Origin of the sequence: Fructobacillus ficulneus, assembly GCF_001047075.2 — a bacterium.
GTDB lineage: Bacteria > Bacillota > Bacilli > Lactobacillales > Lactobacillaceae > Fructobacillus > Fructobacillus ficulneus.
Genome location: NZ_DF968005.1, coordinates 444,351 through 487,651, shown reverse-complemented (window position 1 = coordinate 487,651; position 43,301 = coordinate 444,351). Strand labels below are relative to the sequence as shown.

Annotated in this window: 44 protein-coding genes and 1 pseudogene; 39 read left to right on the top strand and 6 right to left on the bottom strand. The window is 44.1% G+C overall.

All coding sequences use genetic code 11. The features are described 5' to 3' along the window. Both AOQ29_RS08290 and AOQ29_RS06915 read left to right on the top strand, forming a co-directional pair. Positions 1 to 233 (top strand): annotated as a pseudogene (locus AOQ29_RS08290) (threonine synthase); the annotation flags it as partial. Positions 234 to 281: 48 nt separating this feature from the next. Next, the gene (locus AOQ29_RS06915) at positions 282 to 1,373 is read left to right on the top strand and encodes an aspartate-semialdehyde dehydrogenase (RefSeq protein ID WP_061993746.1); all 1,092 of its coding nucleotides are present in this window, start codon (positions 282 to 284) and stop codon (positions 1,371 to 1,373) included. 112 nt (positions 1,374 to 1,485) lie between these two features. Here AOQ29_RS06915 and lexA read toward each other — a convergent pair whose 3' ends face one another. Then, positions 1,486 to 2,121, bottom strand: a complete 636-nt coding sequence (gene lexA, locus AOQ29_RS06910; protein ID WP_061993745.1) for a transcriptional repressor LexA — start codon at positions 2,119 to 2,121, stop codon at positions 1,486 to 1,488. A 253-nt stretch (positions 2,122 to 2,374) separates the two neighbouring features. Between lexA and AOQ29_RS06905 the strand changes: the two genes are divergently transcribed. Next, a complete protein-coding gene (locus AOQ29_RS06905; protein WP_061993744.1) occupies positions 2,375 to 2,596 on the top strand; it encodes a YneF family protein in 222 nt (73 codons plus the stop codon). Between the two features lie 10 nt (positions 2,597 to 2,606). On the opposite strand, the gene AOQ29_RS06900 is transcribed toward AOQ29_RS06905, so the two are convergent. After that, positions 2,607 to 3,242 carry a lysophospholipid acyltransferase family protein gene (locus AOQ29_RS06900; protein WP_061993743.1) on the bottom strand — a complete coding sequence of 212 codons (636 nt, stop codon included), beginning with the start codon at positions 3,240 to 3,242 and terminating at the stop codon, positions 2,607 to 2,609. 71 nt (positions 3,243 to 3,313) lie between these two features. Here AOQ29_RS06900 and AOQ29_RS06895 point away from each other — a divergent pair, with 71 nt between their 5' ends. The 21 genes from AOQ29_RS06895 to AOQ29_RS06795 all read left to right on the top strand — a co-directional run bounded on the left by AOQ29_RS06895 (position 3,314) and on the right by AOQ29_RS06795 (position 24,419). Then, a complete protein-coding gene (locus tag AOQ29_RS06895) occupies positions 3,314 to 4,078 on the top strand; it encodes a tRNA1(Val) (adenine(37)-N6)-methyltransferase (RefSeq protein WP_061993742.1) in 765 nt (254 codons plus the stop codon). 12 nt (positions 4,079 to 4,090) lie between these two features. Further along, complete coding sequence (locus AOQ29_RS06890; protein ID WP_061993741.1) at positions 4,091 to 4,387, top strand: GIY-YIG nuclease family protein; 297 nt, start codon at positions 4,091 to 4,093, stop codon at positions 4,385 to 4,387. A gap of 69 nt (positions 4,388 to 4,456) precedes the next feature. Further along, the gene (locus tag AOQ29_RS06885; protein WP_061993740.1) at positions 4,457 to 4,651 is read left to right on the top strand and encodes a hypothetical protein; all 195 of its coding nucleotides are present in this window, start codon (positions 4,457 to 4,459) and stop codon (positions 4,649 to 4,651) included. A gap of 11 nt (positions 4,652 to 4,662) precedes the next feature. Then, entirely contained in the window at positions 4,663 to 5,514 is an 852-nt protein-coding gene (locus tag AOQ29_RS06880; RefSeq protein ID WP_061993739.1) for an SPFH domain-containing protein, read from the top strand. A gap of 226 nt (positions 5,515 to 5,740) precedes the next feature. After that, positions 5,741 to 6,514 (top strand): 30S ribosomal protein S2, encoded by a 774-nt coding sequence (gene rpsB, locus AOQ29_RS06875; RefSeq protein WP_061993738.1) that lies wholly within the window; start codon positions 5,741 to 5,743, stop codon positions 6,512 to 6,514. 118 nt (positions 6,515 to 6,632) lie between these two features. After that, the gene (gene tsf, locus AOQ29_RS06870) at positions 6,633 to 7,517 is read left to right on the top strand and encodes a translation elongation factor Ts (protein WP_061993737.1); all 885 of its coding nucleotides are present in this window, start codon (positions 6,633 to 6,635) and stop codon (positions 7,515 to 7,517) included. Positions 7,518 to 7,612: 95 nt separating this feature from the next. Beyond that, a complete protein-coding gene (pyrH, locus tag AOQ29_RS06865; RefSeq protein ID WP_061993736.1) occupies positions 7,613 to 8,338 on the top strand; it encodes a UMP kinase in 726 nt (241 codons plus the stop codon). After that, positions 8,338 to 8,883: a ribosome recycling factor gene (gene frr, locus AOQ29_RS06860; protein ID WP_061993735.1), complete on the top strand. Its 546-nt coding sequence runs from the start codon at positions 8,338 to 8,340 to the stop codon at positions 8,881 to 8,883. Before pyrH ends, frr begins: the two co-directional genes overlap by 1 nt. Positions 8,884 to 9,103: 220 nt before the next feature. After that, positions 9,104 to 10,564 (top strand): DUF2130 domain-containing protein, encoded by a 1,461-nt coding sequence (locus AOQ29_RS06855; protein ID WP_061993734.1) that lies wholly within the window; start codon positions 9,104 to 9,106, stop codon positions 10,562 to 10,564. Between the two features lie 54 nt (positions 10,565 to 10,618). After that, positions 10,619 to 11,566, top strand: a complete 948-nt coding sequence (gene glyQ, locus AOQ29_RS06850; protein WP_061993733.1) for a glycine--tRNA ligase subunit alpha — start codon at positions 10,619 to 10,621, stop codon at positions 11,564 to 11,566. After that, positions 11,566 to 13,623: a glycine--tRNA ligase subunit beta gene (gene glyS, locus AOQ29_RS06845; RefSeq protein ID WP_061993732.1), complete on the top strand. Its 2,058-nt coding sequence runs from the start codon at positions 11,566 to 11,568 to the stop codon at positions 13,621 to 13,623. The genes glyQ and glyS overlap by 1 nt, the downstream gene beginning before the upstream one ends. 235 nt (positions 13,624 to 13,858) lie before the next feature. Next, the gene (gene lepA, locus AOQ29_RS06840; RefSeq protein ID WP_061993731.1) at positions 13,859 to 15,712 is read left to right on the top strand and encodes a translation elongation factor 4; all 1,854 of its coding nucleotides are present in this window, start codon (positions 13,859 to 13,861) and stop codon (positions 15,710 to 15,712) included. A gap of 88 nt (positions 15,713 to 15,800) precedes the next feature. Next, entirely contained in the window at positions 15,801 to 16,928 is a 1,128-nt protein-coding gene (locus AOQ29_RS06835) for a zinc-binding alcohol dehydrogenase family protein (RefSeq protein WP_061993730.1), read from the top strand. An 88-nt stretch (positions 16,929 to 17,016) separates the two neighbouring features. Next, positions 17,017 to 17,919 (top strand): 50S ribosomal protein L11 methyltransferase, encoded by a 903-nt coding sequence (gene prmA, locus AOQ29_RS06830; RefSeq protein WP_061993729.1) that lies wholly within the window; start codon positions 17,017 to 17,019, stop codon positions 17,917 to 17,919. A gap of 22 nt (positions 17,920 to 17,941) precedes the next feature. Then, a complete protein-coding gene (locus AOQ29_RS06825) occupies positions 17,942 to 18,712 on the top strand; it encodes an RsmE family RNA methyltransferase (RefSeq protein WP_061993728.1) in 771 nt (256 codons plus the stop codon). A 65-nt stretch (positions 18,713 to 18,777) separates the two neighbouring features. Beyond that, complete coding sequence (locus tag AOQ29_RS06820; protein WP_061993727.1) at positions 18,778 to 19,173, top strand: hypothetical protein; 396 nt, start codon at positions 18,778 to 18,780, stop codon at positions 19,171 to 19,173. Between the two features lie 92 nt (positions 19,174 to 19,265). Continuing rightward, entirely contained in the window at positions 19,266 to 20,891 is a 1,626-nt protein-coding gene (locus AOQ29_RS06815; protein ID WP_061993750.1) for an ABC-F family ATP-binding cassette domain-containing protein, read from the top strand. 73 nt (positions 20,892 to 20,964) lie between these two features. Beyond that, entirely contained in the window at positions 20,965 to 22,128 is a 1,164-nt protein-coding gene (locus tag AOQ29_RS06810) for a hydroxymethylglutaryl-CoA synthase (RefSeq protein WP_061993726.1), read from the top strand. A gap of 137 nt (positions 22,129 to 22,265) precedes the next feature. Continuing rightward, on the top strand, positions 22,266 to 22,712 hold the full coding sequence (locus tag AOQ29_RS06805) for a nucleoside 2-deoxyribosyltransferase (protein WP_061993725.1): 447 nt from the start codon (positions 22,266 to 22,268) through the stop codon (positions 22,710 to 22,712). A gap of 47 nt (positions 22,713 to 22,759) precedes the next feature. Then, on the top strand, positions 22,760 to 23,029 hold the full coding sequence (locus AOQ29_RS06800; protein ID WP_061993724.1) for an ACT domain-containing protein: 270 nt from the start codon (positions 22,760 to 22,762) through the stop codon (positions 23,027 to 23,029). 46 nt (positions 23,030 to 23,075) lie between these two features. Continuing rightward, entirely contained in the window at positions 23,076 to 24,419 is a 1,344-nt protein-coding gene (locus AOQ29_RS06795) for a PFL family protein (RefSeq protein ID WP_061993723.1), read from the top strand. A 71-nt stretch (positions 24,420 to 24,490) separates the two neighbouring features. On the opposite strand, the gene AOQ29_RS06790 is transcribed toward AOQ29_RS06795, so the two are convergent. Beyond that, the gene (locus tag AOQ29_RS06790; protein WP_061993722.1) at positions 24,491 to 24,760 is read right to left on the bottom strand and encodes a hypothetical protein; all 270 of its coding nucleotides are present in this window, start codon (positions 24,758 to 24,760) and stop codon (positions 24,491 to 24,493) included. Between the two features lie 138 nt (positions 24,761 to 24,898). On the opposite strand from AOQ29_RS06790, the gene xerC reads away from it, so the two are divergent. The 3 genes from xerC to AOQ29_RS06775 all read left to right on the top strand — a co-directional run bounded on the left by xerC (position 24,899) and on the right by AOQ29_RS06775 (position 27,756). After that, positions 24,899 to 25,816 carry a tyrosine recombinase XerC gene (gene xerC, locus AOQ29_RS06785; protein ID WP_061993721.1) on the top strand — a complete coding sequence of 306 codons (918 nt, stop codon included), beginning with the start codon at positions 24,899 to 24,901 and terminating at the stop codon, positions 25,814 to 25,816. Between the two features lie 103 nt (positions 25,817 to 25,919). Then, positions 25,920 to 26,795, top strand: coding sequence for an aldose 1-epimerase family protein (locus tag AOQ29_RS06780; RefSeq protein WP_061993720.1), 876 nt, complete (start codon positions 25,920 to 25,922; stop codon positions 26,793 to 26,795). Between the two features lie 67 nt (positions 26,796 to 26,862). Further along, positions 26,863 to 27,756, top strand: a complete 894-nt coding sequence (locus tag AOQ29_RS06775) for a hypothetical protein (RefSeq protein ID WP_061993719.1) — start codon at positions 26,863 to 26,865, stop codon at positions 27,754 to 27,756. Positions 27,757 to 27,959: 203 nt separating this feature from the next. Here AOQ29_RS06775 and AOQ29_RS06770 read toward each other — a convergent pair whose 3' ends face one another. Beyond that, positions 27,960 to 28,829, bottom strand: coding sequence for an N-acetylmuramoyl-L-alanine amidase (locus tag AOQ29_RS06770; protein WP_061993718.1), 870 nt, complete (start codon positions 28,827 to 28,829; stop codon positions 27,960 to 27,962). Between the two features lie 86 nt (positions 28,830 to 28,915). Here AOQ29_RS06770 and AOQ29_RS06765 point away from each other — a divergent pair, with 86 nt between their 5' ends. The 5 genes from AOQ29_RS06765 to AOQ29_RS06745 all read left to right on the top strand — a co-directional run bounded on the left by AOQ29_RS06765 (position 28,916) and on the right by AOQ29_RS06745 (position 36,229). Next, a complete protein-coding gene (locus AOQ29_RS06765; RefSeq protein ID WP_061993717.1) occupies positions 28,916 to 30,823 on the top strand; it encodes an ABC-F family ATP-binding cassette domain-containing protein in 1,908 nt (635 codons plus the stop codon). Between the two features lie 154 nt (positions 30,824 to 30,977). Continuing rightward, positions 30,978 to 32,051: a hypothetical protein gene (locus tag AOQ29_RS06760; protein ID WP_061993716.1), complete on the top strand. Its 1,074-nt coding sequence runs from the start codon at positions 30,978 to 30,980 to the stop codon at positions 32,049 to 32,051. A gap of 146 nt (positions 32,052 to 32,197) precedes the next feature. Then, entirely contained in the window at positions 32,198 to 33,073 is an 876-nt protein-coding gene (gene dprA, locus AOQ29_RS06755; RefSeq protein ID WP_061993715.1) for a DNA-processing protein DprA, read from the top strand. Between the two features lie 187 nt (positions 33,074 to 33,260). Further along, positions 33,261 to 35,360: a type I DNA topoisomerase gene (topA, locus tag AOQ29_RS06750; RefSeq protein ID WP_061993714.1), complete on the top strand. Its 2,100-nt coding sequence runs from the start codon at positions 33,261 to 33,263 to the stop codon at positions 35,358 to 35,360. A 50-nt stretch (positions 35,361 to 35,410) separates the two neighbouring features. Continuing rightward, entirely contained in the window at positions 35,411 to 36,229 is an 819-nt protein-coding gene (locus AOQ29_RS06745) for a hydroxymethylpyrimidine/phosphomethylpyrimidine kinase (RefSeq protein WP_061993713.1), read from the top strand. Positions 36,230 to 36,335: 106 nt separating this feature from the next. On the opposite strand, the gene AOQ29_RS06740 is transcribed toward AOQ29_RS06745, so the two are convergent. Continuing rightward, positions 36,336 to 37,121, bottom strand: a complete 786-nt coding sequence (locus AOQ29_RS06740) for a glucose-1-dehydrogenase (protein WP_061993712.1) — start codon at positions 37,119 to 37,121, stop codon at positions 36,336 to 36,338. Positions 37,122 to 37,200: 79 nt separating this feature from the next. Then, positions 37,201 to 37,752, bottom strand: coding sequence for an Ada metal-binding domain-containing protein (locus tag AOQ29_RS06735; RefSeq protein WP_061993711.1), 552 nt, complete (start codon positions 37,750 to 37,752; stop codon positions 37,201 to 37,203). A 198-nt stretch (positions 37,753 to 37,950) separates the two neighbouring features. Here AOQ29_RS06735 and AOQ29_RS06730 point away from each other — a divergent pair, with 198 nt between their 5' ends. From AOQ29_RS06730 to ylqF, 7 genes are all read left to right on the top strand, one after another. Then, entirely contained in the window at positions 37,951 to 39,219 is a 1,269-nt protein-coding gene (locus tag AOQ29_RS06730; RefSeq protein ID WP_242977432.1) for a tetratricopeptide repeat protein, read from the top strand. 88 nt (positions 39,220 to 39,307) lie between these two features. Continuing rightward, positions 39,308 to 40,525: a CCA tRNA nucleotidyltransferase gene (locus AOQ29_RS06725; RefSeq protein ID WP_061993710.1), complete on the top strand. Its 1,218-nt coding sequence runs from the start codon at positions 39,308 to 39,310 to the stop codon at positions 40,523 to 40,525. Continuing rightward, positions 40,512 to 41,012: a dihydrofolate reductase gene (locus AOQ29_RS06720; RefSeq protein ID WP_061993709.1), complete on the top strand. Its 501-nt coding sequence runs from the start codon at positions 40,512 to 40,514 to the stop codon at positions 41,010 to 41,012. Before AOQ29_RS06725 ends, AOQ29_RS06720 begins: the two co-directional genes overlap by 14 nt. A gap of 9 nt (positions 41,013 to 41,021) precedes the next feature. Then, a complete protein-coding gene (locus AOQ29_RS06715) occupies positions 41,022 to 41,873 on the top strand; it encodes a DegV family protein (RefSeq protein WP_061993708.1) in 852 nt (283 codons plus the stop codon). 23 nt (positions 41,874 to 41,896) lie between these two features. Then, positions 41,897 to 42,463: a DUF2140 family protein gene (locus AOQ29_RS06710; RefSeq protein WP_061993707.1), complete on the top strand. Its 567-nt coding sequence runs from the start codon at positions 41,897 to 41,899 to the stop codon at positions 42,461 to 42,463. After that, complete coding sequence (locus AOQ29_RS06705) at positions 42,453 to 42,680, top strand: YozE family protein (protein WP_083989400.1); 228 nt, start codon at positions 42,453 to 42,455, stop codon at positions 42,678 to 42,680. Before AOQ29_RS06710 ends, AOQ29_RS06705 begins: the two co-directional genes overlap by 11 nt. A gap of 11 nt (positions 42,681 to 42,691) precedes the next feature. Further along, on the top strand, positions 42,692 to 43,301 hold a 610-nt coding region (gene ylqF, locus AOQ29_RS06700), incomplete at its 3' end, for a ribosome biogenesis GTPase YlqF (protein ID WP_061993747.1).

Genomic DNA, 43,301 nt, shown 5'->3' with positions numbered 1-43,301 from the left:
ACCAAACCTTATTGGCGGCAACAGCTAGCCCATACAAGTTCCCGCAAACTGTTTTGCAGGCCTTAGGTAAGCCGGTAGTTGATGGCGAAGGTGGATTGACTGCCTTGGCTCAAGCAACAAAAACTGCGGTGCCAAAGCAAGTTCAGACTTTATTTGACCGACCAATTCGCCACAAAACAGTCATTCAAGCTCAAGACATTCAAAAACAAATTGAAACAGCCTTAAGTGAGTAATCAGTAATATCGATCTAAGTTTTTTTCAGAGAAGGAGAAATTTTTATCATGGTAGCAAAGCAAGCGTATAATGTTGCAGTTCTTGGAGCAACGGGGGCCGTTGGTCGTCGGATTTTGGACCAATTGGCTAAGTCAACAATTCCCTTTGACCAAGTAAAGGCCTTAGCCTCCGCTCGGTCTGCCGGTCAAACGGTACCATTTAAAGATGGTGAGCTAACAGTTGAAGAAGCCACGGAAGATTCATTTGCTGGAGTTGATATTGTTTTAGCTTCAGCCGGTGGTTCGACTTCAAAAGCCTTGGCACCCGCAGCCGTAAAGGCAGGGGCCGTTGTGGTTGATAACTCTTCATACTGGCGGATGAACGATAATGTCCCATTGGTTGTTCCTGAGGTTAACTCAGCAGCCTTGAAGGACCATCAAGGTATTATTGCTAACCCGAACTGTTCAACTATTCAGTTGGTAGTTGCTTTAAACCTAGTTTTTGAAAAGTTTGGTTTGAAGCAGGTCATTATTTCAACTTATCAAGCTGCTTCTGGAGCAGGTAAGGCTGCAATGGATGAAGTCTTGGCAGAAGCCCAAGCTCGTCTCTTGGGCGAAGATATGGCTGATTTAGCCCATGTTTTGCCAGTTAAGGGTGATAAGAAACATTATCCATTAGCCTTTAACCTTTTGCCTCAAATCGATGTTTTCGAAGAAGAGGGCTATACTCATGAAGAATACAAGATGATTCATGAGACGAAGAAGATCATCTTGGGTGATAAGAACGCTAAGGACATTAAGGTTACGGGTACGGCCGTTCGAGTACCGGTTATGATTGGCCACGGTGAAAGTGTTTATATCGAGACTGGTGATGAAAACGCAACCGCTGATCAAATTCGTGCCATCCTGGCCGATGCCGATCAAGTAGTCTTACAAGACGATCCAGCAACACAAACATACCCACAACCAATTTTAGCTGAGGGCCGTCGCGAAACCTTTGTTGGTCGAATTCGACCTGACTTGGAAAATCCAGGAGCTTTCCACCTTTGGGTTGTTTCTGATAACTTGTTGAAGGGTGCCGCTTGGAACACAGTTGAAATTGCTGAACGGTTGGTTGATATGGACCTTGTCCGTGTTCCTGACCAAAGTACTTTTGCCTAAGCTAAAGTCATTTTATTTTAAAACGGACTACCATGTGGTAGCCCGTTTTTTAGTGGGAATAATTTCAAATAAAAAGCCTGACAATGATTTGTCAGGCCTGGCTAAAGTAATGTTAATAAATGGCGTCACGATAAAGAGAAACGACTTTTCCAAGAATGGAAACTGAACTGAGAATGATGGGGGGCATTGTATCATTTTCGGGTTGAAGACGGTAGTGGCCACCTTCTTTAAAGAACCGCTTGACGGTTGCTTCGTTATCTTCATTCATTGCAACAACGATATCACCGTTATCGGCATTTTGTTGGCGACGGACAATGACCTTATCGCCGTCAAGGATGCCAATGTTAATCATTGATTCACCACGGACATTTAACATGAACAAATCACCATCGTAAGGAATCAAGTCTTCAGGAATGGGGAAGAATTCAGTAGCCTGTTGTTCAACTGCTAAGATAGGTTGTCCAGCAGTCACTAGACCGAGCACTGGTATTTTTCCAGCGGTTGCTGAAATGCCGAGGATTTCAAAGCCTTGAGGTGTAACCTCGATTGCTCGAGCTTTCGTTCCTTCGCCCTTTTTTTCTAAGTACCCATGCTTAATTAAGCGGGCAATATGACCATGGATGGTCGACGAAGAAGACAAACCGACTGCTTCACCAATTTCACGGATAGTGGGTGGGAACCCATTTTTCCCTTGGTAGTCGTGAATGAATCTGAGAACTTGAATTTGTTTTGAATCAGAACTGGCCATATGTACTTTCCTACCTGTCATTGCTACGTTTATCTTAGCGAATTTTCATTTAAAAAGCAAACAAATGTTCGCAACATTTTTCAAGAAAAGTCAAAGTTTGAAAGGATAGTGTCATAATGTTTAAGAAAAGGGGATAAGCGAATGAAAAACTGAAGTTTTGTCCGGTTTTCCACCGTTTTGTGAAAAAGTTACTGCCTAGACTGGCTTTATGTTATAATCATTTATAGATTTTACGTAACCAAAGGAGACCACAATGGTTGTATTAGTTGGAATTTTGGCCTTGGTTGTAGGCCTTGCGGGTGGATTTTTCCTTGCTCGCTACACAATGAAGTCATACTTGGCAAAGAACCCACCAATTTCAGAAGAAATGATGAAGTCAATGATGATGTCAATGGGACAGAAGCCTTCACAAAAGAAGTTGAACCAAATGATGGCTCAAATGAAGGCCCAAAGTGCTAAAGGACAAAAAAAATAAGCCGTTTGGCTTATTTTTTTTGCTGTTTTGGATCAACATAAACCCAGTTAGGGTTAATTTCCTTATCCAATGCATCAAATGAAGCTTGGATTTTTTCATTATATTCCGCAATCTTTTCATCCGTTAGTCGAGCCTTAGGATCGATGATGATTGGTTCACCAAAACTAATTGTGGTATTATTGCGTTTGAAAAGGTGTGAAAACTTCACAGGTCCTTGATAAACGGCTGGCACGATTGGCTTTTTCGAGAGCTTAGCAATCAAGATTGACCCTGACTTTAGGCTTTGAGAATGGCGTGATCCGGTTGGAAACATAATCAGTGATCGGTTTCCATTCTTCAATTCATTAATGGGGTACTTAATCGTATCAGTGCCGACGTTTTTCCGGTCAACTGGAAAGGCACCAAGGGTCTCGATTAGTATTCGCATGGCAGGATTCTTGAACAGTTCCTTTTTAGCCATGAAAATAAATTTCTTTGGGTAAGAAGCCATGGCATACCAAACGGGATCCCACCAAGTACGGTGAGGGCCAACTAAGACGAAGTTATCATCCTTTGGCAAGCGGTCCTTATGAAGGTACGTGACACGGCCGTTGATTAGGCCGACAAAACTAACAACGAAAACACGGATAAAGCGATAGAATAGCATCTGCTTGTCCCTTTCTTATTACTTAACGAACTAATTTTACTTACTTTAATTGAAAAAGGCAACTAAGAGAAATGACAGACGCACAATTACGGGTCGGCGAACGAATCGACGGCCTCCCTTCGCAACAAATTAAAATTATCCAAAACCCCGATATGTTTTCCTATTCATTAGATGCTGTTTTGCTGGCTTACTTTGCCAAACCCAAGCAACGGGGGCGGGGATTATCAGTGGACTTAGGTGCTGGAACAGGTGCAATCGGTCTTTTTTACGCGGCCAAGACAACGGGCACGGTTAAATTAGTTGAGTTGCAGAAAGACCTGGCCGAGATGGCCGCACGATCGGTCGCTTTGAACGATTTGAACGACCGGGTCTCCGTTTTAAATTCAGATATGCAAGAAATTTTTGACGAAATTAAACCTGGATCGGTTGATACTGTTTTGTCGAACCCACCGTACTTTTCGGTCAACGAAACCACAAAGCAAAATCTTGATGAACATTACCAACTAGCCCGTCATGAAATTGCCATTGATTTACCACGGTTGGCCCAGGTTGCTAACAAGCTCTTAAAAAATAATGGTAAGTTTTACCTAGTCCACCGGCCAGATCGGTTGAACGATATTATGGCAGCCCTAGCTGCTCGTAAGTTGGAAATCAAGCGTATCCAATTTGTCTATGGCAAAGAGGGACGTGAGGCCAATATGGTTTTGGTCGAAGCCATTAAGGGTGGTCGGCCAGGTGGGGTGCGGATTTTGCCACCAATTATTGCTTATACGGACAATGATGACTATACGGACCAAGTCCAGGAAATCTTGTATGGGTCTGCTTGGCAGGATTAAAAGGAAAGAAAAATGACGGCAGAAAATGAAAAAACTTATGATTTCTACGTCCTGTACACGGCTGATGGCTACTTTTATGGTGGCTTTTCAGATGATGCTCACCGTCGCTTTCTAACTCATCAGGCTGGTAAGGGTGCGAAGTTTACCAGGGTTAAATCCCGCCACCCCTTACAGTTGATTTACCAGGAAACATTTGCGACAAAGCATGATGCCTTATCGGCCGAGGCCACTTTTAAACATTTGACTCGCAAGGCAAAAGAAGATTTTTTGGTCGACCACGCTGTTAATCCGAAAATTTGGTCTAAGTGAGGGCGAACAATGTTAATTTTGATTTGACCATGCTAAAATGGACCTAGAATAATTAAGGTGGTGACATCAATGACGACATTTGAAATGAGCCAGATTGTCGGCCGGCAGGTAAGTTATGCTGATTTTGACCAAAAAGCAGGACTAGTGTCTGTTATTGGGAATTACTACCATTACGCTCTGTCAGATGGTGCAGTAATCCGACCTGAAGAGAAATATCAAGTGTCGGCAGTTGCTGGTAACGTTTTGACAATTACCCCTCTATAAAGGATGGAACAATGATTTTAATCCCATTTATCATCGTCATAGTCGCTTTGAGTTTTCGGATTGTGCCACAAAACTGCGTTGGCCTTTTGGAAACGCTAGGTAAGTATTCAACGACCCGTCAGACGGGGTTGAACTTCCGTTTGCCATTGATTCAAAAAATCCGGGTCGTTTCTTTGGCCTTGCAACCACTTAAGTTGGCCGGATATTCAGTTATCACAAAAGATAACGCTGATATCGGTGCAACGGTTACTTTGAACTTCCACATCACTGACCCAGTCAAGTATTCCTATGAAAATACGAATTCTATCGAATCAATGCAACAATTGGTTCGAGGCCACTTGCGTGATATCATCGGTCGGATGGATTTGAACCAAGCTTTGGGTTCAACTAGCCAAATTAACAAGGACCTCGCCACTGCAATTGGTGATTTAACGAATACCTACGGTATTAATGTTGACCGAATCAACATTGATGAATTAAAGCCTAGTGCTGCCATTCAAGCCTCAATGGATACGCAATTAAAGGCTGACCGGGAACGAGTTGCTGCGATTTCACAAGCTCAAGGTGAGGCAAAGTCAATTGAACTTCGAGCCCAAGCCAATAACGAAGCTTTGATTGCCACAGCGACAGCTAATGCCCAGGCAACTAAGACCCGGGCCGATGCTGAAAGCTATCGAATTGATAAAGTTCAAGCAGCTTTGAAGAATGCTGACCAAAACTACTTTAATAACCAATCAATCAACGCTTTTGAGGCCTTAGCTAATTCGGATACCAACTTAGTTGTTACGAATGGTCAAGATTTAGACCAAACCGGACAAAACGCTGTTTTGGCCAAGATGTTGGGTCGAGAACTAAAAGATTAAATACTAATCACCACCATGGTAAAAATCATGGCGGTGATTTTTAATTTGAAGGGGCTGGACTGGGGTTATTGAAGTAAAAAAGACTTGCAATTCCATACTAGCTCGAGTAAAATGATATCTGTTGTGAGAACAACAAAAATACACACGGTAAACGAGAACGCACAGGTGCATTTATTTGTCAGTGCGGACCAAGAATTTACCGGAGGTTTAACCTAGGAGGCCAATAATGGCAGTTATTACAATGAAGGAACTCCTCGAAGCAGGAGTTCACTTTGGACATCAAACACGTCGTTGGAACCCAAAGATGGCACCATTCATCTTTACGGAACGTAACGGCATTCACATCATCGACTTGCAAAAGACTGTTAAGTTGATCGATGAAGCTTACAACTTTATCCGTAACGCATCTGCTGATGGCGCTAACATCTTGTTTGTTGGTACTAAGAAGCAAGCATCTGACGCAATCGCTGAAGAAGCTACTCGTGCCGGTCAATTCTACATCAACCACCGTTGGTTGGGTGGAACTTTGACTAACTGGAACACTATCAAGACTCGTGTTAAGCGTTTGAAGGACTTGAAGGCTATGGCCGAAGACGGTACTTTCGAACAACTTCCTAAGAAGGAAGTTGTGTTGTTGAACAAGCAACGCGAAAAGTTGGAAAAGTTCTTGGGCGGAATCGAAGACATGAAGGACTTGCCTGATGTCTTGTTCGTAGTTGACCCTAAGAAGGAAGAAATCGCTGTTAAGGAAGCCAACATGCTCAACATCCCTGTTGTAGCTATGATTGACACTAACGCCGATCCTGATGATGTTGACGTTAAGATTCCTGCAAACGATGACGCTATTCGTGCCATCCGTTTGATCACTGCTAAGATGGCTGATGCCGTTATCGAAGGCCGTCAAGGTCAAGATAACGTTGCTGAAGATGCTTTCATCGAAGGTGACGAACAAACAGAATCAATCGAAGAAATCACTACTATTGTTGAAAAAGACAACTAAACTAACTTAGTTAGTTGGATGATTTGCCGTTCCGGTGGACCTTGCTTGGGACGCTGGACGGCTTTTTTCTATATTATTGGTATTACTATTAAAGTAAGAATTTAAAGGAGCATTTGCAATGGCTGTTACTGCAAAGATGGTTAAGGAATTACGTGACAAGACATCAGTTGGAATGATGGATGCTAAGAAGGCTTTGGTTGAAGCTGAAGGCGACATCGAAAAGGCAATTGATTTGTTGCGTGAAAAGGGAATGGCAAAGGCCGCTAAGAAGGGTGACCGTGTTGCTGCTGAAGGAATGACTTACGTTATGACTGAAGGCGACAAGGCTGCCATCATCGAATTGAACTCAGAAACTGATTTCGTGGCTGGAAACAAGGAATTTAACGATTTGCTTGTTACTGTTGCTAAGACAATCTTGGATGCCCAACCTGCTGATGTTGAAGCAGCCTTGGCATTGCCAGTTGCTGGTGAAGAAGGTCGGACTTTGAACGACAAGATCATCAACGTTTCACAAATCACTGGTGAAAAGATTACTTTGCGTCGTTTCGCAACTGCTGACAAGTCAGCTGATGAAGTCTTTGGCGCATACTCACACATGGGTGGTTCAATCTCAGCTTTGGCTGTTTTGACTGGTTCAGATGCTGATGCAGCTCGTGACGTCGCAATGCACATCGCTGCCATTGCACCACAATTCGTTTCTGATGCAGAAGTTCCTGCTGATGTTATCGCCAAGGAAAAGGAAGTTCAATTGGCTTCTGAAGACTTGAATGGTAAGCCTGACAACATCAAGGAAAAGATGGTTGAAGGACGTATCAAGAAGTTCTTGGCTGACATCACTTTGTTGGACCAAGACTTTGTTAAGAACGGTGACTTGAAGGTTGCTGAATTCGTTAAGCAAAACGGCATGACAATTAAGTCATTTGTTCGCTACCAAGTTGGTGAAGGTATCGAAAAGCAAACGACTAACTTGGCCGAAGAAGTTGCTAAGCAAATCAATAACTAAGTTTTATCAGAGTGTCCATCAATTTGGACACTTTTTTTATGAAATGAACTCTTATTTGCTATGTTATAATAGATGCGATAAGAAAGAGGAGAACCATGACGGATACTAAATATAAACGTGTACTGATGAAGCTTTCTGGTGAAGCTTTGGCAGGAGATAAGGGTCAAGGAATTGACCTCGACACTGTGGCTCAAATTGCTCAAGAAATCAAAACGGTTCATGATATGGGCACTCAAATCGCCATCGTTGTTGGTGGTGGAAACCTATGGCGGGGCGAACCTGCTTCACGAGTTGGGATGGAACGGTCACGAGCTGACTATACTGGCATGCTCGGTACAACCATGAATGCCTTGGTTTTGCAGGATGCCTTGGAACGTGCCGGTGTCGATACTCGCGTTCAAACTGCTATTACGATGCAACAAATTGCCGAACCATATATTCGTGGTCGGGCAATCCGCCACCTTGAAAAGGGCCGGATTGTAATTTTTGCTGCCGGTGTCGGCTCACCATACTTCTCAACAGACACGACTGCCGCTTTGCGCGCCAATGAAATCAATGCGGATGCAATTTTGATGGCCAAAAACGGTGTTGATGGTGTCTATGATGATGATCCTCGGACAAACCCAAATGCAACGAAGTTTGAAACTTTGACCCACTTGGATATTTTGAAGAAGGGCTTGAAGGTCATGGATTCAACGGCCTCATCACTTTCGATGGAAAATAACATGCCCCTGGTTGTCTTTAACTTGAACCAACCTGGTAATATCCAACGTGTTATCCAAGGTGAAGCAATCGGAACGACTGTGACAGGAGAAAAGTAATGGCTTTTGATTTTAATAGTACAAAAGAACGAATGAAGGGTGCCCAAGATGCATTGCGCCGTGAATTAGCAGAAATCCGGACTGGCCGGGCCAACCCCCGAATTTTGGACCGTGTTCAAGTGGAATATTACGGTTCAATGGTCCCATTGAACCAAGTGGCTTCAATCTCAGTTCCTGAAGCACGGATGTTGTTGATTACACCCTTCGACAAGAATGCTTTGGAAGCAATTGTGACTGCAATTAACGTTTCAGATTTGGGCTTAAACCCAGCTTCTGATGGAAATATCGTTCGTTTGGCAATTCCACAAATGACGGAAGAACGTCGTAAGGAATTGGCTAAGGAAGTGAAAGCCGAAGCCGAAAAGTCAAAGGTTGCCGTTCGTAACGTTCGTCGTGATGCCATGGATGCTATCAAAAAGGCTGATGACATGACGGAAGACGAAGTACGTGAAGCTGAAGAACAAGCACAAAAGTTGACGGATGAAAATACAAAGGCCATCGATACAATTGCTGCTGAAAAAGAAGCGGAATTGTTGAAAATCTAATTTCTTGGTCTTGACCTTTTTTAAGAAATTCGGCATAATATGTTTAGATTAAATCAAGGCTTTGACCCGGTTTGGCACCCGGCGAGCTGAGAACTGTGAAAGTGTCAAAGAACTTATTGTTCTTTGGAAATCAGGTGGAACCGCGCGTGAGCGTCCTGATGTCAAATTTTTTTGGCATTAGGATTGCTGACCGCGGTTTTTTTGTCGGAAGGGAGAGATGATGGCAAAGTTAACGTATCACCTTGAATCAGAAACGGTCTTAGTTCTGAATGAAGATGGCAAAGCCGGTGACACTCTTGATTTGAAGGATGAACAGCAAGTCGATGTGAGTCAATTAGGTCAGGCTGTTCAAAGTGCTTTTTCTGAGAAAATTGCCCAAGAAAAATTAGCTTGGGAAGAAAACCAGAAAAAATTAGTCCAAGCACAATTAGACCAAGAGAAGCAAAAGGCTACTTTTGATTTAGAGAAGGCTAGGCAGGCTGAAAAAGACCAAGCTCAAGCGGATAAGAACCAATTGCAAGAGCAGTTGACTGAGTTAAAGCGACAGCTGGACAAGGTTCAAAGTCAAGCCGACCTTGATTTGGAAAAAGCTAAACGAGCTGAAAAAGACCAGGCTCAAGCTGAAAAGGCTCAACTTCTAGAAGAATTAGCGACCTTGAAATCCGATTTGGTAGCTACCAAAAAACAACAGGAATCAGAGGCAGCCCTGGCCTTAGCCCAACAAAAGGAAAAACTGCAGGCTGACTACCAGCGGGAAAAGGATGCCGCACAGACCACCCAAGTCGAACTTGAAAAACAATTGGCGGATTTGAATAACCAAGTACAAAATCAAGACCGCGACAAGCAGCTCGCTTTGACTCAAGTTAAGACCGAGTATGAAGGGCAGCTGAAATTAGCACAGGAACAAGTTGAATTGTATAAGGACTTTAAGGCCAAACAGTCGACTAAAGAAATTGGAGAAAGCCTGGAAGTTTATGCCCACCAGGAATTTGATAAGATTCGACCCTATGCTTTTCCAAATGCCTACTTTGAAAAAGATAACGAAGTTTCGAAGGAGTCGGGGTCAAAGGGTGACTTTATTTTCCGAGATTATCAAGATGGGGTAGAATTCATTTCCATCATGTTTGATATGAAAAACGAAGCTGATGCCACCGAGAAAAAACACCGTAATGAAGATTTCTTCAAGGAACTTGATAAAGACCGGCGCGAAAAGGGAACGGAATACGCTGTCTTAGTTTCCTTATTAGAAGCTGATAATGACCTGTATAATACCGGAATTGTTCAAATTCATGATTATGAAAAAATGTATGTTATTCGGCCTCAGTTCTTTGTTCAGTTTATTGGACTTTTACGCAATGCAGCCTTGAATTCTGTGCAGTATAAAAAAGAGTTGGAAGTTGAACGTAACCAAAATATTGATATTACGAATTTTGAAAATAATATTAATGACTTCAAGGAAAAGTTTGCTAAAAACTATACATCCTACTCAAATAATTTTCAAAAAGCAATTGAACAAATTGATCGAACCATCAGTCAGATGGAAAATATTAAAAAGAGTTTGACGACCTCAGAAAATCAAATTCGCTTAGCTAACAATAAACTTGAAGACTTAAAGGTTGACCGACTGACGAAGGGCAATCCAACCATGCGGGCCAAGTTTGACGCCTTGCACGACGATTAGTCATCGGTTGTTAGGTTGGAATTACTAAAAAATAGAATTAAAGGAAAGAAACTCATGTCCAGTGAAAAGTTATCAGTACAAGACATTATTTTAACGTTGCAACAATTTTGGGCCGACAAGGGTGCTAACTTGATGCAAGCTTACGACAATGAAGTCGGAGCGGGAACGCAAAGCCCCTATACATTTTTGCGGGCTAATGGTCCAGAACCATGGCGAGCTGCTTATGTGCAACCATCACGGCGTCCAGCAGATGGACGTTATGGTGACAACCCAAACCGGTTGTTCCAACACCACCAATTCCAAGTAGTGATGAAGCCCTCACCAGACAACATTCAAGAGCTTTACTTAGCTTCTTTGGAAGCACTTGGAATCAAACCTCTTGAACACGATATCCGTTTCGTGGAAGATAACTGGGAAAACCCTTCAATGGGTGCTGCCGGGATTGGTTGGGAAGTTTGGCTTGATGGAATGGAAGTGACTCAATTCACTTACTTCCAGCAAGTTGGTGGAATCGAAGTCGATTCTGTGACTTCTGAAATTACTTACGGTTTGGAACGATTAGCTTCTTATATCCAAGATGTGCCAACAGTCTATGACCTCGAATGGGGCCATGGCGTTTTGTACGGCGATATCTTTAAGGAGCCAGAATACGAGCACTCAAAGTACGCTTTTGAAGAATCAAATCAAGAAATGCTTTTGCAGCATTTTGATGATTTTGAAAAAGAAGCTCAGCATAACTTGGCCCTTGGTTTAGTTCATCCAGCCTACGACTATATTTTGAAGTCATCTCATACCTTTAACTTGCTAGATGCCCGTGGAACAGTTTCTGTTACCGAACGTGCGGGTTACTTGCACCGCATTCGGACAATGGCTCGCCAGGTTTCAAAGGTCTTTATTGAAGAACGAGCTAAGCTTGGTTTCCCATTATTGAAGGATGAAGAATTGCGCGAAAAATACTTAGGCCCAAAGGGTAAGTACGCCAAGAAGGAGGAGCAAGACTAATGGCAGACTTTATTTTAGAAATTGGCTTGGAAGAAATGCCAGCCCACTTGGTAACCAGTTCAGAGAAGCAATTAGTGGACCGGGTTAGTGATTTCCTAGCTACTCACCGTTTGGCTTACCAAGCAATTAAGCCATTTTCAACGCCACGCCGTTTGGCTGTTGAATTGACTGGTTTGGCTGCCGGGTCAGAGGCCGTTCAAGAGGAGAAGCGTGGTCCTAGTGTTGATCGTGCTAAGGATGATAATGGTGATTGGTCAAAGGCGGCCCAAGGATTTGCCCGTGGTCAAAAGACAACCCCTGAAGCTTTAGTTGAAAAGGATGGTTACCTTTGGGCTAAGACTGAAATTGCTGGTGTTCCGGCAGCTGAAATCTTAAGCCATTTGGGCGAAGAAGTTGTTGAAAAGATGACTTTTTCAACCTACATGAAGTGGGGAAACCACAGTTTCTCTTATATCCGGCCAATTCGTTGGTTAGTGGCTTTGTTGGACGAAGACGTTGTTGATTTTACCGTCTTGGATGTTCAAACTGGCCGGACAACTCGTGGTCACCGTTTCTTGTCAAATGCAGACGTGACGGTGGGTGACGCCCAATCTTACGAAGCAACTTTGGCAGATGCCTTTGTGATGGCCGATGCTGATAAGCGCAAGGCGACAATCACTGACCAATTGGAAACGATTGCTCGCGACCAAAAGTGGGGACTTGACCTGTCAACCGACCAAGCCCAGGACCTTTTGGAAGAGGTCAATAATATTGTGGAATGGCCAACGGCCTTCGCCGGTAACTTTGCCGACAAGTACTTGGCCTTGCCTAAGGAAGTTTTGATCACTTCAATGCGTGACCATCAGCGCTTCTTCTTTGTAACCAACGAAGAGGGCGAATTGTTGCCACACTTCTTATCAGTTCGAAATGGAAATGCCGAAAACATTGACAACGTGATTGCTGGAAATGAAAAGGTCTTGGTTGCTCGATTGGAAGATGCGGTCTTCTTCTACCAAGAAGACCAACAGAAGTCGATTGACGACTATATGGACCGAGTTAAGAAATTGGTCTTCCATGAAAAGATTGGAACGGTTTACGAACACATGGTTCGTGTCCGTGAATTGGCAGGTGAACTTGGTCAGGCTTTGGACTTATCATATGATGAATTATCAGATTTGAACCGAGCTACTGAAATTTATAAGTTCGATTTGATGACTGGGATGGTTGGTGAATTTGACGAATTGCAAGGTGTGATGGGTGAACATTATGCCAAGCTCTTTGGTGAAAATGATGTCGTTGCTCAAGCCATTGTGGAGCACTACATGCCAACTTCGGCAACCGGTTCTGTAGCTGAGTCAAAGGTTGGGGCTGTATTGGCCATTGCCGATAAGTTGGATTCCATCGTGACCTTCTTCGCGGCCGATTTGATTCCTTCCGGAGCCAACGACCCTTATGGATTGCGTCGAGCAGCGACTGGTGTTGTTCGGACCTTGGAAGCCCACGACTGGCATTTGAATCTGTTGGATGTTTTGACAAAATTCAAGGCCTTGAATTCCGAGACTGCTGATGCTGACTTGAATCAAATTATTGCTTTCTTGACGGACAGAGTTCGTAAGTTGGCTGCCGATGATGGTATCCGTTCAGATATCGTAACTGCTGGAACGGCTGATGTTACGACCGGCGACTTTGTCTATGTGGCTGACCGGACTAATGTTTTGGCTCAACACAGCCAAGATGATGATTTCCGTGATGTCATGGAAGCTCTCTCTCGAGTTAGTCGCTTAGCCGCTAAGGAAACAGTTGATACACCAGTCAAGGCTGATCTTTTGGAAAACGACCAAGAAAAGGCTTTGTTTGCTGCAACTCAAAATTTGAACTTAGCTGATTTGGAAGGGCAGGGGGCAGAAGCCTTGTACCAAGCCTTGGCTAAATTGCAAAATGTGATTGCTGATTACTTTGACCATACCATGGTTAATGACGATAATAAGGCAGTTAAGAAGAACCGCTATGCTCAATTAAATGCTTTGAATACTTTGATTTCGGGCTTGGGTGATATCGAACAAATCGTTATAAAATAAGCATACTTATAAGTCTACTATATAAATAATCACTAAAAGGACAATCTTTTTTAAGGTTTTCCTTTTAAATATTTCTAGGATATAGTGTAAGTTTAGTACGGGCTTTAAGTAATCAAGTTGATTTTTGCTTTATCAAAATAAAAATATTGTCGGCAAATCCTTGATTTACTTTGTTTCAGCGACCTTTTTCCTGTAAAATAAAGTTAACTAACTACTTTAAAAAAGCAGGAAAACAATGGCAGATTTAACATTAGCAGAACTAAAAGAACGACAAAAACATATCCGTAATTTTTCAATTGTCGCCCATATTGATCATGGAAAGTCGACGATTGCCGACCGAATCTTGGAGCAGACGCAGACGGTTGCTGAACGTGATATGCAAAACCAGTTGCTCGATACCATGGAATTGGAGCGGGAACGTGGGATTACCATCAAGCTGAATGCTGTTGAAGTCCACTATCAGGCCAATGATGGCGAAAACTATATTTTCCACTTGATTGATACACCGGGGCACGTTGATTTTTCTTATGAAGTATCTCGCTCGCTGGCCGCTGCTGAAGGTGCCATCCTAGTTGTCGATGCTGCCCAGGGAGTCGAAGCACAGACGTTAGCTAACGTTTACCTGGCTATTGAAAATGACTTGGAAATTTTGCCAGTCATCAACAAGATTGATTTGCCGGCTGCTGATCCGGAAATGGTCAAAGGTGAAATTGAAGACTTAATTGGTCTCGATGCATCAGACGCGGTTTTGGTTTCGGCCAAACAGGGGATTGGTATTCCAGCCTTATTGGAACGGATAGTTTCTGACTTTCCGGCACCAGATGGTGATTTGGAAGCACCTTTACGTGCTTTAATTTTTGATTCACAATATGATGCTTATCGTGGCGTTGTGGTCAATATTCGTGTTCGCGAGGGTGTTGTCCGACCTGGTGATAAGGTTCGCATGATGAATACTGGGGCGGAATATGAGGTCACAGAAGTTGGGGTGATGTCACCTAACGCTCAAAAGCGCGATTACTTGATGGCTGGTGATGTTGGCTATTTGACGGCTTCGATTAAAGATATTCAGACAACTCATTCTGGTGATACGGTGACCCTTGTATCCAACCCGGCCACCGAACCATTGGCTGGTTATCAACCGATGACGCCGATGGTTTACTCTGGTCTTTACCCATCTGATAACGCCAAGTATGGCGACCTTCGAGAAGCATTGGAAAAATTGCAACTCAACGATGCCGCCCTGACCTTTGAACCCGAAACTTCTCAGGCTCTTGGTTTTGGATACCGAGTTGGTTTCCTTGGTCTCTTACACATGGATGTAATCCAGGAACGGTTGGAACGGGAGTTCGACTTGGACTTGGTTACAACGGCCCCATCTGTTACCTATCAGGTTACGACTGTGGATGATGAAGTCTTGATGATTGAAAACCCATCTGAATTACCTGAGCCACAGCAAATCAAAGAAATCCAAGAACCTTTCATTTACGGACAGATTATGGTGCCTAACGAATACGTTGGTGCCGTGATGGAACTGGCTCAACGTAAACGCGGTGAGTTTGACACCATGGAATACTTGGATGAAAACCGGGTTAATGTTAAGTATTACCTACCATTGTCGGAAGTTATCTTTAATTTCTTTGACAAATTAAAGTCTTCAACTCGTGGCTATGCTTCTTTGGATTATGAATTGTCAGGCTATCGGAAGGCTGACCTGGTTAAAATCGACATCTTATTGAATTCAGAAAAGGTCGATGCACTTTCCTTTATCGTTCACCGTGACTTTGCGGCCGAACGAGGACGGGTCATTACATCTAAATTGAAAGAAATTATTCCGCGTCAAAACTTCGAAATTCCAGTTCAGGCTGCCATTGGTAATAAGATTTTAGCTCGGACTAATATTAAGGCCTATCGGAAGGATGTTACCTCTAAGATTCATACGGGTGACCCAGACCGTCGGGCTAAGCTGCTCGATAAGCAAAAGCGCGGTAAGGCTCGGATGAAGTCAGTGGGAACGGTAACGGTGCCACAAGAAGCCTTTATGGCCGTTTTGCAAACTGATGATGATGAAAAGTATGCTCGCGGTAACTAATGATCAAAGCAATTCTTTTTTATTTGTTTGAAAAAATAGGGGCCTAAGTTTAAAATAATCCTAATAACCATTTTAAGGAGAGCGATTGATGTCTTTAAAAAATGTTTTTCAAAATCTTGTTGGCCGCTTCCGACCACGGATGTCAGCGGTCGGAATTGTTCGAAATGTTTCCTTAGATTCGAATGATGCCTTTATTGAACGGCAAGTCCCCAAGCCCCGGCCAGCTGCAGACGAGGTACTCGTTCGTGTTCTAGCTTCTGCTGTTAATCCGGTCGATACAAAAATGCGGGCTGGTTACCAGGATGAAGGCGTTTTTCGTGTCTTTGGTCTGGATGTTGTTGGGATTGTCGAGGCAGTTGGTAAAGACGTCGATGCTTTCTACGCTGGTGACCGTGTTTTTTACTCAGGTACTCAGCGCCAAGATGGGGCCGACGCAACCTATCAGGTTGTTAAGGCGGCTTTAATTGCCAATGCACCCAAGAAATTAAATAATATTGATACTGCGGCGATGCCATTGACCTCAATCACTGCCCATGATGTCTTGTTCCATGGCTTTAATTTACCAATGATTGAGGGGATTGGTGCTGGCCAATCTGTCTTAATTATTAATGGGGCCGGCGGTGTTGGTTCGGTTTTGATTCAAATGGCCAAATACCTTGGGTTAACGGTCATTGCTACAGCTGGTAATGAAGAGTCCAAGTATTGGGTCCATGACCTCGGGGCTGATTTTGTTTTAGATTACCATGAAGATCTTGTTCAGCAGCTGGCTGCGGTGGGTTATCCCAAAGTTGACTATATCGCTAACTTGCAAGATACTACTGGTTACTGGGATTTGATGGTTGATGTGATTGCGCCATATGGTAAAATTGCTGCGATTGTTGATACAACATTGCCAGTTGACTTAGGTGATTTAAAGAGTAAAGCGGTTTCCTTTACTTGGGTCTTTATGCTGGCCCGTGGTAATGAAAACTACAATTTGGAAGAACAAGGACAAATTCTTCAAAAGGTTGCTGAGCTCCTAGACGCTGGCTACATCCGTTCAACTGCTACTAAGGTTTATCGAGGCCTCACAGCCAATAATATTCGTTTGGCTAACCAGGACGTTGCTAGCCACCATGTGATGGGTAAGGTCGTAATTGATTTTCTAGCGGATGAAGAGGAAGAAGATTCAATTGAGATCGAACCAGCCAAGGTTGAAGTAGTCTCAGCCGATTAACGGTATTAGCTAAAATCCAAAAATAACAGAACTAGTTTGACCGGTGGCAGACTTGCCGCCGGTTTTTATTTGACTGAAGGAAAATAAGATGGAAGTATATCAAAAAATAGTTTGGCAGGTGCCGGTGGAAGCGCAAGATATCGCTGTAGCCACCTTGGTAGAATTAGGGGCTGATGGTGTTGAACTTGGTCTCAATGCAAATAATCAACCAACAGTCACAATTTACGAAAATCAAATTGAGGGTTGGGAAAATAAGATTCAAACCTATACCATTGGGATGGGTATTTTGGCGGAACAAGGCCTAGAAATCAATCCAGCTCCAATTGTTCAAGAACGACTTGAATCGTCGAGCTGGGAAAATGAGTGGAAGAATTATTATCATGCAGCCCGAGTAACAAATCATTTTACAGTTGTACCGGCCTGGGAAGACTATCAAAAGGCCCAAAATCAAGAACTCTTAATCGTCATGGATCCAGACCAAGCCTTTGGCACGGGAACTCATCCGACAACTGCTTTGATGCTCCAAGCCCTTGAAGCTGTTGTTCGTGGTGGTGAAAAGACAATTGATGTTGGGACAGGGTCTGGAGTTTTAGCCGTGGCTGCTAAACACCTAGGTGTTGGCGACCTATTGGCAACCGATATTGATGAGGCGGCGGTTGTAACTGCTCAAGCTAACTTAGATTTAAATCCTGTCGCAAAGGATGTTGAAGTGATTGCCTCAGATTTGATGGCCGATGTTGATCCGACCTGGTCTGATAGCGATTTGATCATGGCTAACATCTTAGCTGATGTCATTACGCCCTTAATCCCTCAGGTTTATCCTTTGTTAAAGAGTGGAGGCTACTTCTTGGTTTCCGGTATTTATGATGACGTTAAAGCAGACGTAGCCCAAGCCCTAAGCGACCAAGGGTTAACGATTATTCAAGAACTGAACCAGGGCACCTGGCATGCTTTTATTAGCCAAAAGCCGGTCGATAACTTAGCTATTTAATAATTAATTTGAGGAAGAAAATATGCATCGTTATTTTTTAAACGAAGAAATTAATCAAAATTTTATCTTGGCGGCTGATAATGAAAATTATCATCACTTGGCCAGAGTTTTGCGGGCTAAAGTTGGGACAAAAGCTGAGTTCGTTGCTAGTAACCAACGCTTGGTTGTTGGCCAGGTTAGTTCACTAACTGATGCAGAAGCCCAGATTGAGGTGATAGAGGACCTCGACCAACAGGTTGAATTGCCGGTAGCAGTGACAATTGTTGTTTCACCAGTCAAAAATGACCGGACGGATTGGCTCGTACAAAAGGCAACTGAGCTTGGGGTTAGTCGAATTATCTTAGCCAAGATGGAACGGACGGTTGTTGACTGGGGTAAACAAAATGAAAAACGGTTAACCCGACTCAATAAAATTGCTAAAAATGCCGCAGAGCAATCACATCGCTTGTTGATTCCGTCGATTGAGTTAACGACTTGGCAAGAGGTTTTAGCTTTGACGAAAAATCAAGGAATTGTTGCTTGGGAAGAATCAGCCAAGCAGGGGGAAACAGCCACTTTGGTTGAAGTAGCCCAAGGAACAATGATGGGTGATAACTTTGTAGCTGTTTTTGGCCCTGAAGGTGGTTTGTCAGAAAAGGAAATTTCTGAACTGGCTGCGGCAGATTACAGACCAGCAGGACTAGGTCCACGAATTTTGCGGGCTGAAACTGCACCGTTGTACCTTTTAGCCGGATTATCAACTTTATTGGAACTTCAACAATCTGGTAACAAAGATATCAATACAGGAAAATGACTTGCCCAGTAATAATTAAACCCGTATAATTGAATTTATCTATTTTACTTTGAATGAGGTTTTTCATGCTTAACTCGCTGAATAAAGCCCGGCAGACAGCTTGGTTTTATAACTTAATCCTAATGATCGTTGTGACAATTTTGTTGCCTTTTATGGCTGATCACTCCGACTGGTCTGATACAACTGAAGTAGTGGGACTTTACTTTGTCTTGAATGGCCTCTTTGCTCTTTATTTTGGCTATCAAATTCGTGTTAAAGGTCTGCGTTTTTATTGGATTTTTGCACAAGGTCTACTCTTTGCACTTGTAACAACGGGTATCGGAGGCTGGGTTAATGAGGAATATGGTTACTATCTAGCTGTCTTTTACCTTGTCCTAACCATTTTTACTTTTTGGACAGATACTCGGTCTGACCCAGACGAAAACATGCAGCCGATTGATGGCGGTTTGAAAAACCTATAAAGCATTTTGATAAAACGCCCAAAAGAGGGCGTTTTTTTGTTATGATATTAGCAGGATATTTTATACTTTTGACCCACTTGGAGGACGAATTCTTGATCACCGTTGCAGATATGACATTTTCATTTTCTGGTAAGAAGCTTTACCAGGACGTTAACTTAAAATTGGTACCCGGCCACACTTACGGGATTATTGGAGCTAATGGCGCTGGAAAATCAACTTTTTTGAAGTTGCTGCAAGGTGAATTGGAACCAACTGAAGGAACGATTAACATCAGTCAAAACGACCGAATGTCATCACTCCAGCAAGATCACTTTGCCTTTGATGATTTTACCGTAATGGATACGGTTATTCAGGGACATGAGCGACTTCACCAAGTCAAGACAGAGATGGATGCTATTTATGCTAAGCCTGATTTTTCTGATGAAGACGGTGTTCGCGTTGGTGATTTGTCAGCTGAATTTGAAGAATTGGATGGCTGGAATGCCGAAGCTGAAGCCGCTCAATTATTGACGAAGTTAGGTATTGATGACTCAATGCAACAAAGCCTAATGGGTGAATTGACTGAAAATGACAAGGTTAAGGTCTTGTTGGCCCAAGCTTTGTTTGGTAACCCTGATATCTTGGTTTTGGATGAACCAACCAACGGTTTGGATGCCCAAACTATCGGCTGGTTGGAAGATTTCTTGGCTGACTTTGATAACCTTGTCATTGTCGTTTCCCACGATCGTCACTTCTTGAACGTTGTTTCAACCAACATCTTGGATGTTGATTTTGGTAAGATTACGTCATTCGTTGGAAACTACGACTTCTGGCGTGAATCAGCCGAATTGGCTCAACGTTTGGCCTCACAACAAAACTCTAAAAAAGAAGAACAAATTAAGCAATTGCAAGAATTCGTGGCGCGTTTCTCTGCCAACGCTTCAAAGTCTAAGCAGGCGACAGCCCGTAAGAAGCAATTGGAAAAGATTACCCTTGATGATATTAAGCCATCTTCACGTAAGTACCCATACATTAACTTCCCACTTAACCGTGAACTAGGGAATGATTTGGTTCGAGTTGAAGGCGTTTCAAAAACCATTGACGGTGAAAAGGTTTTGGATAACATTACCTTTACTGGTCGTCCTGGCGACAAGTTGGCGATCTTGTCTCGGTCAGATTTGGCAACGACAACTTTGATGCAAATCATGGCCGGCACGATGGAACCTGATGAAGGAACCGTTACTTGGGGTGTGACAACCACTCAATCATACTTGGCTAAGGATTTGAATGATAACTTCGAAGACCAAGAAATGGTTATCTTGGATTGGTTGCGTGATTACGCTGAAGAAGAACAAAAGGACAACACATCTCTCCGTGGGATGTTGGGTCAAATGCTCTTTAAGGGTGATGACTCCTTGAAGCAAATCAAGGTTTTGTCTGGAGGCGAAAAAGTTCGAATTGTCTTGTCAAAGTTGATGCTTTTGAAGGCCAACGTCTTGTTGCTAGATGACCCAACCAATCACTTGGATTTGGAATCAATTCAGTCATTGAACGATGCTGTCGCTGACTTTAAGGGTTCTGTGATTATGACTTCTCACGATCACGAGTTCTTGGAAACGACTGCCAACCACATTGTTGAAGTTTCAGCCAATGGTGTTGTTGACCGTTTGGACACAACTTATGATGACTTTATTACTTCTGACAGTATCCAAGCCAAGGTTAAGGCTTTGTACGAATAAGAAGACTTAAAAGATAAAAAAAGAAGCGCTTTTGGGCGCTTTTTTGCTTAAATGCAGTTTGGAGGAGACAGCGATGACTGTTGGTATTGATAAGATTGGTTTTTACACGCCAGGGTTAGCTTTGGACCTGGTTGAATTGGCTCAGGTCCGGGGTGATGAGCCTGATAAGTATACGATTGGGATTGGTCAATCAGTCCAAACAATCGTGCCAAATTATGAAGATGTCGTGACGATGGGCGTCAATGCTGCTCAAAAAATCTTAACGGATGCTGACCGTGAACAAATCGAAATGGTCGTCTTTGCCACGGAATCTGGGGTCGATAATTCCAAGTCCGCAGCTGTTTTTGCCCAAAAACTTTTGGGGCTTTCACCCTTTATTCGTACGATTGAGATGAAGCAAGCTTGTTACGCCGGAACCTATGGGCTGATGCAGGCCCGCGATTTTGTTGCTTTGCATCCTGGGAAAAAAGTCTTGGTGATTGCGGCGGATATCGCCCGTTATGGTCTAGCAACCCCGGGTGAAGTGACCCAAGGAGCGGGGGCAGTCGCAATGGTTGTTTCTGACGACCCGGCCATTGCCGAAATCGCAACCGATTCTGTTTATATGAGTCGTGATGTGGCTGATTTCTGGCGACCAATCGACTCGACAACTGCTCTAGTTGATGGACACCTCTCGACAGACGTCTACAAGGAAATGTTCTTAACGCTCTGGCAACGCTACCAAGACCAGACTGGGATGAAGTTGTCTGATTTGGCTGGTTTTGCCTTTCATTTGCCTTATACCAAGATGGGCAAGAAGGCCTTGGACCAAATCATGGACCAAGTCGATGCGGACGGTCAAGCATTTCTACGAGCCCAGCTCGCTGCTTCGCAAGTTTATAACCGCCAGGTGGGAAATCTTTATACTGGTTCAGTTTACTTGGCTCTACTTTCTTTGCTGAAAGAGGGTGACTTGCAGACTGGCCAACGATTAGGGGTCTTTTCATATGGGTCGGGGGCCGAGGCGGAACTATTTTCGCTTAAATTGTCTGACGGCTTTGACCAAGTGGTGGCTCAGCAGGACGTTGCAGGAATGTTAGCCCATCGTCAGATGGTCAGTGTTGCAGAATATGAAGAAATCTTTAATTCTCAACTCTTTGATTCAGCCGTTGATTCACAGTCACAAGCACCAGCTGGAACCGGCCTATGCCAGTTCCTTGGTTGGCAAAGTGGCGAACGCCAGTACCGAATTGGTTAAAGGCATATATTAACTATAAATGGCTTGAAAAGTTCAGCTTTTCAAGCCGTTTTTTTGTCAGAATGTTATACCCCTGCAACTTGGATTTGTTAAACTAGAATTACAATTGATAAAGGTAAGATAAAGGAGAATTTACCATGGCTAAGCAAGTTTATATGGCTGGTCCATTTTTTTCAGAAACACAAAATGAAAAGGCTGGACGCTTGGAGAAAGCTTTAGAGGCACACCCACAGGTTAGTGGATTCTTCTCACCCCGTAAGCACCAATACGAGGAATTTGAATTGTTCTCACCAGAATGGCAAGTAGCTGCCTACGAATCAGATGTTGCGGCCATCGATGCCTGTGATGTCGTTGTTGCTATTGCTGATTTTGATAACCAGGATGCTGACTCAGGGACTGCCTGGGAAATTGGTTATGCCCATGCTAAGGGCATTCCAGTTGTTGTAATTAAGGAAGATGAAGCGGTGACATTGAATTTGATGATTGCCAAGTCATTAACGGCCTATTTGCATAGTGTTGAAGCTGTGGCAGATTACGATTTGGAAAACTTACCCGTTGTTCCTTATGATGGCCAAGTCATCTAAGGATAACGATTTTAAATTCATTAATTGTGATGAAAGAGGAGTAGAAGATGATTAAAGCGGTTGTTACTGTTGTTGGCCAAGACCAGACAGGAATCGTTGCCGGTGTGGCAACAGTTTTGTCTAACCATGGGGTTAATATTTTGGATATGTCTCAGACAATCATGTCTCAGACATTCACGATGTCAATGTTGGTTGGAATCGATGAAGCAGACGACTTCAATGAAGTTTATGCAGCCTTGAAGGAAGAAGGAAGTCGCCTTGGTGTGACGATCCACATCCAACGCGAAGAAATTTTTGACACGATGGCCCACATTTAATTTAACGAATTAAAAATAAACAGTAAATAAGAGATAAGTAAGCAAAATGGATACAACACAGATTCAAGAAACCATTCAAATGGTTAAAGAAGATAACTTTGACATTCGCACGATCACGATGGGAATTTCATTGTTAGACACAGTTGGTGGTTCGGCTGAAGAAACAGCTAAGAACGTTTACAAGAAAGTCACGACTTATGCCAAAAACCTGGTGGCTGTCGGTCAACAAATTGAACGTGAATATGGCGTGCCGATTACCAACAAGCGAATTTCCGTGACCCCAGTTTCTTTGATTGCCGGCTCAGCCGACGAAAAGGAAATTTTGGTCTTGGCTCACGCCTTGGATGATGCTGCTAAAGAAGTTGGCGTTGATTTTATCGGTGGCTATTCAGCCCTTGTTCAAAAAGGTTTTTCACACGGTGACTTGGCCTTGATCAAGTCATTGCCGACTGCCTTGACTGAAACCGATGTTGTGATGTCATCAATCAACGTTGGGTCATCAAAGGCCGGTATCAACTTAGATGCCGTTAAATTAATGGGTGAAACCATTAAGGCCATCACCGATAAGTCCGATACAGCAAATTCAAAGATGGTTGTCTTTGCTAACGCTGTCGAAGACAATCCCTTCATGGCGGGTGCCTTCCACGGTGTCTCAGAACCTGATGTTGTCATTAACGTCGGAGTTTCTGGACCGGGTGTTGTCAAGCGGGCCTTGGAACAAGTTAAGGGTGAATCAATCACGACGGTGGCCGAAACAATCAAGAAGACAGCCTTCAAGATTACTCGTGTTGGACAATTGGTTGGAACTGTCGCTGCTGAACGCTTAGGTGTTCCCTTTGGAATCGTTGATTTGTCATTGGCACCAACGCCAGCTCGTGGGGACTCTGTTGCCGAAGTCTTGGAAGAAATCGGCTTGGAACAAGTTGGAACCCACGGAACAACTGCTGCTTTGATGTTGCTCAACGATGCCGTTAAGAAGGGTGGGGTTATGGCCTCACAAGGTGTCGGTGGTTTGTCTGGAGCATTTATCCCGGTTTCTGAAGATGCCGGCATGATTGATGCCGTGAAGGCTGGAACTTTGTCATTGGCCAAGTTAGAAGCCATGACTTCTGTTTGTTCTGTTGGTTTGGACATGATTGCCATTCCTGGTGAAACGGATGCCACAAAGATTTCAGCGATGATTGCTGATGAAGCCGCTATCGGTGTTCAAAACAACAAGACAACTGCTGTCCGAATCTTGCCAACCAACGGTGCTAAGGTCGGGGATATGGTTGATTACGGTGGTTTGTTGGGAACAGCACCCGTGATGCCAGTGGTACCAAAGTCTTCTGCTGACTTTATTAACCGTGGTGGTCATGTGCCAGCACCAATCCATTCATTTAAAAACTAAAATAAAAAGGTTACCCAAGTAATTGACTTTGATTAGTCAGTTACTGAAGGTAACCTTTTTAGTTAATGGGATTAATATTTTGAATTTTCTTGGATTTGACGCTTTTCAGCCCGTGGCCGGTAGGCGTACCGGTCTGTACTTGTAATCACGCGTTTATTGCGCAATGTGTGAGCTTGATGGTGACGGGGCTTGAAGACCTCACCTTTTTGTAAGGCTACTCGTTGGTCACGGTGGTTTAAGATGTTGTCGCGAATGCCTAAGAAGAAGGCGTCAAATTTGACCCGCTTCAACCCGGTGACGTGCAGCAAATAATCTTTTGTTGAAGTTACTGGTAAATTCATAAAATGCCTCCGAAATAATTGTTTTGCATGGTTTCACTATACAGTTATTTGAGACGAAAAGGTTTCAAATGTATCAATGTTTCTGTAATCATAAGATTCTTAAGGTCTTCTTAAGAATTGACTGGGTATAATAACAATATGAAGACTGTGGAAGAACAACAATACCAACAATACCTAGAGGCCGAACGAGGGTATTCTGACCAAACGGTGAAAGCCTATCTGAAAGACATTGCTGCCTTTCGCTATTACCTTGATACTAATGGTGGTTTTGATGGCTTCACGAAGGTTAAAACTCTTGAAGTTAGGCTTTACTTAGCGGACTTATATAACCAAGTGCTGGCTCGGACAACCATTGCCCGTAAAATTTCGAGTTTGAAAAATTTCTATGCGTATTTGGTCAGTCAAAAGGTTAGTCTTGATAATCCCTTTGAGGGAGTCGCTTTACGACGGCACCAGGCCCATTTACCTGAATTTTTCTATGATAATGAAATTCAAGAATTATTTAAGGCGGCCTATGAGCGTGAAGAACATCCGTTGTGGCGGCGTGATGCCGCCTTGTTGGAAGTCTTATTTGCGACTGGGATGCGAGTTTCGGAATTTTCAAATATGGAAACAGACCAAGTCGATTTGAAACAGCGGTTAATTTTAGTGCATGGGAAGGGAAATAAAGACCGGTATGTTCCTTTTGGCTCGTATGCTCAAAAAGCCTTGGTGGATTATTTAGACAATTGTCGGCCTGAGCTAGTGGCTCGTAAAACGGTTGCCAATCCAAGCCAGAACGTTTTTTTAAACGCTCAGGGAGGAGCATTAACTTCGGCAGGGGTGACCTATATTTTGAACCAGTTGATGCAGAAAACGACTTTAACAGGTAAGATTCACCCCCATATGCTGCGTCATTCGTTTGCGACAGCTTTATTGAATCGTGGAGCGGATATGCGGACTGTTCAGGAACTTTTGGGACACGCTAACCTATCAACCACTCAAATCTATACTCATGTGTCGAAGGCGATGCTCCAGTCCTCTTATCAAAGTTATTTTCCTAGAGCCAAACGTTAAAGTTATCTAAGTACCAGCGCGAATGTTTTATTAACCGACAATTGGTTGATTTTGACTATGATTGCCAATTGTTATTGTAATCAAAGGATAGTAAAATAAAGACATGATAATACTGGAGAATGAAAAATTAAAGGTTGAGATTAACGAGCACGGGGCCGAATTGACCTCTGCTTGGAATAAAGAGGCTGAATTGGAATATATTTGGTATGGTGATCCCAAGTATTGGGGTCGTCATGCACCAAATCTATTCCCAATTGTTGGTCGTCTGCAGGGGGACCAGTATGACTTAGCTGGTCAAACCTACTATATGAACCAGCACGGTTTTGCCCGCAATATGGACTTTATGGTGGTCAACCGGCAGGATGATATGGTTCGACTACGACTAGAGGACTCAGAATCAACGCGACGGGTTTATCCCTTTGCCTTTGTTTTTGATGTCGTCTTTACTTTAGTTGATTCAGAACTTAAGGTTGAATACATCGTTAATAATCCGGCCACCCACGATTCACTTTTCTTTTCAGTTGGTGGCCATCCGGCCTTTAACTTACCCCTCGATGGCGGTAAGTTTTCTGACTACTACCTATCGGTTACACCGGAAAAGGTCTATGACCGAATTCGCTTAGTTGGTCCATACTCTAATCCAAATGTCCCAACTCCTTTTAGCTCCAATATTCCTTTGCGTCTGCGACAAGAAGATTACCATGACGATGCCATTATCTTAAAGCTTGACCGGCAGAAAACGACTTTCTTGTTAGCTCGGTTGGCGAACCAGCATGGAATGGAAATGACCATTGACAATGCCCAATACGCTGGGATTTGGACCCCAGCTGGTAAGGATGCACCATTTATTGCAGTCGAACCTTGGTGGGGAATTGCTGACACGGTTGATGCCACTGGAAACTTTAAAGAAAAGTTCGGCGTCAATGTCTTAGCCGCTGGTGATACCTTTAATGGTTCATACTCCATGAACTTTTTCTAATATCAAATTTAATTATCAAAAATAAAAGGCCAGCTGTGATTGCAGCTGGCTTTATAGGTTAAAAAACATGAAAATTACAGAATTATTCGAACAAAAAAAGGCCATTGCTCAGTCAGCTTTGGCAGTACCGATGGCTTTGGGTCCTTCCGATAAGTTTACTCCCTTCAAAAAAACACTTGATGAAAAAAATCCTGATGCCGTGATTTGGCAGGCTGATGCTATTGCTGATGAGTTTTCCAAGGAAGTGATTTGGGACCAGGTCAAGGCCGGTGGGGCTGAGGCGGTTGATGAACGAGATTTGTCTGCCATGAAAAAGGCAGCGATGAAGGCTGAACTAGACCAAGCCTACCAGGAATTTTTGTCAAATTGGCCAGCCATCCACCAACAAGTTGTTAGTGAATTGGTCAATAATGCCTTTGCGACAGCTGGGAATCATTTAGTTCTGCTAGCTTATAGTGGTAAGGCGGTTGGTGGTCAAGGTGAACTGAGCCCGGTTGACCAAGCCTTCTTTTTGGCTAATGCCCTGAAGGCGGGCGGTGAACGCTTTGCGGGTGTTTATTTATCTGCTGAATTGGATGAAGGCTTGCAGGCTAAGGTGGTTGAGGCAGCTGACCAGGCTGGTGTGCCGGTGATTGCGACCGGCCAGGTTGATGAAATGACCGAGACGGCATTCCAAGCCGTTTATCAACAGTTACTGAGTTCTAATCCTGCAGCGGTGAACCTCCATGTCAGTGCTGATTGCTTAGCAGAGATCGATTTGGCAGATTTAGAATTGGTTTTAGCTAACTTGGCCGAACAGGATTCAAGCGTGTCTTTAATTTTGACAATGACTGGCATTTTGTCGAAAGACCAAATTGAGGCTTGGTTGGTTTTTTCTTCGGCTTTAGTTACTTTAAGCTTGGGCGAAAATTGGCAAACTCCTTTGATTCAAAGTACCGTCAGTGAATTAGGATGGGCTTAAGGAAATAATTAATGGATTTTGAACTGAAAAGGATTGTTACCCAGCTTGAGCCATGATATAATTAACTCAACCAACTGAGGTAGTATTTATCTATCTACCTACCCAACCCTTATCTTCGGATAAGGGTTGTTTTTATTTTAAAATTAAAAAGGCGGGTGCTAACCAAATTGCGATTGGTGAGCACTCGTCTTTTATTTGTTAGCTTACTTGCTAGGGTAAAGATTATTGAGGTAGGTAATCAGACCAGTCTTAATGTCGGTCGCGATTTTTTGCTGATAGCGTGTTTGGCGGATATAAGAAAAATCACTATCTGAATTAATGAAACCGTTTTCTAGGAGGACGGCCGGTCGGGTAACGTCTTTAATCACGAGGTAAGGCATTGTTTCATAACCGCGGTTATTGAGTGGCAGATTATTCAAAGACCCGCTAAGGGCTTGAGCCAAAGGCAAGGAATTATCATTGTAGTAGTACTGTGATACTCCTGAAGCGGTGTTATTTGATTCGGAAGAATCGAAGTGGAAGGATATTTGGGCATCCGCGTTATATTTTTCAGCTTTGCGTGGGATGTAAAGGAGGGGCACGACGACGTCGCTATTGCGAACCATGATGACTCGGGCACCCGCATCCGTCAGAACCTTTTCAGTTGCGCGGGCGGTTCTGAGTGTGTAGGTTTTTTCGTAGTGTTTACCATCGGTTGAAATTGCCCCAGTATCAGACCCTCCATGACCAGGATCCAAGACAATTGTGGCTTCGGACAGGAGGGTTGCGGTTCTAATTTTAGTGTTGTTAGCAACCCAAGAAGCAACCCAGCCAACTTTTTGATTGTCATTTCGTTTGACCTTCCACCAGCCATTGTTACGGGCGACGACGGTCAACTTTGTTCCTGAATTAAGTTTAGTGATTTCTGAGTATCCAATTCCGGGACCGGTTCGTAGAGGAACTTGGTTTGGTCGGGTCGTTAGTTGATTTTGCTGTGCTAATGAAATAATTAAAAGCATGGTAGCTAGGGTAAAGGCACTAACGATGATTGCGCCAAATTTATTTTGTTTAATCCAATTCCATAAAGTGACCATAATAAGTATGCCTATTCCTATCTTATTTGTTTATTTTATCATGATTATTCCAGAAAAAGGGGGGCTATTTCTAGTATAATGGGGACATGAAACAATTTCGAGTTGAACACCTAACGTCGGTCTACGGTGAAAAGACCTTATTTGATGATATTTCTTTTTTGATTAGCCAGGGGGACCGAGTTGGTCTTGTTGGTGTGAATGGGTCTGGAAAAACGACTTTGCTAAATGCCTTGTCTGGCAAGCAGCCAGCGGATCACGGCCAAATTACTACTCAAAATGATTACCGAGTAGGTTATTTGGAGCAAGAACCTGATTTAGCCGGTCATTTACAAGTTTTAGATGCTATTTATGCCGGTGACCAGCCAGTCTTTCAAACGATTCGGGCCTACCAAGAATCATTAGATTTTTTGGCTGATGAGCCAGAAAATCCTAAGGCCAGCGCACGGTTTGAAAAGGCCCAAGCAGCCATGGACCGGGATGATGCCTGGACCATTGAAGCACAGATTAAGACTATCTTAACCCAGCTACATTTAACGGATTTAAAACAAAACGTGGCTGATTTGTCCGGGGGACAACGAAAGCGGGTTGGCTTAGCCCAGGTTTTGATTCAAGAACCTGACTTGCTGATTTTAGATGAACCAACTAACCACTTAGACTTTGATTCCATTGCCTGGTTAGAACAGTACTTAGCAAAGTATAAGGGAGCCTTGTTAACGGTCACCCATGATCGCTATTTCTTAGACCGAGTTACCAACCGTATCTTCGAGCTATCCTTTGGTAAGGTCTATGAATATGATGGAAACTATCAAGACTATGTCGAAGGCAAGGCAATTCGTCAGGAAAATTCTTTAGCAGCGGAACATAAGCGTGAAAAACTTTATGAAAAAGAATTAGTGTGGATGAATAAGTCAGCTCGGGCCCGAACGACCAAGCAAAAGGGGCGGGAACGTGCCTTTGCGGAGTTGGAAGAGTCAATGGGACAGGTGCAAACGGACCAAGATGTTGAAGTTTCTTTGGGACAACAACGCCTTGGTAAAAAGGTGATTGCCTTAGACCATGCGACCTTAGCTTTTGATGACAAGGTACTTTTCAAAGACCTTTCACTACGGTTTGGTCAACGAGATCGAATTGGAATTACTGGCCCAAACGGGGTCGGTAAGTCATCATTACTAAATGTTTTGGCGGGAAGGATACCTTTAACCGATGGAATCCTTGAAATTGGCGAGACCGTCCGAATTGGCTACTACACCCAGGTAACGGAAGAAATTCCGGCCGATAAGCGCATGATTGAGTACCTAACGGACGTTGCCTCGGCCGTCAAAGACCGCGATGGGAATGTTATTTCTGCCAAGGACCTATTGGAACAATTTCTCTTCCCGCCATTCATGCACGGAACTCTGGTTCGCAAATTATCGGGTGGGGAAAAACGACGGTTGTACTTGTTAAAAATTTTATTGCAAGAGCCTAATGTTTTGTTCTTAGATGAACCGACTAATGATTTGGATATTGGCACATTAACGGTCTTAGAAAACTTCTTGAAGAGTTTTGCTGGAACTGTTGTGACAGTTTCCCACGATCGGTACTTCTTGGATGAAGTTGCCGATTACGGTTATTACTTGGCCGGTGGTGGTGAAGTTGACCGCTATAACGGTGAATTTTCAACTTACTTGAAAGATAACGTTTTACAAAGCAAGAAGCCAGTATCAGCAGTTAAAAAAGCTGAGCCGGTGGCTGACCAAGGACGTAAGTCAGAACCAATACCCAAAAAGCGTAAGTTAACATACAACGAAAAACGCGAATGGGAGACAATCGAAGATGAAATTGCTGAATTGGAAGACCAAAGCGAGAGTCTAAATGAGTCGATGGCTGAAAACGGGGCTGACTATCAAAAGGTAGCTGAAATTCAAGCTGAATTAACCGTTGTTAGTAATAAATTAGACGAAAAAATGGACCGCTGGGCAGAACTGAGCGAAATTGTGGAAGAGCAAAATTAAGTTTTGCTCTTTTTATTTTTTAATTTTTTATAAATTTTTTAATTTACATTTACACAACACCAGTATGATAAGTATAAGTGGTTAAGAGAAAAACCATTAATCAAATCAAGACCGTGTTATAATCGAATTATAAACTACGGCCGGAGGTAAGAAAATGGCAACAAAAGTAAGACTAGCAGATGAAGCAGCTGATTTCGCAAAGGTGGGCTTAGATAAGAACCATATCGTTGCGCGTGAAGACGGAGAACGAGTTGATCCTGACGGTGAAAACTATGAATGGTGGTATTTTGATGCCAACCTCAATGATGGATCTCAACTAGTGACAACTTTCTATGCTAAGTCCGTTGTCAATCCATCCCCCGGTCTCAAGCCTTCAATGGAAGTTGAATGGACCAAGGCTGACGGTACAGCGATTAAAGAAAAAATTGAATTTAAACCCGAAGATTTTAGTGCCAGCAAGGATACTTGTGACGTTAAAATGGGTAAGAACTACTTCCGTGGTGACTTACATCACTATGAAATTGGGATTTTTGGTGAAAAAATCCAAGTTGAAATTTCATTCGATAACATCACGCCAGCTTGGCGACCAAACTTGGCTACTTTCTATGGTGACCAAGAAGAAAATAACTTCTCTTGGTTGCCAGCAACACCTCGTGGCCATGCCCAGGTGAAGTTGACGGCCAACGGCCAAACGCAAGACCTTGAAGGGGATTGCTACCACGACCACAACTGGGGTGACGTGGCCTTGATGAAGGTGATGAACCACTGGTACTGGGGTCGCGCTAACATCGGTGATTACACTGTTATTGATTCATACATGACGACTGAAAAGAAGTACGGTCATGCCAAGGTGCCAGTCTTCTTGTTGGCAAAGCGGGAAGAAATTCTGGCCGACGATGTTAAGTACGTGACTTATACACAAAGTGATCGCGAAGTGGAACCGGTAACGGGTAAGCCATATTACAAAAACATTGTCTTTGATTATAACGACCAAAAGAACCATTACCGGGTCACTTATTCAGCCGAAAAGGTTATCACGCACGATAAGATGATTGACCAAATTGATGGCTTTAAGAAGTTCATGGCCAAAATGATTGGCTTTGACGGTGCCTACTTACGGTTCTCTGGTATTGTTAAGCTTGAAATCCTCAACGGTGAAGAAGTAACCGAAAGTTTTGAAAGCAAGGGCCTTTGGGAAGAAGCTTACTTCGGTAAGACAATTGACTAATGTTATTAAAAACGATCAGCTGGTCGTTTTTTTTTATTTTCGGAATAGTTAATTTTAAATTGTGATTTTTTGACCTTAATCTCGTCTAATAGCTAGGAAAGTTGACTGCATAGTTACTAGTCTTGCGAATGGAAGAGAGGAAAGAGATGAATCAAACACAATTTTTATTGGCTCTGCACTTAACGGCTGGAATTGGTAAGGCCAGGGAAAGCCGAATCATTGATTATATTAACGAATTTGGTCAAAATTCGGAAAATTATCCCTGGTCTTTAGCTGAATTAAGTCAGATTCTTGGCTTAGCTGCTGATAGTGCGAGTTATCAACAAATTCAGGCAACGTACCAACAAAGTTTAAATCTGGCTGAGAATTTTCTGGTTCCCTTTATTACGTACTTTGACTTGGACTATCCAAGGCGGTTGCGGGAAATCTATCAGCCACCTTTGATTCTTTTTTACCAAGGAAATCTGCAGTCCTTGTCCTTACCGGCTTTAGCAGTAGTGGGCACTCGGCAGGCCAGTCCTTATGGTCTCCAAGTAGTTCGAGCCTTGCTGCCGGAAGTAATTGATACCGGCTGTGCCATTGTTTCAGGGCTGGCTAAAGGAATCGATATCATGGCCCATCAGGTGACCTTTGCCTCTGGTGGGATTCCAATCGGAGTGATTGGAACAGGGTTAGACCGCGTCTACCCACGCCAACATCGGATACTGCAAGAACAGGTTAGCCAACAGGGCTTGGTTTTGAGTGAGTACCCACCGGGAACGGGCCCGTTAAAGGGACATTTTCCTGATCGAAATCGTATTATTGCGGGCTTGGCCAGTGCCACCCTGGTAGTTGAGGCTCACCTCCATTCCGGGTCGCTAATTACCGCTAATTTAGCCCTGCAAGAAAACCGACAAGTCTTGGCGGTGCCGGGATCGATTTTGTCGCCGAGCTCTGCTGGCGCCAATGCCCTAATTCAGGCGGGGGCTTTGCCTGTTTTAAGTGCAAGTGATATTATAGGGTCAGTTCGACAGTTAGGATAGTAATATATTATATAGTAGGAAAATGTTTATTTTTATGACAAGAAATCTTGCCAAAGCCTAGAAAGCCCTGGTATGATAAGTGAGTTAAACCAAAAAATTAGGTTAATCAATGGAAAATAGAGCCGGTTGGCTGATTTATTTGTAGCTTGCAGGCACCAAGATTAATAGAAATATGGGGAATCAGACGTTGGTAGAAGCAAAAACTAAGAAAAAGACCACTCGAAAAAAAACGAGTAAGGCTAAAGCCAGTAAAAAATTAGTGATTGTTGAAAGTCCCTCAAAGGCTAAGACAATCGAAAAATACTTAGGTTCGACCTATCAAGTTGTCGCCTCAATTGGTCACGTCCGCGACTTACCCAAGTCAACCTTAGGGGTTGATGTCGACCAAGATTACCAACCAAAGTATATTAATATTCGCGGGAAAGGTCCCGTTATTAAAGATTTGAAAAAAGCTGCTAAGGCCGCTAAGCAAGTCTATCTCGCATCCGATCCGGATCGTGAAGGTGAGGCCATTGCTTGGCACTTACAGCACATTTTAGAGCTGGACCCAGAACAAGAAAACCGGGTTGTCTTTAATGAAATCACCAAGGATACGATTAAAAATGCCTTTAAAGAACCACGGACCATTAACCAGGACTTGGTTGATGCCCAGCAGGCTCGACGAATCATCGATCGTTTGGTTGGTTATTCAATCTCGCCGGTCCTTTGGAAGACGGTTAAACGAGGCTTGTCAGCTGGTCGTGTCCAGTCTGTTGCTTTGGGCTTAATTATTGCTCGTGAAAAGCAAATTCAGGCTTTTCAACCTGAGGAATACTGGACCTTGGATTCGGAATTCAAGAAGGGTAAGGCCAAGTTTAAGGCTAACTTCTATGGTTTTGATGGCAAGAAGCAGCCTTTGCCCGACAATGCTGCTGTCCAAAATGTGATGGGTCAGTTAGATCAAAACCAACCCTTTAACATCGAAACCGTCAAGGCTAAGGAGCGTAAGCGCCAGCCACAGCCACCGTTTACGACCTCAACGATGCAACAGGCGGCTAACACGCAGTTGAAGTTTAGAACTCGTAAGACGATGATGACGGCGCAACAGCTCTATGAAGGAATTAATTTGGGACGTGGACTCGGTCAAGTTGGGTTAATTACTTATATGCGTACCGACTCAACGCGACTATCTGCTTTGGCTAAAAATGCCGCTGCCCAATACATCCATGATGAATGGGGTGAAGAGTACTCAAGTCACAAGCCAGTCGCTGGGACACCGCAAGAAGGGGCGCAAGATGCCCACGAAGCCATCCGACCAACTGATGTGACGAAGACACCATCATCGATTAAGGATAAATTGACCCCCGATCAGTTCAAGTTGTATTCATTGATTTGGTCGCGGTTTGTGGCTTCCTTGATGACACCGGAAATTTTGGATACCTTGGCAGTAACGGTCGAACAAAATGGCGTTTTGTTTCATGCCAACGGTTCTAAGACGAAGTTCCCTGGGTTCACGAAAGCTTACCCGGCAGCTAAGGAAAAGGATAACCTCTTACCTGACTTAGCTGAGGGGGATGTTGTTGATTTGGCTAAGACCAGTCCGGAACAGCACTTTACCATGCCACCTGCCCGTTATTCCGAAGCGGCCCTGATTAAGGCCTTAGAAGAAAACGGTGTTGGGCGCCCATCAACCTATGCACCAACTTTGGATACCATTCAACGGCGGAACTATGTTCGGGTGGATGCCCGCAAGTTTGTGCCAACGGAGCTTGGTGAAATTGTCCAGACAATTGTTGATGATAAGTTCCCTGATATTACGGATCCGAAGTTCACGGCTCAAGTCGAGCACTCACTCGATGATATTGAAGTCGGTGATAAGCAGTGGGTGCCGGTTGTTGACGAATTCTACAAGCCTTTCGCTAAAGAAGTCGCAAGTGCTGAGGAAACCTTGGAAAAGATTACCATGCACGACGAATTGGCCGGTATGGACTGTGAAGTTTGTGGCGCACCGATGGTCATCAAAATGGGTCGGTATGGTAAGTTTTACGCTTGTTCACGGTTCCCTGATTGTCGTAATACTAAGGCGATTGTCCAAGAGATTGGGATTGCTTGTCCGAAGTGTGGCAAGGGACAAGTTGTGGAACGCAAAACCAAGCGTGGTCGGAAGTTCTACGGCTGTTCCCGCTACCCTGAGTGTGACTTTGTTTCTTGGGATAAGCCTAAGGCTGAAGGCGAAGAAGACCAAGCTAAGGACCAAGCCAGTGACAAGGCTACGGCTGAAGCAACTGACAATAAAAAAGAAGCTTAAAATAAAAGCCGGCCCTGTGGTCGGCTTTTTCAATCAAAAAGGAGTTTGAAATGGCGCAAAAGAATGTTTTAAAAGTCTTAACCATTGCCGGGTCGGACTCATTAGCAGGAGGTGGTCTTCAAGCCGATTTGGCTACCTTTGCTCAAGCAGGGTTAGCTGGTTTTTCTGCTCTCACGGCGATTGTGACAATTGACCCGGAAGATGTTCAAGTATTTGGGGTGGATGATGCCATACTTGCAGCCCAGTTAAGGTCTTTGAACCAGATTGATGATTTTGCTGCCATTAAAGTTGGTTTGCTAACCTCGGTGACCCAACTCGACTTAGTTGTTGATTTTTTAAGGCAACAGACTTGTCCGATTGTTGTTGATCCCGTATTGGCCTTGAAGGAGGGGGAGCTGGCTGAAAATCCAGCATTGGTAGCAGCCTACCGAGAGCGCTTGTTGCCCTTAGCGACAGTCATTACACCTAACTTAAATGAAGCGGCTTTGTTGTCAGACCAGTCAGTTAAAGATATTCAGAACACGAGTGATTTAACGGCCATTGCCCTTGGACTGAGTCAGACGGGAAGGACAGCGGCTTTGGTAAAGGGTGGACTAGGCTTTTTGTCAGATGAGACCTTGGATGTTTTGGTAAAAGGTGAGGAGGTCAGCAATTTAAGCCTACCAGCTTTACCGGCTGATTCCTTTATTAATGGAGCTGGCTGTACTCTGGCAGCGGCGGTTACGGCTAATTTGGCCCTAGGTCATGACCTAAAAGCAGCGGTTAGCCTGGCACAAAACTTTGTTCACCAAGCAATTCAAGCTGGTTATCCGATTAATTCCAATCGATTAGATGGTAATGTCTTCCAACCGGGTCAACCTAGTCAGTAATAAAATGAGTTATGAGAGTAGTGGACCGGTTACTTGTCCAAAAACTCTGTGTAAAAGAAAAAAGCCAACGTGAGTTGGCTTTTTCCTTTTTGTGATTTAAGTTAGTTTAACCTTGACCGTCCTGGAAGGCAGCGTAAAGGGTCATTCCGCCATCCACAAAGAGGGTGGTTCCGGTGACGTACTTGGCTTGGTCGGAGGCCAACCAGACGGCCGCATCGGCGACATCTTCTGGTTCACCAATCTTTTGCATAGGAATCATTGATTGGGTTTGGGCGTATTGGTCGGGGTCTGCAAACTTTTCGGCATTGATGGGCGTATTAATGGCCCCAGGTGCAATACTGTTGACGCGGATATCATTGGGTGCATATTCCATGGCAATCGTTTCAGTAAAGAGCTTAACCCCACCTTTAGCGGTGGCATAAGAAGAAAAAGTTGGCCAAGGGATTTGTTGATGGACGGAAGACATGTTGATAATGTTTCCCGTCTTTTCATTGTCTAGCCAGTAATTCAAGGCCGCCTTAGCACCTAAAAAGACCCCAGTCATGTTAATGCCAATGACCTTATTCCATTCGTCTAAGGAAATTTGGTGGGTTGGGGTTTGAATTTCCATCCCGGCATTATTGACCCAAACATCAAGACCGCCAAAATTATCAACGGCAGCATCCAACAAAGCCTGAACACCAGCTTCTGTGGCAACGTCGGCTTTGACAGCGACAGCATCGCCGCCATTGGCTTTGATTTCATCAACAGCTTTTTGGGCACCGGCTTCATCAGAATGGTAGTTGATGACGACATTCATTTGTTCTTGGGCATAACGCAAGGCAATGGCATTGCCAATTCCCTTCGACCCTCCGGTGATGACAGCAACTTTTTGGTTCAAATCTTGAAACATAGGTTCCTCCTTGTACAAAAAAAGACAGCAAATCTGGATTTGCTGTCTACTTTAGACTTTTTTGACAATTATGGCAAATTTATTTCACTTGTTTCCGGTATTGGGCAGCAGTTAAGCCGGCTTCTTGCTTGAAAACAGTGTTAAAATACGAAAGATTAGGAATGCCAATCTTCAAACCAATTAGGGCAACGCAGTCCTTGCTTTCACGTAACATCTTCTTAGCGTGGAACATTCTAACCCGCAAGAGATAGTTTTGGGGACTTTCGTCTGCTACCGCCAAAAATGATCGGTGTAAGATGCCAGAGGAAACATCAAATTGGTCACTTAATGATTCCAAGGTAATCCGGTTTTTGTAGTGGGTCGCTAAATACTCCTTGACCTTGAACACTAGGTCAGCCTTTTCAGATAACTCGCCAAATGGTTGGCATTCTGAGCAGGGGATGAATCCTTCGAATAGGGCTTCATCGTTCGTTTTGAAAATTTGAATTTCGTCTGGATTTGTTTCTGGTCCATGAACGCAAGATGGTCGACAAACACGTTTGTCTGTTCCGACCCCGTAAATGAAACTACCATTGAATTCCGCATCGCGGTCTTGGATAGCTTGCCAACGTTTTTTGGTTAAAGAGTACATATATTTAACCTCCTCTTAGAACTTATCTAGCTTAGGAACACCCGTTCCTAAATACTTCTAGACCATTTTAACATGAATTGGTCTATTTGAATATGACCGTTCTTTTACAAAAGGACTGCTTTTGTGTTTTAGGGCTAAATTTAGTAGAATAGGAAGATAGAAAAAGGCTTTTAAGAGTCGGTAGAAAGGCGTAAACAATTGACAAATTATGCAGAAGAAATGATGGCGGCCATCCGTCTCGGACAATTGGATCAAGCCCAAACGCTTTTTCAAAAATCATTAGCTAACGACAGTGATGATTTAATCTATTCATTGGCTGAAGACCTATATGCCATGGGCTTTGTGTCAGAGTCTAAGCAGGCTTACTTAAACTTAGTCGAAAAGTACCCACACGAGGGGCAATTGAAGACGGCTTTGGCCGAATTAGCGATTGAAGAAAATGATTTGGACCAGGCTCAAGATTATCTGGCCCAAATTGAAGAGGACTCTCCAGCCTACCTAGAAGCCTTGATGGTCAAGGCAGACTTATACCAAAGCGAAGGGCTAACTGAATCAGCCCAGGCAGCACTCGAAAAAGCTCAGACTTTAGCTCCGGACGAGCCGGTTGTGACCTTTGCTTTAGCAGAATTTTATTTTTCAACCGGTGAGTACCACCAAGCCATTGCCAACTACCGGAACTTGCTCTTGCAGGGACAACGGCGGATTGCCAAAGTCGACATGGCTGCCCGAATTGGAACGGCTTATGCTGCCATCGGGAATGTTGACAATGCCATCGCTTACCTGGAACAAATTAAGCCCTTGGATTTGACCATCGACACAAAGTTCCAATTGGCCTTTTTGTATGTTGAAAAGAAGGCTGACGATGACGCCTTGCCACTCTTCCAAGACATCTTGGAGGCTGACCCCCAGTACACATCGGTTTATCCCTTGCTAGGGCAACTGTACGAACGGATTAAGGACACGGCTGAGGCTTTAAAGACTTACCAAATTGGTTTGTCCTACGACCAAACCAACCCAATCTTATACCGGCTAGCGGGGGCCTTGGCCTTTCGACTAGGGGACACTGACCTGGCCAAGGAATACTACCAGGCTGCTTTGGACTTAGATGACCAAGACCTGACCACTTACACGGCTTTGGCTGATTTGAACTTAGCTATTCATGACTATGATGCTGTGATTGCGACAATCGGGGCCGCAGCTGACCAAGATTTAGTTGATCCTCGCTTTGCTTGGGACTTGGCGCGGGCCTACCATGCTAAGGAAGAAGAGGATAAAGCCTCGGAGCAATGGCTAATTGCCGCCCAGGACTATCCTGAAAACCCAGATTTCTGGCATGACCTAGCTGATTGGTACCATGAAGTTGGTCGCCGTCAGGACGAATTGCAAGCTTTGGAAAAGGCGGTCGACCTTGACCCTGATAACTTTGAGTTAGCTGACCGCTTGGCTGATCTATCATTAGACCTTTAATTGAAACGGTAAAATTCGCTGAAAACGTGCATTCTAACCTATATCTTGCTAAAATTAAAAAGAATAAAAAGGCACGAAGGAGTAGCTCATGCAGCTGGATAATTTACCAAGCGAACTGATTTCTGCCAAGCCAATTTTGGACCAGATTAATCAAGCCGGTTTTCAGGCTTATTTTGTCGGCGGTTGTGTCCGCGACATTATTTTAAACAAAGCAATTCATGATGTTGACATTGCGTCCTCGGCCTACCCAGAGGAAATAAAAAAGATTTTTAAAAAGACGGTCGATACCGGTATCCAGCATGGGACGGTGATGGTGTTAGACCACGGAGAAGGGTATGAAATTACAACTTTTCGAACGGAGTCAACCTATACTGATTTCCGCCGTCCCGACCAGGTGACTTTTGTTCGGTCATTGAGTAAAGACCTAAAACGGCGTGATTTTACGATTAACGCCTTTGCCTTACAGGCAGATGGGCAAGTGATTGATTACTTTGATGGATTGACTGACTTAGACCGCCAACAAATTCGGGCGGTTGGTCGAGCCCAGGAACGGTTTACTGAAGATGCTTTGCGGATGATGCGGGCCTTACGGTTTGCGTCTCAATTGGATTTCACAATTGAAGATCAAACCTTTCAAGCCTTAGTTAATTTGGGGCCCAACTTGGAGAAAATCGCCGTCGAGCGGATTCGAGTTGAGTTTGAAAAGCTCTTACAAGGAAGTTCTGCTGGACCGGCCTTGCGGCTCTTGTTAAAGGCTCAGCTCTTACCCTACTTACCTGGTAAAACTGGGCGAGTTACAGCTGATCACTTAAATTTGGTGGCTGGCCAACTAAGCCAACGCCAACCAAGCAATGAAAAGGTTGCTTGGACAATTTACCTCGGTCAGGCAGGCTTGTCAGCACCAGACTTACAAGATGAACTCCGGCAGTGGAAACTTTCTCGTGATGTGATGCAAACCGTTGTGGCTTTAGCACCACTCTTAGCTCAACCAAAGCAAATCTCAACTTGGGCGATTTATGAGCACAATAGCCAGATTGAGACCTTGGTTGAGGCCCTGACAATTATGGGGGTTGAGAATGCGGTGATTCAAGCTGTCCAAACGAAGTATGCAGCCTTACCAATTTACTCGTCCAAGGAAATTGTTTTGTCCGGTGGAGATTTGATTCAGCAAGGATTAGCGCAACCGGGACCTGCCTTGGGCCAGACCTTACACCAACTGGAAAAAGCGGTGGCCTTAGGTCAGGTTGAAAATACTAAGCCAGCAATCATTGCCTGGTTAAGGGGGAATGATAATGGCAACAATTAGAATGGTTTGGGCTGAAGATGACCAGCACGCTATCGGCAAAGATGGCGACTTACCCTGGCATATTCCAGCTGATTTAAAGCACTTTAAAAATGAAACCATCAATACCACGATGGTGATGGGCCGGTCGACTTGGGATTCAATTGGGCGTCCACTACCGGGTCGCAAAACTGTTGTCTTAACCCGAAACCTCGATTTTGATCCAGGTTTTGACGAGGTCACGGTGGTTCATTCCTTAGCCGATTTAAAAGCCTTGATTGAAGACCAAGTTCAAGCAGGAAAACCAGTATCGATTGCTGGTGGGGCACAAGTTTTTAATGCTTTAATGCCGATTGCGACCGAGTTGTCGGTTACCAAGGTTGCTGGCGAATACGCCGGCGATACCTTTGTTGACCCGATTGATTTAGATATTTTTACCCTCGTGAACCAAGAAAGCCACACCGATGGCGATTACCACTTCACCTTTCAAACGTATCAACGTAAATCCTAGGAGATTTTTATGGCGAAAGTACAAATAGTAACGGATTCAGCCGCTCAGTTTACGCCCGCGGAAATAGCAGAATATGGCATCAAGGTTGTTCCTTTGTCAGTCCAAATTGATGGGGTCATTTACCAAGACGGTGTGACGATTTCAGCGGAAGACTTTTTAGACAAGATGCAAAAGAGCGACCACTTGCCCCAAACGTCACAACCATCTATTGGGGCTTTTAAAGAAATTTATGACCAATGTTTTGAGGAAGACCCAGAAGCGCGGGTGCTTTCTTTGCATTTGTCATCAGGTCTTTCAGGGACGGTTAACGCTGCGGCCCAGGCTAATGCCTTAACCAAGGCCGATGTTTTTGCCTTTGATACCTTGAGTGCTGACCGGGCCGAAGCCTTTGTTGTTTTGGCCGCTGCTCGTGCTGCTGCAGAAGGTCAAGACTTTGACCAGGTTTTGAAGGTGGCAGAAGCTGCCCGTGACCAAACTCATATTTATTTGTCATTCCGTTCACTGGATAACATGGTGGCCGGTGGTCGGTTGTCTAAGACTCAGGGTCTGATTGGTAACCTCCTAAACATCAAGGTTGGTGCTGAAGTCGACGATGAAGGTAAGGTTGATGTCTTGGTCAAGGGCCGAGGCTTGAAGACGATTAAGGCTTTTAACGAAGATGTCATCGAGAAGATGAAAGCCTTCACCACGATGAAGTCGATTGGGGTGACCTATACGGGTGTGACCGATGAGGCAGAAGCTTTAGCTGAACGGTTGAATACAATCTGGCCTGACTTGGACATCTTAGTATCTGTAGCAACGCCAATTATCTCAACCCACACAGGAATGGGCGCCTTAGCCATCCTGTTTGAAGCGGAATAAGCAATTAGAAGGGGAGACTAGACATGAAAAAGCGGACAATTGTCCTATTAACGACCTTGGGCGTGATTGGCCTGGGAGCAGGTAGTGTTGGCGGCTTTGTGGCCTACCAGGAATACCATCCGGCCAAGACGACCTTTCACGCTAGTCAAACTGGTGGTCAAACGGTTAAAACACTATCGATGACCAAAGATGAATTTACGGCCTTCTTGCAACGCCACTTGGGTAGTGCCGGCTATGATGTCACGGTCGGTGACCAAGACATCACGGTCAGTGGGGCAACCACTGTTCTTGGGGCTAAGGTTAATGCTAAATTAACCATGACACCGACAGTCACCAAAGATGGCAATATTTTCTTAAACGTCGAAAAAGCTACCATTGGTTCTGCGGCCGTGCCAACCAAGGTTGCCTTGGGCTACCTGGCTAAGTCCGATAACATTCCGGCCGGCCTAGTTGTGCAACCGGATAAAAACCGGATTGCTTTGGATATTCCAGAATTAACTGCCCAGGATACGTTAGCTTATAAAGCCGATGCCATTAATATCGAACAGGGTATCTTTAAGTTTTCCGAGGTAAATACTAGTGCCAAGTAAGTCACAAACTTTTTACGGTTGGTTGATGACTAACCGTAACCCAGTAGCAGCTGATGAAATTCAACAGTTTGCTAATAACGCATTTTTAGATCAGAGCTTTCCCAAACAGTCAACGGATTTCGATGAGCTATCAGACTACCTTGAAGGGTCTGCCGGCTACTTGATGTCGATGACGATTTTTGATGAGGCCTGGTCACAATACCAAGCTAGTCGCTAAAAGGAGCAAGCATGGGACAATTAATACAATGGTATCCGGGCCACATGGCCAAAGCCTTTCGCTTAATGCGCGAAAACTTGAACTTAGTCGACATCGTTTTTGAATTGGTCGATGCCCGGTTACCGGCCTCATCGCGCAACCCTGAAGTCGATAAGCTAATTGGGGACAAGCCCCGGATGTTGATTTTAACTAAGGCTGACTTAGCCGACCCCAAGGAAACTCGGGCTTGGAAGGAACACTTTGAAGCCCAAGGACTCAAGGTCGTCGTCTTAGATACTCGGAGTCCGCAAACCCCGCAGATTATGACTCGGGCCGCCAAGGCCGTTTTGGCCGATAAGATTTCGGCCCAGGCCAAGCGGGGAATTGAGAACCGACCAATCCGGGCCATGCTGGCCGGCATCCCCAACGTTGGGAAGTCAACGCTTTTGAACCACCTGGTGGAAAAAAACGTCGCTCCCACGGCCAACAAGCCAGGAGTGACAAAAAAGGTTGCCTGGTTGAAAACGCCGGCCGGGTTGGAAATCTTGGATTCACCCGGGGTCTTGTGGCCCAAGTTTGAGGACCAAAAGATTGGTTTGCGCTTGGCCTTGTCCGGCGCCGTCAAGGATACCCTTTTTGCCA

Bases quoted from the DNA above. Each gene is read 5' to 3' on its own strand.
- AOQ29_RS06915 (WP_061993746.1), top strand. From the start codon at position 282: ATGGTAGCAAAGCAAGCGTATAATGTTGCAGTTCTTGGAGCAACGGGG.
- lexA (WP_061993745.1), bottom strand. From the start codon at position 2,121: ATGGCCAGTTCTGATTCAAAACAAATTCAAGTTCTCAGATTCATTCAC.
- AOQ29_RS06905 (WP_061993744.1), top strand. From the start codon at position 2,375: ATGGTTGTATTAGTTGGAATTTTGGCCTTGGTTGTAGGCCTTGCGGGT.
- AOQ29_RS06900 (WP_061993743.1), bottom strand. From the start codon at position 3,242: ATGCTATTCTATCGCTTTATCCGTGTTTTCGTTGTTAGTTTTGTCGGC.
- AOQ29_RS06895 (WP_061993742.1), top strand. From the start codon at position 3,314: ATGACAGACGCACAATTACGGGTCGGCGAACGAATCGACGGCCTCCCT.
- AOQ29_RS06890 (WP_061993741.1), top strand. From the start codon at position 4,091: ATGACGGCAGAAAATGAAAAAACTTATGATTTCTACGTCCTGTACACG.
- AOQ29_RS06885 (WP_061993740.1), top strand. From the start codon at position 4,457: ATGACGACATTTGAAATGAGCCAGATTGTCGGCCGGCAGGTAAGTTAT.
- AOQ29_RS06880 (WP_061993739.1), top strand. From the start codon at position 4,663: ATGATTTTAATCCCATTTATCATCGTCATAGTCGCTTTGAGTTTTCGG.
- rpsB (WP_061993738.1), top strand. From the start codon at position 5,741: ATGGCAGTTATTACAATGAAGGAACTCCTCGAAGCAGGAGTTCACTTT.
- tsf (WP_061993737.1), top strand. From the start codon at position 6,633: ATGGCTGTTACTGCAAAGATGGTTAAGGAATTACGTGACAAGACATCA.
- pyrH (WP_061993736.1), top strand. From the start codon at position 7,613: ATGACGGATACTAAATATAAACGTGTACTGATGAAGCTTTCTGGTGAA.
- frr (WP_061993735.1), top strand. From the start codon at position 8,338: ATGGCTTTTGATTTTAATAGTACAAAAGAACGAATGAAGGGTGCCCAA.
- AOQ29_RS06855 (WP_061993734.1), top strand. From the start codon at position 9,104: ATGGCAAAGTTAACGTATCACCTTGAATCAGAAACGGTCTTAGTTCTG.
- glyQ (WP_061993733.1), top strand. From the start codon at position 10,619: ATGTCCAGTGAAAAGTTATCAGTACAAGACATTATTTTAACGTTGCAA.
- glyS (WP_061993732.1), top strand. From the start codon at position 11,566: ATGGCAGACTTTATTTTAGAAATTGGCTTGGAAGAAATGCCAGCCCAC.
- lepA (WP_061993731.1), top strand. From the start codon at position 13,859: ATGGCAGATTTAACATTAGCAGAACTAAAAGAACGACAAAAACATATC.
- AOQ29_RS06835 (WP_061993730.1), top strand. From the start codon at position 15,801: ATGTCTTTAAAAAATGTTTTTCAAAATCTTGTTGGCCGCTTCCGACCA.
- prmA (WP_061993729.1), top strand. From the start codon at position 17,017: ATGGAAGTATATCAAAAAATAGTTTGGCAGGTGCCGGTGGAAGCGCAA.
- AOQ29_RS06825 (WP_061993728.1), top strand. From the start codon at position 17,942: ATGCATCGTTATTTTTTAAACGAAGAAATTAATCAAAATTTTATCTTG.
- AOQ29_RS06820 (WP_061993727.1), top strand. From the start codon at position 18,778: ATGCTTAACTCGCTGAATAAAGCCCGGCAGACAGCTTGGTTTTATAAC.
- AOQ29_RS06810 (WP_061993726.1), top strand. From the start codon at position 20,965: ATGACTGTTGGTATTGATAAGATTGGTTTTTACACGCCAGGGTTAGCT.
- AOQ29_RS06805 (WP_061993725.1), top strand. From the start codon at position 22,266: ATGGCTAAGCAAGTTTATATGGCTGGTCCATTTTTTTCAGAAACACAA.
- AOQ29_RS06800 (WP_061993724.1), top strand. From the start codon at position 22,760: ATGATTAAAGCGGTTGTTACTGTTGTTGGCCAAGACCAGACAGGAATC.
- AOQ29_RS06795 (WP_061993723.1), top strand. From the start codon at position 23,076: ATGGATACAACACAGATTCAAGAAACCATTCAAATGGTTAAAGAAGAT.
- AOQ29_RS06790 (WP_061993722.1), bottom strand. From the start codon at position 24,760: ATGAATTTACCAGTAACTTCAACAAAAGATTATTTGCTGCACGTCACC.
- xerC (WP_061993721.1), top strand. From the start codon at position 24,899: ATGAAGACTGTGGAAGAACAACAATACCAACAATACCTAGAGGCCGAA.
- AOQ29_RS06780 (WP_061993720.1), top strand. From the start codon at position 25,920: ATGATAATACTGGAGAATGAAAAATTAAAGGTTGAGATTAACGAGCAC.
- AOQ29_RS06775 (WP_061993719.1), top strand. From the start codon at position 26,863: ATGAAAATTACAGAATTATTCGAACAAAAAAAGGCCATTGCTCAGTCA.
- AOQ29_RS06770 (WP_061993718.1), bottom strand. From the start codon at position 28,829: ATGGTCACTTTATGGAATTGGATTAAACAAAATAAATTTGGCGCAATC.
- AOQ29_RS06765 (WP_061993717.1), top strand. From the start codon at position 28,916: ATGAAACAATTTCGAGTTGAACACCTAACGTCGGTCTACGGTGAAAAG.
- AOQ29_RS06760 (WP_061993716.1), top strand. From the start codon at position 30,978: ATGGCAACAAAAGTAAGACTAGCAGATGAAGCAGCTGATTTCGCAAAG.
- dprA (WP_061993715.1), top strand. From the start codon at position 32,198: ATGAATCAAACACAATTTTTATTGGCTCTGCACTTAACGGCTGGAATT.
- AOQ29_RS06745 (WP_061993713.1), top strand. From the start codon at position 35,411: ATGGCGCAAAAGAATGTTTTAAAAGTCTTAACCATTGCCGGGTCGGAC.
- AOQ29_RS06740 (WP_061993712.1), bottom strand. From the start codon at position 37,121: ATGTTTCAAGATTTGAACCAAAAAGTTGCTGTCATCACCGGAGGGTCG.
- AOQ29_RS06735 (WP_061993711.1), bottom strand. From the start codon at position 37,752: ATGTACTCTTTAACCAAAAAACGTTGGCAAGCTATCCAAGACCGCGAT.
- AOQ29_RS06725 (WP_061993710.1), top strand. From the start codon at position 39,308: ATGCAGCTGGATAATTTACCAAGCGAACTGATTTCTGCCAAGCCAATT.
- AOQ29_RS06720 (WP_061993709.1), top strand. From the start codon at position 40,512: ATGGCAACAATTAGAATGGTTTGGGCTGAAGATGACCAGCACGCTATC.
- AOQ29_RS06715 (WP_061993708.1), top strand. From the start codon at position 41,022: ATGGCGAAAGTACAAATAGTAACGGATTCAGCCGCTCAGTTTACGCCC.
- AOQ29_RS06710 (WP_061993707.1), top strand. From the start codon at position 41,897: ATGAAAAAGCGGACAATTGTCCTATTAACGACCTTGGGCGTGATTGGC.